Origin of the sequence: Photobacterium kishitanii, assembly GCF_003026355.1 — a bacterium.
Taxonomy (GTDB): Bacteria; Pseudomonadota; Gammaproteobacteria; order Enterobacterales; family Vibrionaceae; genus Photobacterium; species Photobacterium kishitanii.
Map to the genome: position 1 here is coordinate 173,014 of NZ_PYON01000005.1, position 57,671 is coordinate 230,684.

The window sequence follows — 57,671 nt, forward strand, 5'->3', positions numbered from 1 at the left end:
CTAATTGATGCAATAAAAGTTGGAAAATTATCACCGTAATCAGGACTACGATATACAGAGTATAGGTTATCGTGATCATCGATATGTGTTACTGCAATACCAATAATTTCAGGATAAATTTTTTGTGCGGAAGACACAAAGAGAGCTAACCGCTCTTGGAGAGAGCGTTTAGTATTTAAAAATGAATACATCAATAAGTCCTTTTTATGATCATATGCATATTGATTTATATTTGATCAAAGGTATCGACTTGTATAGTTATTTATTCATTAATAATATGAATGTTAGGTATTTATCATAACTGAGACAGAAAAAGGGATATTAGCGCTGTCTTCTGCCTTATCCCATTGATTAAAATTAACTATTGCAATATTACTTTCCCTGCGGAGTTGGTCGACCAACTGTATGTTTGTTCATCTTTACCTGTAAGTTTTGCTTGGCCATCATACAGTGAAATGTATTGATTATTGTTATCTTCGTTGTATTTTAGAGGATGAGCTTCTAAAGTTTCGGCCGTCCAATAACTTGCATTATTATCTCTTTCATCAATGTAGAAACCACGGAAAGTGACGGTAGGCGCTAGTGGGTCATTGTCCACGAAGTTGATTTCATTATTATCACGTAAGCTATAAGCAATGATATCTGTGCTGATAATTGGTGCTCGAAATTTAACTGCGTTGTCGGTTTCGATTTTAAAGGTATTGGTCGATTTTTTACTCACATCAAGTGTGCCTTCAATAAGCGTTATTGTTGAATACTCAGTTTTATTTGCTGTGGCAATATACTCAGCGATATTACAGCTAAAGTTTGAAACGTTAGGATTAGTAGCTACTGCTGCATCAAAACATTTACCTGCAATATTAATTATTAGCGTATTAATATCAGTAGAAATTTGTGCATAATTTTGCTTTTGTTCATTTGTTAATGCGGAAATATCTAATCCGACTTTATCAACAATAATATCTTCACCATCATTTGAGTTACATCCTAATAGTGTTGTTGTTATGAGTGCGGTTAAAGCAAGTTTATTCATGATATCTCCTTAGGTATATTTGTACTATCACTGTGATTTAATATTAACTATTTTCCTATCTTAAATAACGATATTTACAGGGTGGGTTATTGCTATTAAATATATTTTTATTTTTAATATTAGAAGTTTATAGTATGAGTATTATGTTGTTGTGATAAATTGTATTTGTTTTAATTAGAAGGTTAATGATAGTCACTTGTTGTTATTATGTAAATATTTCATGGTGACGCTTTTGTTATTAATTATAATAAAGATGTCTTGAAAATATTATAAAGCTAATTTTTTGATTTATTATTTAAAATTCATAAAACGAAAGTATCTTGAATACAAGCCTCGAAAGATGAACTGAGTGACGAATTTATTCCAATTGGGGTGTTTTAAACGTGCTCAAATACCTACCAGTGTTAATGCAAGTCCTAAAACCCATAATCTGTGTGAAAACTTAGTCGAGCGTTACACACTTACAGCCTCGGAAAAGCATGAAGTAAAAAAAGTTAACATTGGTGCAATGAACGTCGAGATTCGTTTAGATCAAGGGCATGACTAACCGACTTGTTGGTGTCAGACTGGTTACGGTTTCAGGAACTGTTCAGATAGTAAGGACATAATGTTAGTCCTGTTTGGTAGGGGCTTGTACCTTATCCTTATATTATATTTATACGTATTAAGTAAAAATTAACACTAATTTAATACATTAGTATTTACCCTTATTTATACATATTTGATGAGATATAGCTTAATGAATCCAGACAATAAGTCATATAACACTTATATATTATTATTGGTACTAGGCATTAAGGTAAATATATAACGATCACACCAGCTAAGAAGCTGGCCGTAACTTAAGGTTAATTAAATGAAAATACTGGACGGTAATGGCGCAGCAGCGGCAATTGCTTATAAAACCAATGAAGTCATTGGCATTTATCCAATCACCCCAAGTTCTTCTATGGCAGAGGCTTGTGATCAATGGGCGAGTCAAGACATGCCAAATGCGTGGGGTGATGTACCGCGTATTATGGAAATGCAGTCTGAGGGCGGTGCTATTGCAACGGTACACGGTGCCTTAATGGCAGGCAGCCTAGCAACCAGTTTTACCTCATCTCAAGGTTTATTGCTGATGATCCCGTCGTTGTACAAACTTGCTGGCGAATTAACGCCGTTTGTATTGCACGTGGCAGCTCGAACTATCGCAACCCATTCCTTATCAATTTTTGGTGATCACTCTGATGTGATGTCCATTCGTCAAACAGGTTGTGCATTATTTTGTGCCTCTTCTGTCCAACAAGCACATGACTTTGCATTAATCTCACAAGCAGCGACATTAAAAAGTCGTTTGCCATTCGTGCATTTTTTTGACGGTTTCCGTACTTCGCATGAGCTGAACAAAATTACCGAAATTTCAGACGATGTGATCCGTGAGATGATTCCAATAGATTTGATGGAAGCGCACCGTGATCGCGCGCTAACGCCAGATCGCCCTATGCTTCGCGGTACAACCTCCAATCCAGATACTTTCTTCCAAGCGCGTGAAGCGAGCAATCCATGGTATGACCAAGCGGCAGATCATGTGGTTGATACCATGGCGCAATTTGCAGAGCTAACGGGGCGTCAATACAAGCCATTTGAGTATCACGGTCATCCTGACGCTGAGCGTGTGATCATCGCGATGGGTTCATCGATTGGTACTATTAAAGAAGTGGTTGATCGTGAGTGCTCTTTAGGTCAAAAAGTGGGTGTGTTAGCGGTTCACTTGTACCGTCCATTCTCAGCTAAGCATTTCTTAGAGGTATTACCTGTAACGGCAGAGCGTATTGCAGTACTGGATCGCACCAAGGAGCCGGGTGCATTGGGTGAGCCTTTATTCTTAGACATAATGGCGACCCTGACCGAAGCTTTCCAGCTTGGACAACGTGCTACTTTGCCACGTGTGATTGGTGGACGTTATGGTTTATCCTCTAAAGAATTTGCGCCAAACTCAGTCGCTGCTGTCTTTGAAGAGTTGACTCAACCGTTATTGGCGATGCGTTCTCGGTTTACGGTCGGCATTAATGATGATGTAACTCACCTTAGTTTACCGTTGTTAAGTAACTATCCGTTGCTTCACACTCTCGGTTATAACAGCATTATGTATGGTTTGGGTAGTGATGGTAGTGTTAGTGCTGCAAAGAGTACCTTGAAGTTGTTAGGTGACCATACTGACGAATACGTGCAAGGGTATTTTGTTTACGATTCGAAAAAAGCGGGCAGCATGACGGTGTCACATTTGCGTAGTCGTCCATACCCCATCGATTCAACCTATTTAATTGCTTATGCAGATTTTGTATCGTGCAGCCAATGGAGCTTCTTAACCAAGCAAAACATGTTGGATAAATTGAAGCATGATGGCATTTTCTTATTGAATAGCCCGTACGATGCTGATCACGTGTGGGATCATTTGCCGTTTGAAGTGCAAACTGAAATTCTCGCTCGTAACGCACGCCTTTACGTTATTAATGCAACCGACATTGCGCACAGCACTGGCATGGGTCAACGCATTAATACCGTAATGCAAATGGCAATGTTGTGGTTAACAGAGCAGTTACCACAGTCTGGTTTATTGGCGTTATTGTCAGACACCATTGCGAAGACCTATTGCAGTAAAGGCGAGAATATTATTCAAGCCAACATTCGTGCGTTAGAGCAAACCTTAGAGCGTTTACAAAAAGTGGAGACGACTCAAGCCGTGGCTAACGGTGAAATGTCACCACCACCAGTGTCTATGGAAGCGCCTGATTTTGTGAAAGCCGTAACGGGCGTGATGTTAGCAGGTAAAGGCGATGAATTGCCTGTGTCTGCTTTCCCACCGGATGGTACTTGGCCTACGGGAACCAGTCAGTGGGAAAAACGCAACATTGCCAATGAATTGCCTGAGTGGAAAGCCGATTTATGTACTCAATGTAATTACTGTGTGGCCGCGTGTCCGCACTCTGCGATTCGTGTGAAAGTGGTTGATCCTGTTGTATTGGAAGGTTCTGAGTTGGAATCGATCCTATTCAAAGGCCGTGAGCGCAAAGGACAATCTTACGTGCTGCAAGTCTCACCAGACGATTGTACAGGTTGTAACCTTTGTGCGGTGGTTTGTCCTGCGAAGAGCCGTACCGAAGAAGGCGTTAAGTCATTAAACATGGTGCCAAAAGTGGATCCAGTCGATGACAAACGTTCTTTGTTTGAAGAGTTCTTAGGCTTACCAGAAGTCCAACGTAAAGAAATGGAACGCATTGATATTCGCAATATTCAATACGTTCAGCCACTGTTTGAATACTCTGGTGCGTGTTCGGGGTGTGGTGAAACGCCATACATTAAGTTGTTGAGCCAGTTATTTGGTGATCGCTTGCTGATTGCTAACGCAACGGGTTGTTCTTCTATTTATGGTGGTAACTTACCAACCACGCCATACACCAAGGATGCAAATGGACGTGGACCAGCGTGGGCGAACTCATTATTTGAAGACAATGCCGAATTTGGTTTGGGTTACCGTTTATCGGTGAATCATCACCGTGAGCGTGCGAAGCGTTTGTTAAGTGAGCAAGGCGAAGCCATTCTCGGTGCCGAGGCGCGCGATGCCTTGTTAGCAACCCCAGAGAAAAGCTACCCAGAGTTCTACCATCATATTGATCAACAGCGTCAAACCATTGAGCAATTGAAAACGCAATTAGCCGGTCAAGCAACCGCAGAATCTTTCTTAAATTCCGTCGATTACTTGGTTGATAAGTCTGTGTGGATCATTGGTGGCGATGGTTGGGCGTATGACATTGGTTTTGGTGGTTTGGATCAAGCTTTGAGTACGGGGGAAAACATCAATATTTTGGTGTTGGATACTCAGTGTTACTCAAATACAGGTGGTCAACACTCCAAAGCCTCACCAACAGGCAGTACCACTAAATTTGCCGTTAATGGTAAATCGCATAAACGTAAGAACTTAGCTGCACAAATGATGATGTACGATCACGTGTATGTGGCACAAGTGTCGATGGGCGCTCAGATGAATCAGACAGTGAAAGCATTCCAAGAAGCTGAAGCATGGAATGGTCCATCTTTGATTATCGCTTACAGCCCTTGTGAAGAGCATGGTTATGACTTAGCTAACGCCTTTGATCATCAGAAATTGACAACGGAAGGGGGCTTATGGCCACTTTATCGTCATCAACCGTCTGAAAACGGCAAAGGCAAGTTCAACTTAGACTCAAAAGCACCCAAGGCCGATGCCTTGAAGCAGATTTTGAGCTCCGAGCGCCGCTATAAGAAAGTCATGAAAAATGATGGGGCGGATTTCTTAGCCGATATTGAACAAGCTGTCGATGCTGAGTTTGGTTACTGGACGGCGGTCAGTGAACACAATAAACAAAAATAAAGTATCGGTGTAGATGATTATTTTTATAGATGTTCGTAAGAGCATCTATTTTTTTATCTGCGCACTGTTTAACGTTTTTCTACTAAGCTGCATTGTTGTTTATATAATCACATTAATGATAAGAGTAATAGAGATAAAAAATTCAACATTAATTATCGACTTTAATATGATTATGTTTTAGTCGTATTTTTGAAATGAAATTATCAACAATAATATTGAGTACCTATTGTGTTTGTTTTTATTGAAATTACAACGTAATAATTAATATAGTCCACATTCAATGTGATCTAACTATTTAGATCTTCTCTATTTACGTTTTAAAATGAGAAAGTTTTACTGGGAATTCCAAACGTAATTAAATAGTTAAAAATGGTGGGTGTAATATAACCTGCTGTAATTATATTGGTGAAAATAAAAACAGTATTTTCATATTCATTGCGGTATGTGAAATGGTATTGAGCGAATATTGTTGCTGGAGAGAAGAGTTTCATCCTTCATTATTATGAATAGGATAAAAATTATTGGAGGATTGTTAAATTTTTTAGAATAACTTCTCGAAGTATTTCTCTTTGTGTTTTTCCTATATAACAAATAAAAATAGAGAACATTCTCTACTCCTGTGATTTACATTTGTTAATGTAAAAATACACAAGATTTATACGGTGAATGTCTGTTTTTATACAACAATAACATATGTGATTGGATATTATTCTTATCCAGAGTGGGGTGTGTTGTTAATTTAATAAAATATAAAGGAAAGGTTTATTGTGTCTATATTCAGCATCTTTGGATTAATAGTTACTGCTGTAACTTTTGGTTATTTATTTTATGTGTTAATGAATCCAGAGGAGTTTTAGTTATGAATGGTTATTTATTATTAGCTACCTATTTAACAGTATTATTTCCTTTAGGATGGCTGCTTGCAAAGCCGATTGCTTATTTAATCGACACTAAAAAAACAACGCCAACAGAATGTTTTATTTTAAAATGGCTTCGTATATCTGACGAAGGAATGAATTGGAAGCAATACGCTCTAGCTATATTTACCTTCAATATATTAGGTTTTATTGTATTATTTGCAATTTTATCAACACAAGGTTATTTACCTTTAAATCCTCAACATTTATCAGGGCTATCATGGGATCTAGCTTTTAATACGGCAATTAGTTTTGTGACTAATACGAACTGGCAAGCTTATGGTGGTGGAACAACCATGAGTTACTTTAGTCAAATGGCTGGCTTAACAGTACAAAATTTCTTATCAGCTTCAACAGGTATTGCTGTAGCTTTTGCTTTTATTCGAGGGTTAACTCGAAGTCATGGTAAAGATTTGGGTAATGCCTGGATGGATTTATTACGTATTACTATTTACATATTAGTACCGATTTCATTTGTACTTGCTATTTTAATGGTTGGTCAAGGTGTTCCCGATAATTTTATGTCTTATGTAGGTTATACCAGTCTGCAAGGGCATAGTGGAATTATTCCTATGGGCCCGATTGCTTCTCAAGAGGCAATTAAAATGCTAGGTACTAATGGGGGTGGTTTTTTTAATGCAAACTCAGCACATCCATTTGAAAACCCAACTTACCTTAGTAATTTCATGCAAATGCTGGCTATCTTCATTATTCCAACGGCACTTTGTTTTGCATTTGGTCGAGTAGCAAAAGATAAACGACAAGGAACTGTCTTAATCGCAGCAATGACAGTTATTTTTATTGCCGCAGTAGTTTGGGTAATGAAAGCGGAAAGCCAAACATTATTAATTAATGGCCATGCCATGGTCGGTAATATGGAAGGAAAAGAAACTCGTTTTGGCATTGATGTCTCATCTCTTTTTTCTGTTATTACTACCGCGGCTTCTTGCGGTGCAGTGAGTTCGATGCTTGATTCATTCACAGCACTAGGTGGTTTAATACCAATGTGGCTTATTCAATTAGGTGAAGTTATTTTTGGTGGTGTTGGTGCTGGTTTCTACGGCATCATGATGTTTGTATTCTTAACTGTTTTTATTGCAGGTTTAATGATTGGTCGTACACCTGAATATCTAGGTAAGAAGGTTGAAAGTTTTGAAATGAAAATGACTGCGCTAGCTATTTTATGCGCACCATTATTAGTTCTAATTGGTACTGCGATTACCGTTACTTATGGAACTGGAAGCATTCAAGAGTCGGGCCCTCATGGTTTTTCTGAGGCGCTTTATGCTTTGTCTTCTGCTGCTAATAATAACGGTAGTGCATTCGCTGGATTTTCTGCAAATACAGTATTAATGAATTTATTAACAGGTTTTTCCATGTTTGTCGGACGCTTTGGGGTTATTTTTCCCGTATTAGCAATAGCTGGCAGTTTAATAGTTAAGCCATGCCAAGCTGAAACTTCCGGAACTTTATCAACCAATGGTATTCAATTTATTGGTTTATTAGTTGGCACAGTCTTACTTATAGGTGCATTAACGTTTATTCCAGCCTTAGCTCTGGGACCTGTCGCTGAGCATTTAATAATGGCAAAATTTTAGGAAATAAAAATGAGTGATAATTTAATTCAGAATGAATCCAATCATTCAAAAAAAATAAACTTTGAATCGAGTCAACCGAGGTTTCAAATTAACTCAAAGACACTAAAGTTTGCAATGATTGAGTCTTTTAAAAAGCTTGATCCACGAGTTCAATGGCGAAATCCGGTTATGTTTATTGTATACATAGGAAGCTGGATATTAACGTTTGCAATGATTGCAATGATGACAGGTTTAATTAAAGGAAATATTTATTTTACAGTATCCGTTGATATGTGGTTATGGTTTACAGTTCTGTTTGCTAACTTTGCTGAAGCTTTAGCTGAGGGAAGAAGTAAGGCTCAATCAGATTCGTTAAAACAGCTACGTAAATCGGTTACAGCTAAGAAATTAGCAACCTCAGACAGTAAGAACATAACTGAAGTTTCAGCGGATGATCTTCGAATGGGGGATATTGTTCTTGTTAAAAGTGGAGATACTATCCCCTGTGATGGAGAGATCATAGAAGGAGGGGCTTCGGTTGATGAAAGTGCAATTACAGGGGAGTCAGCACCTGTCATTCGCGAATCAGGAGGTGATTTCTCTTCAGTAACGGGTGGTACTCAGGTCTTATCTGATTGGTTAATTGTGCGTTGCACTCAAGAAAAAGGGAATAGCTTTTTTGATAGAATGATTGCAATGGTTGAAGGTGCTCAGCGTCGAAAGACGCCAAATGAGATTGCATTAACTATCTTATTGGTTGCCTTAACTTTAATCTTTTTGTTAGCAACAGTGACTTTAGTTCCATTCTCTAACTATGCAGTTTCGGTTAGTGGTCAAGGTGAGCCTGTAAGTTTAACCATTTTAATCGCTCTTTTAGTTTGTTTAATTCCAACAACCATTGGCGCCTTATTATCAACGATTGGTATCGCTGGCATGGGGAGAATGGTTGGTGTTAATGTTATTGCAACATCAGGGCGAGCTGTTGAAGCTGCTGGTGATGTAAGTGTTTTACTTCTTGATAAAACAGGAACTATTACCCTAGGTAATCGTCGAGCAACGTGTTTTTACCCTGTCTCTGGTGTATCAATAGAAGTACTCTCTAAAATAGCACAATTATCATCCTTGGCAGATGAAACGCCAGAAGGTCGTAGTATCGTTACTTTAGCAGAGAAAAAATATGGCCAAGCTGCTTGTGAGTATAGCGATATAGAAGCCACATTTATTCCATTTACAGCTCAAACAAGAATGAGCGGTATTAATATTGGAAATCGTCATATACGAAAAGGGTCATCAATCGCAATTGAACAATATGTTCAAGCTAATGGTGGATTATACCCACCACACACAAATGAGCTAGTAGAACGCATTGCTAAATCGGGCTGTACGCCATTAGTTGTTGCTGAAAAAGGTAAGGTGATTGGTGTTATAGAGCTAAAGGATATTGTTAAACCTGGTATGAAAGAAAGGTTTACCCAGTTACGGAAAATGGGTATTAAAACTATAATGATTACTGGTGATAACAAGCTAACTGCTTCTGCAATTGCAGCAGAAGCAGGTGTTGATGACTTTTTAGCAGAAGCAACTCCTGAAAACAAATTAGCATTAATTCGTGAATATCAAGAACTAGGGCATTTGGTTGCTATGACAGGCGATGGCACTAATGATGCACCCGCCTTAGCTCAAGCAGATGTAGCAATGGCGATGAATTCAGGAACTCAGGCAGCCAAAGAAGCTGCGAATATGGTAGATCTTGATTCAGATCCAACAAAATTAATAGAAGTTGTTCATATCGGTAAACAAATGTTAATGACAAGAGGATCTTTAACAACGTTTAGTATTGCTAATGATGTGGCTAAATATTTCGCGATTATTCCTGCTGCTTTTGTAGCGACATACCCAGCTTTAGATGCATTAAATGTGATGCATCTTGGATCTCCTCAATCTGCGATTTTATCAGCAGTTATCTTTAATGCGTTAATTATTATCGCTTTAATTCCATTAGCTTTAAAAGGTGTAACTTATAAAGCTATGTCTGCGGCATTACTATTGCGACGAAATCTATGGTTATTTGGATTAGGTGGTCTACTTGTTCCATTTATTGGTATTAAGATTATTGACTTACTTCTTAATTTCTTTCACTTAATGTAAGGGGAATAAAATGAATCAATTACGAGCAGCTTTATCAAGTTTTATTTTGTTGTTTTTACTGGTTGGTGTAGTTTATCCGGTTTTAGTTTATGGGGCATCTCAGTTAGTTTTTCCAGAGAAAGCGAATGGTAGTTTGATATATATAAACAATAAAGTAAAAGGGTCTCAATTACTTGGTCAACAGTTTACTGAGCCTAAATACTTTCAAGGTCGCCCTTCTGCAAATCAGTATGATGCAGAGCAATCAGGTGGTAGTAATTTATCTCCATTAAGCGTTAAGTTTGCAGAAGAGGTCGCTAATCGTCGTAAAATATTAAAATCAGAAAACACCATGCAGAGAAAACCTGTCCCTCAATTATTGTTGACTGAATCAGGAAGTGGATTAGATCCAGATATCTCACCCGCAGCCGCTTATTGGCAAGTTCTGAGAATTGCTAAATCACGTCATATTAGTGAGCAATATGTACATGAATTAATTAAAACGATGACTAAAGTACCTAATCTGTCTTTTTTGGGGCAACCAACCGTTAATGTATTGGATCTAAATTTAGCTTTGGATAAAGGAGAGTAATTGTGCTTCAAATGGATGATGAACGTCCAGACCCACAACAGTTTCTCGCTGAGGTTAAGCCTCGGCGAGGAAATTTAAAGATTTTTTTCGGAGCTTTTGCGGGCGTAGGTAAAACTTATGCAATGTTAATGGAAGCTCAGCAACTTAGAAAACAAGGTGTGGATGTTATTGCTGGTGTTATTGAGACCCATGGTAGAAAAGAGACTTCCGCTTTATTGTATGGGCTTGAAGTAATTCCCTTAAAAAAGATGAAATATCAAAAATATAAACTTTTTGAATTAGATATTGATAGAGTTTTGGCTCGTAGTCCCTCAGTCGTTTTAATTGATGAGTTAGCTCATAATAACGTATCAGGATCGCGTCATGAAAAACGCTGGCAAGATGTTGATGAGCTATTAGAAGCGGGCATTACCGTATATACCACACTTAATGTTCAACATTTAGAAAGCCTTAATGATGTCGTTGGAGGTATTACTAAAATTCGAGTTCAGGAAACAATTCCGGATAGAATTTTTAATTCTGCTTATGAGGTCATATTAGTTGATTTGCCTCCAAACGATTTACGTCAAAGAATGACTGAAGGGAAAATATATTTACCTTCTCGAGTTGGAACGGCAATAGATAATTTTTTCAATAAAGGGAATTTAACAGCATTGCGTGAGTTGGCATTACGCTGTACTGCTGATTGTATTGATGAACAACGAAGGTTAATCCTAGGAAAAAGTTATCAACCAGATTTTCATGATTCAATATTAGTGTGCCTAAATACTTTTGGTAATAATGAAAAATTAATACGTGTTGGCGTACGATTAGCGCGACAATTAAAGTCTCAATGGCATGTGGTTTATGTAGAAACACCTAAATTACACAATTTACCTAACAGTAATCGATATGCAATTTTAGATGAGTTAAAATTAGCAGAGAAACTGGGGGCAGAAACCGCAATATTAGGGGATCCAAACCCTGAGCAAGCTTTAGTACGCTATGCTCAGAGACATAATCTAGGAAAGATCGTACTTGCGAGAACCACTAAATTCCGTTGGTGGAAAATTTTCTCCCAGACATTGGTTTCAAAAATGTCAAAGTTAGCACCAGATCTCGATTTTATTACAATTGCTTTAACATCAATCGAGAAGGTTGAAAAAGTATCTCTTATTTCTATAGATAAGCATCAAAGACAATTACCAGCAATTTTAGTTGCATGTGGGTTATGTATTTTAACTACTACAATTAGTCTGATTTTATTTCATCGAATTGATCACGCTAATATAATCATGCTTTATATGTTGGCTACCGTTGGGGTAGCTTGGCGATTTTCACAACGAATCGCTATGTTAGCCGCTTTTATTAATGTTTTTTGTTTTAATTGGTTTTTCGTTGAACCTTATCATTCATTTACAGTGAATAACTTACAGTATTTATTAACTTTTATAGTGATGTTAATTGTTGGGACGTCGATTACTCGATTAACACATAGTTCTCGACATCAAGCTAAAATATCTCGCCATAGAGAAGAGAGAACAAGGCAGTTATTTGAATTAACTAAAATATTAAGTAAAGCTGAAGATCATCAAGAAATTATAAAATTAGCAGCGGTGAAACTTAATTATATTTTTCAAGCTAACGTGAAATTTATTTTGATAGATGAGAATAACAATCTAAAACCAGATAATAATCCAGATTACGACATGGCGATTGTTTCTTGGTGTTTTAATAATCAAAAACCAGCAGGTATTGGAACTGATACTTTACCTAGTTCAGACCTTTTTTATCAGCCATTGTTTAATGGAACTGATATGATGGGAGTTGCTGTTATTAAAGTAAATAATCCTCGCTTGCTGATGATTCCTGAGCAAATTAGACTTCTTCATACTTGCGCATTATTAATCGCTCAATCATTGGAGCGAGTGCGTTCTATTAAGTTAGCGGAGCTAGCTAAAATTTCAGTTGAAACTGAAAAAATGCGAAGTACTATGCTGTCATCATTATCTCATGATTTGCGGACACCATTAACTGTATTGCTCAATCAAATTGAATCATTACATCAAAAATTACATGATCAACCGGAGTTAGCAACTCAAAGTAAAGAGATCGTAAATCAAGTAAATACAACGATAGCTTTATCAAATAATGTAATGGATATGATTCGATTGGAAGCTACTGGCTTTACTTTACAAAAAGATTGGCAAGACTGGGGTGAGTTAATTTCAGCATCATTAAGTCAATTTCCACAATATGATAATCAAATAAGCGTGGCATTGGATAACGAAATACCATTAGTCAGTTGTGATGCGTTACTTATTCGGCGTGTATTAGTTAATTTATTAGAAAATGCATTTAAGTATGCAGGCAGCAATGCTCAAGTTGAACTTCAAGTTTACCTAGATGGAGGTTGGTTTAAAATTAATGTAATTGATAATGGACCAGGAATAGAATTAGGAAAAGAAAAAGAAATATTTCAAAAGTTTTATAGAGGAGGAAAAGAGTCCAAGATTACTGGTTTAGGGCTAGGTTTGGCTATTTCTGAAGCAATTATTATAGAACATGAAGGGTACATTATTTCTTATAATTCTAATAAAGGTGGAGCCGTATTTAGCATACGATTACCGTATTATGAAGTACCTACCATTCCAGACGACATCTGAAAGGAAAAATTGTGGAAAATAGAGTGTTAATTATTGAAGATGCAGAGGAAATTTGCCGCTTTGTCAGTATGGCGTTAACAGACAAAAAATGGCTTGTGTCTGTTGCTACTTCATTAAATGAAGGGTTAAGGGAAGCAAGTACACGACAACCTGATATTGTTATTTTGGATTTGGGGTTACCTGATGGTGATGGTCAGCAATTTATTGTTGATTTTCGTTCTTGGAGTCAAGTTCCAATAATAGTTTTATCAGCTCGCACCGAAGAAACTGAGAAAGTTAAAGCATTAAATAATGGAGCAGATGATTATTTAGCTAAGCCATTCGGAATGGCTGAGCTTATCGCAAGAGTAGAGGCTTCACTTCGTCGTAGTTGTCAAATACCGATGACCTCTAGTGAAATAATTCGACTATCGGATGTTGTAATTAATAAGAGATTAAAAACGGTAATAAAAGATGAGCATTTAATCCATCTTACGAAAACTGAGCTTAAATTATTATTAGTATTATTGGAAGAGCCTGGGAAAGTTCTTACTCAATCTTATTTGCTAAAGAAAGTATGGGGACCATCTTTTATTGAGCATGGGCACTATGTGCGTACCTACATGCGCCGATTACGTAATAAACTTGAATTAGATCCTACTCGTCCAAAACATTTTTTAACTGAGGTTGGAATTGGTTATAGAATATGGCTCAATGATTAAATTATCCAAAGTAGAAAAGTTATTATTAATGGTGAAAAAGGGTCTAATTTGATTAGATCCTCAATAAGTTGTTATTTGATTCATATGGGAGGATTTTATTGGTATTTTTATTAAAATCTAACCAAAATTGGAATTAATATAACAGCGTGTACGATTATCTTTTATCCTTGAAAAAGTTGAGATGTTTCGTCATGATCAATTAGTTTCTATATCTGGTTTCTCTGCTGTTCTCACTATTACATTAAATTCATTACTTTTAGATCGAACAATTATTGGATGATGGACATCCAATTGTTGAACTATTTTTACCGATAAGTCTAATGGTAATAAGGGAAATTGTTCTCAGATATCGATTAAAGAGTCGCAATACTCAGCAAGATAGAAGAAAGAGAATCCGTGTTCAGATAGGGTATGATGAATGCGATTAATTTTAATCCCATCGATCATACCACTATTCCCATGAGAACTTACGTCTTGAACACGAATCCAAGGCTTGTAGGACTCCTTCCCAACAAGCTCTATTTTTGTCTTAATACTCGCTGAAAATAAGATAAAGATTCTAATCTTCTACGTTTAGCCACAATTAGCTTCATCTATTCTGATGTATAATTAACTGTAGATTAGTGTACGATTAGTTATTATTCCAATAGTCTATTTATGTAAAAACTTTATTGTTCCAACAAAATTTTTTATTCATCGATATAAGTTTCAATGCTAGGGCAAGAACATATTAAATTGCGATCACCAAATACGTTATCAACCCGATTAACACTTGGCCAATATTTGTTATTTTGGGTGTGTATTGATGGAAAACAAGCAATATCCCGACTATAGCAATGCATCCATTCTGTAGTTCGTAGATCAACTTGAGTGTGGGGGGCATTTACCAATGGATTATCATCTAAAGGCCACTCACCAGTTTGTATTTGATTAATTTCTTCACGAATAGCAATCATTGCCTCACAGAAACGATCTAATTCGGTTAAATCTTCTGACTCTGTAGGCTCAATCATTAAGGTACCAGCGACTGGAAATGACATGGTCGGCGCATGGAAACCATAGTCCATTAATCGTTTCGCGATATCTTCTTCTGATATACCAGATGCTGCTTTAATTGGGCGAATATCGATAATGCATTCGTGTGCCACTCGGCCTTGTTTACCACGATATAAAATAGGGTAATGAGGTCGTAAGCGTTCCATCACATAGTTAGCATTTAAAATCGCTAGCTCAGTGGCTTGTTTAAGCCCAGCTTCACCCATCATAGCAATATAGCCATATGAGATTGGCAAGATGGAGGCTGATCCTAAGGCCGCTGCTGATACAGCGTATTGGTTAGTTTGAGGCTGTTGTGAATCAACATGACCGGGTAAGAAAGGGCTCAAATGTGATTTTACACCAATAGGTCCGACACCGGGGCCACCGCCACCATGTGGAATACAGAACGTTTTATGGAGGTTTAGATGTGAAACATCAGAGCCAATAAAACCAGGGCTAGTTAACCCAACTTGCGCATTCATGTTAGCGCCATCAAGGTAAACTTGGCCGCCAGCGGCATGTACTCGCTCGCAAACTTGCTGAATACCTTCTTCATAAACACCATGCGTCGAAGGATAAGTGATCATGATGCAGGATAAATTGTCACGATGTTGATCAATTTTTACTTGTAAATCATTGAGATCAATATTGCCTTGCTCATCACATGCCACCACAACTACTTGCATTGAAACCATTGCCGCAGAAGCGGGATTAGTACCATGAGCAGAGCTTGGTATTAAGCAGACATTACGGTGACTATTGCCATTGGCTTGATGGTAACGTTGAATGGCAATAAGTCCTGCATATTCACCTTGTGCTCCAGAGTTAGGTTGTAGTGAGACAGCATCATAACCTGTAATCGTGCATAACATTGCTGACAGTTTTTGGGCTAATTCTTGATAACCCAGTGTTTGTGCCGAGGGTGCAAATGGATGTAACTGGCCAAATTCTGGCCAAGTAACCGGAATCATTTCAGTGGCTGCGTTGAGTTTCATGGTGCAACTGCCAAGAGGGATCATGCCATGAGTAAGTGAATAGTCTTTGTTTTCGAGTTGCTTCATATAACGCATCATTTTGGTTTCGCTATGGTAGCGGTTAAATACGGGATGCGTGAGGAAATCACTCTGGCGACGGCAATGCTCAGGAATAGCGGCAAATTCATCATTGGCAATAGTGTCGGTGTAATAGCTAAGGTCGAGCGCTTGATTGGTGAGTAAATGAAACAGAGTACGAATATCATCAATTGAGGTCGTTTCATCTAAGCTAATACCGAGCTTATTGGGGTATTTGCGGAAGTTGATACCAGCGTCTAATGCTTGTTGATAAAGTGGTTCTGTTTGCTCTGCCGTGACTAAGGTTAAAGTGTCAAAGAAGTGACTATTTTCAATAATAAAGCCGTTATCTTGCAAACTTGCAGCCAATATGGCGGTAAAATGATGAACGCGGCGAGCTATTTTTTTTAGTCCCTCAGCGCCATGATATAACGCATAAAAAGCGGCCATATTGGCAAGTAATGCTTGGGCGGTACAGATGTTCGAGGTCGCTTTTTCTCGGCGAATATGCTGCTCACGGGTTTGCATTGCCATTCGTAGGGCGCTATTGCCTTTGGCATCTTTTGATACCCCGATTACTCTTCCTGGCATGGTGCGTTTGTATTGATCTTTAGTTGCCATGAACCCAGCATGAGGACCACCAAAGCCCATCGGTACGCCAAAACGTTGAGCGCTGCCAATCACGACATCCGCGCCCATTTCACCCGGTGGAGTTAATAGGGTTAATGCTAATAGATCGCTGGCAACCGTGACTAAGGTTTTTTTATTGTGTGCAGAGGCAATAATATTGGTTAAATCTTCAACATGGCCGTTAGTTGCAGGGTATTGCAATAAGGCGCCAAATACATCGTATTGCTCGAGCTTATCAGGATCATCGATGATGATATCCACCTCGATAAATTGAGCTCGAGTTTTAATTACATCAATGGTTTGCGGGTGAACATTTGCTGCAATAAAGAACTGCATGCTTTTATTTTTACCTGCACGTAGACATAATGTCATCGCTTCTGCCGCAGCTGTCGCTTCATCTAATAAAGAGGCATTAGCGAGATCCATGCCCGTCATATCCATGATCAACTGCTGAAAATTAAGCAATGACTCTAAACGCCCTTGTGATATTTCAGGTTGATAAGGAGTATAGGCGGTATACCAACCCGGATTTTCTAAAATATTACGTAAAATTACACTCGGGGTATAAGTATTATAATATCCCTGACCAATATAGCTTTTATTGATAATGTTCTTCGATGCAATTTGCTTCAGTGATGCGAGCATGTTCGCTTCACTTTGTGACACAGGCAATGCCATTGGCTCAGGCAATGCTATCGCCGCTGGTAGAGTTTGTTGGATAAGTTGCTCAATGCTTGATACACCAATTGTCGCTAACATCTGTTGTTGCTGCGATAGGCTTGGACCATTATGGCGTTGAGCAAAACAAGTATCATCACTAAGAATGCTGAGTAATGTAGTCGATGTCATTTTTCTTTCCTTGGCGTGGCATTATTCTTCAGCGATAGAAGCAAGGTAAGTGTCACTATCTATTAGTTCTGAAAGCTGTGATATATCGTCTAATTTTATTTTAGCGATCCAACCGCCGTTATAAGGGTCTTCATTAATAAGTTCAGGGCTATCATCTAATGAACTATTGGTTTCAAGAATTTGTCCACTCACTGGCGCGTAAATATCAGAGGCTGCTTTAACTGATTCCACCAATGAAAACGTTTTTCCCGCATCGGCTGCATCACCAATATCAGGCAGATCAACAAAAACGACATCACCTAACAATTTTTGTGCATGATCTGAAATGCCCATGGTGATAGTGCCATCACCGTTATCACGTACCCATTCATGGCTAGCTGTAAATTTTAGTGTCGTTTCCATGGCTGTACTCCTAGGGGTAGATTATGTAGGTAATCATGTTGATTAATATTGTTATTATTTATTTTTTAAGTAGGGATGTTAATTTGTTGATTTAAATTCTACGTAATCGTTTGCTTGTTGTCATAGCTATTTAACAATATTGCGGATCTGATCAAGATATCAACGATTGGCTTTTCCGTTCATGTTGTGCTTTTGGTAGGGTGAAACAATCGCTGGAGAATATCTGCTGTTATTGGAGTAAATCATCATGTCTCAACATTTATTACATACCCCGCTCTATGCTCTACATGTCAAGATGGGTGCTAAAATGGTTCCCTTTGCTGGTTATGAAATGCCTGTACAGTATGCTTTGGGGGTTAAAAAAGAGCATCTTCATTGCCGTAATGCTGCGGGGTTATTTGATGTTTCTCATATGGGACAGTTGCGTCTAAGCGGCGAAAATGCGGCGAAAATGCTCGAAATGTTAGTTCCTGTTGATATTATAGATTTGCCACAAGGTAAGCAGCGTTATGCTTTTTTCACTAATAAAGATGGTGGAATTGAAGACGATTTAATGGTGACGAATTTTGGTGATCATCTGTTCGTTGTGGTAAATGCAGCGTGTAAAAAGCAAGATATTGATCATTTACAGTCACATTTGCAAGCAGGTGTTGAATTGACTGTGATAGAGGATAGGGCACTATTAGCACTGCAAGGCCCTAAAGCGGTTGAGGTGTTAGCGCAATTAAATCCTCAAGTGCGCGATATGGTATTTATGGATGCCGTTCGTATCGAATTGTTAGGTCAAGAATGCTATGTCAGTCGTTCAGGTTATACCGGTGAAGATGGATTTGAGATTTCAGTGCCAAATTCACACGCAGAAGCACTAGCAACAGCTTTACTTGCAGATGAAAATGTTGAATGGATAGGATTAGGTGCACGTGATTCACTGCGTTTAGAGTGCGGGTTATGTTTATATGGTCATGATCTCGATCAGACCACGACACCGATTGAAGCAAGTTTGTTATGGGGAATCAGTAAAGTGCGTCGTAGTGGCGGTGAGCGTGCTGGTGGCTTTATCGGGGCTGATGTAATTTTAACGCAGATGGTGACTAAAGCGGTAACTCGTAAGCGAGTCGGATTGATTGGTCAAACGAAAGCGCCAGTTCGTGAAGGGAGCCTGTTATTTGATGCTGATGATAATCAAGTTGGGGTGGTAACCAGTGGTAGTTTTGGTCCCTCAATTGGTATCCCTGTAGCAATGGCATATGTTACGTTAACTAGCAGTAATGTGGATACAGTACTATTTGCAGAAGTACGTGGAAAGCGATTACCAATGACAGTAACGCAAATGCCGTTTGTTGCTCAACATTATTATCGCGGTAAATAGGGTATCACGGTAAATAAGGTATCGCGGTAAATAAGGGACAGTAATGAGTTGTTACTGTAGTGAATAAGATTCTTTATTGAGGCGTATAATGGCACGCCTCAGTGCTTAAGTATGAATAATTTATAAAACTTAAGTTATATTATTAAAATCTTTATAGACAGAACGAAACATTAACTGGAACCCTTCTTTTGTGAGTTCTTTTGCTTCGATTTTTGCGGTAGTTAAGCGTCGATAACACTCTGCAAGTGTTTCTATAAATAGATCTTTTTCTCTTGGTGTAAGATGTTGAATATCCATCGTAAAATCTTCTTTTTTGAGCATTGCGCTCTATATCTGAGATAGTATTATTATAATTAGATACAGATGTTAGTCGTAGTATCTTGCGTTCAATAATGGTCGTTATGATATGAACAGCTAGATTATATTCTATTTAGTTATGTTCTGGTAGAGGCTTGCTTCTATAATATAGTTAAATTAATTGTTAATAATATTAACTAGTTATTTAGTTTGATAGGTATATTTTTCAATGTAACGTCTTACTTATTTTTATAATAGATAATAACAAGTAAGACATTGTGATTGTTTTGTTGAATCGTGTTATTTTTGCTGTTTTTTTAGTTACTATTGCATAAGAATGTATACAGAAACTCAGTTATTTTAGTCATATCATCAACGGTAATAAATTCTTCAGTTGTATGAACTTTACTCATACCAGTCGATAGGTTGACAGTTTTCAAACCGTTACCATTAAATACATTCGCATCACTGCCACCACCGGTCGATTTGGTGAATGGTGTTAAGCCATTTGCGGTAAACGCAGCCATAATACTTTGTACGTGCGGATCATTATCATCAATGTGATAAGCATTATAAGAGCGAGTGGATTCAATATTGACGCTAGCACCGTGTTTAGCCGCGGCTTGTTCAAAGACCTCAATCATATGAGCTGCTTGTTGCTCAAGTTTAGTATTATTTAAAGAGCGAGCTTCCGCTGCAAGATAAAGCGAAGGCATGACGATGTTGGTTACTTGACCACCTTGAACAACCCCAATATTAGCTGTGGTTTCTTCGTCAATACGTGATAAACGCATGTTACTAATGGCATCAGCAGCAACCGTCAGCGCATTAATACCTTCTTCTGGCGCTAAGCCTGCGTGGGCTGGTTTACCTGTGATAGTCACTTTTAAACTCTGTTGTCCAGGCGCAGTTGTTATAATCGCTCCAATTGCGCCACCTGAATCTAATACAATTGCCTTATTAGCGGTGATGTAGCTCATATCAAACACTTTAGAGCCTTGTAAACCACCTTCTTCGTGAACAGTGAAAGCTAATTCGATGGTCTTATGTTCTCGATTTTCAGCTTGAATACAGCGTACTGCCTCCATAATGGCAGCAATGCCAGATTTATCATCGCCTCCCAGAATGGTATTACCTTTAGAACGAATAATCCCATCTTCAATAATCGGCTCAATATCATTACCTGGATTCACTGTATCCATGTGGCAACTAATCGCAATTGTGTCATTGATATTGCCATCTAAGCGAGCGTAGATATTAAAGCCGTTAGAAATAGCTTCTGGTACGGGTAGGCGATGGACACTGAAGCCTAACTCACATAATTGCTCAGCAAGCGTTTCGGCAATGGCTTTTTCATTACGCGATTCGCTATTGATTTTGATCAGTTCAATGAAATGGTTAATAAGGCGTTGCTGATTAATTGTCGACATAATTTAGCTTCAAGTTGTCATTGGGGATCATGACTGTAAACGTAAACTGCTGAATGCGACTTGGGGCTAAATCAAATTAATTGATGATTTATTAATAAAAATGTCAAATTATGATGTGTGAGTCTTATTTTATTGCGGCAATGATTGAGTGGTATAGCGACTCATTGAGTATGCGTGGAATTATTCGAGCCGTGGTTTAGATAATAAAAAACCACCGTTATTATAGTAACGGTGGTTTTTGTTGTTACCTATAAGCTAGATAGCAGTTATCCGTTAAGGATTAACCCCAAACGATAAGGCTGTAGTTTTTCTTACCGCGACGGATAAGAGTGTAACGACCAAACAGTTTATCAGCATCTTGGAACTTGTAGTAAGCGTCACTTACTTTCTCGCCATTAACCATGATAGCGTTTGACTCGATATGAGTTTTCGCTTGGCTACGAGATGTTGCAAGTTCAGCATTAACAAGCACTTGTTGAAGATCGTCTTCACTAGATGCTTGCGCCGTTGGCATACCATCTTGTGCTAGTTGAGCAAAATCAGACTCTGATAAGTGTTCAAGATCATTTTCAAATAGGCAGCGAGTAATGTTCTGTGCTGCTTCTAATTGTGCTTGACCGTGTACTAATGCTGTCGCTTTTTCTGCAAGAATACGCTGTGCTTGAGGTGCTTTACCACTGTTACGATCATCTTCTTCGATCTGTTGAATTTCTTCTTCAGAAAGGAAAGTAAAGAAACGTAAGAAACGGTATACGTCAGCATCAGCTGTGTTCATCCAGAATTGGTAGAACTTGTATGGGCTAGTTTTGCTTGGATCTAACCAAACTGCACCGCCTTCAGTTTTACCAAACTTAGTACCATCAGACTTAGTAATTAGCGGTACAGTCATACCGAATACTTGCTGTTGGTTCATACGACGAGTTAGGTCGATACCTGCTGTGATGTTACCCCATTGGTCAGAACCACCAATTTGTAGTTCCATCCCCATGTCTTTGTTCATGCTTGCAAAGTCATAAGACTGTAGCAAGCTGTAAGCGAACTCAGTAAAAGAGATACCTACTTCGTCACGGTTAATACGTTGCTTAACAGATTCTTTGCTGATCATTTGGTTAACAGAGAAGTGTTTACCAATATCACGTAAGAATGTTAGTACATCCATATTACCGAACCAGTCATGGTTGTTTACCATGCGAGCAGGGTTAGTTGCATTGTCAAAATCAAGGAAAGGAGAAACTTGACGTTGGATTTTAGTAACCCAGTCTGCAACAATATCTAAAGTGTTAAGTGAACGCTCAGTCGCTTTGAAGCTTGGATCTCCAATCATACCGGTAGCGCCGCCAACCAAGGCTACTGGATTATGACCCGCTTCTTGGAAGCGCTTAAGGCAAAGTAGAGGTACCAGATGACCTAGGTGCAAACTATCTGCCGTTGGATCAAAGCCGCAATATAATGTAATCGGACCTTTTGCTAAACGTTCGCTTAAAGCTTCTTCATCCGTAATTTGAGCGATCAGACCGCGATCTTTAAGCTCCTGAATTAAATTCAAATGATTCATGTGTTCTCCAATAATCATTTTATTTACGTTTAATTAAAAATAGGTACGGCATTATTCAATGTCAGTATCTGGTTTATTATGACTTGTAGACCAATAAATCCTACAACAAATAACGCTATATTATTTGTCGCTACATTATATTCAATTTGATGTTGTTTACCACGAAGTTTTCTAAGGGCAAGCACAGGAAATAGAATTGCTAGGATTGTTAAGAAAATTGCTGCTGCACCTAAAGCAGGAACAAAGCCATTAGGATACACTAGAGTGAAAACCAAAGGTGGCAAGTAGCATAGTACAGCAGTCATTAATCTATCTGTTGTATTATTACCACGTTTGAAGGTACTTGCCAATGAATCAAATAACCCTAATGAAACACATAGATAGGAAGTGAACATGGCGATGGACGAGAAAGCACCAATTAGGTAAATAATGTTGTTATTTTGAATAAATATCTGCATTTGTTGAAGCATAACGCCAACACTTGAGCCGTGTTGTGCAACATATTGAAAACTATGGTTACCAAATCGAGGTAACGAGCCCAACATGCTAATCTCCCAAATAATATAAACAATGAGAGGAATTAAACCACCAGCAACAAAAATATTGCGCAATGTTTTCGGTTTATCACGGCCAATATATTTCACCATACTTGGTACACTGCCATGAAATCCAAACGCAGTAATAAACACTGGGATCGCTGCAAAAGCATATTTGGCTGAGTCGTGGTTGTTGACTAAAAAATGACCATGAAGATAAGGGATTATCGTAATAACAAGGATAAAGAAAATAACAATGTTACTAGTAAATAATACGCGGTTAGCAATATCAACTGCTTTGGTGCTAATAAATACAATGGTTGCAATAATTACAGTGAATAGAATTGCAATGGTATGAGATGATAACGATATATGAAAATAATCAGTAAAATCACTTTTATATATAGAAGAAGCACCTGCTATATAAGCACATGATAATGCATAGAGTAATAATAAGAGCGATATATTAATAACCCATTTACCGGGTTTACCAAATAAATCATAGGCAATAGCTTCAAGACCAGTACCTTCAGGATAATTAAGACAAACTTCTAATAACATTAATCCGGTATAGGTCATTACTCCCCATAAAACGGTCAATAGAAGAATGGTGTTATAAATGCCTAACCCCGCAGAAATTAAGGGTAAAGCAAGCATTCCAGCACCTAGCATAGTGCCTGAAATAAGTAGTGTCGCGCCAATAGACTTTACATTCATGACGATTGTCCTGCAGATAGTACCTAATAGTTACCAAGGTATTAGGTAATAAGAACTTAACTGTCGATAATAAATAATCGACGATAATTAATAAATATATAAATTGGTTTCATTATTATAAAAAAACGCCAGTCATAAAGACTGGCGCTGTATTCCTTATTAAGCAGCTGTATGTGCTAATTTTTGTTTATTTTCTTCATCAATAATTTCACTTAGAAGGCTTGTGAATACATCACGAAGGTTATTCCAGTAATTATTAAAACGAATTTCATCACGTAGGAAGTGAGTCATAACCGCTGAACGAAGAATATAAACAGAACCAACTGTATTCCATTCGTTATCGCTGAAACCGCGGCTTTCTGCGTAAAGACGTGGTGTTTGACCATATTCTTCTTCTGATAGAGAAGTAGAAGAGGTTAGGAAGTCTTTAGTATAAGTACGGCCAGTAGCGTAAGAACATAGTTCGTAAATGCGTTGGTTTAGTTTGTTGTGCGCTTCTAAGCTATCGTTACCGATTTCTTTGAAGGTAAAATCAACCATATGGAAGTCTGGGTGCATAAGAGGACGAACCTCAAAACGACGCCCATCGACAACAAATGGTTCTGCTGTTGCTAGTTTCTTAGCGAACCAATCGGCAGTTACAATACCACGGCCGATAACATGACCATAGCCACTTACATTTAACGGAACAAGACGGTGTGCAGCCCAAACAGCTGCAGCTGTAGCACCTGCTTTTGAGCCTTCCATGATAGAAGAGCCTAGTACTACTTGCTTATCTTCATCGTTATCATCGTCAGCTTCTTCAAATACATAAGCTGCGTGGTAAGAGATTAAGTCAACAATACGCTTATCTTTCATTGCAACAGCACCAGCAGCGTACTGAATGAAACCCACTTTATGTGGATCGACAGTAATAGAATCTGCTTCAGACATAGCAGCAAATGCATCGTAAACGTCACGTTTTGGCCATACCACACCTTCTGGAATGATCTCATCGTTACGATAACGTTCAATTAATGCATCATATTCCATGAATTGGTTGTCATCATCAAGGAACATAGAACGAACGTAACCACCGTAAGCAGCATCAACATGTACGTAGAAAGATGAGCCGTATTTCTCTTCACATTCTTGGCGAAGTTTCATTACTTCATGAACAGGGTCAATAGAGCCTTCTTCTGTTGTACCTACTACTGATACCATTCCTAGGATCGGAGTACCTTCTTCCATTAGTTTGAAGGTTACTTCACGCATTTTTTCAACGTCAGTACGGTAGTTACCATCAACTTCTAGTGGAATAATGTGTTCTTGACCTAAGCCAAGTACGTCCATTGCTTTCATCCATGAGTAGTGCTTAGAACGAGGAACAAGGAATTTACCTAATTTACCCGCATCAACCCCGACGCCACGTGCTGTTAATGCACGAACTTCTTCAAAAATACCGCGTTTTTTCAATTCATCAGTTAAATCAAGAATATCTTTAGATTTCATATTCAGTAACTGGTGCTCAGTCATACCTTCAACAAGATCTTTTGACTTATCACAAGCTGCAATCGCGAGTGGCATTGTTTTAAGGTTACGTGCAACCCAAACACCTTCATAGTTAGCAACTGTACCGCCTGAAGTGATATGTGCCCATGATTTGTTTACATCGTAGCCAAACATGCGGCATAGGTCATGACCTGCAGCCAACTCAAGTTCTGTAGTCACAGGAGAAGCCTCATGTGCACAGTTATTTGGGTTGTAAAGCATGGTCATCACGTATGCAAGGTTTGATACCATTAATGTATCGGCATTCATATGGCCAAGGTAACGAGGTGAGAACCAAGGCACTGACTTTGTTTTAAGACGTGCAGATAGATCTTGTAGAATGCCTTCAGTACGGTAAAGCGTATCGCGGAAATCAGGCTGATGTTGTGTAACAGGCGTCATTAATGGCGCATCTTCAGGGTGGAAATCAGAACGCCAGTGCATATGTTCACTGATTGCGTAATCCATCATTTCTTTAAAGAATACTTGGTTTTCTGATTTTGGACCTAAGAATAGGGCATCTACGTTCATTTTGTCGCTCATAATAAAACCTATTTACTTATCAATAAACGCAATTCAAAAGACGGTTTGTGAGTCGTAATGAATATATTGTTTTAGTAGTTAATTTAATAATTTTTGGTCTGAGACCGCTAAATCGATTGTTATAAAGAGAGGAAAGCCATTACCAATAGCTCATTAATTGTATTAACGGCTTTCTCTCTATTACCTGCGATAGCGTTGATAACGTTAAGGAGGTTTTGCTATTTATTAATGTGCTTTAGCCGCGGCTTTTGCTAGTTCAGCTTTATTTGAACGCTTACCCCATGCGTATACGATAATTGGGATAATCACCATGACAAGTAAGCCGAAGAACTGGAAGTTGAAGTAACTGCTTGCAGTACCAACGTAGCTTGATGGAGCTTGGAAGCCAAAGTAACCCGCTAGTAGACATGTTGCGATACCTAAGCCTGAGCAGATCCACATACCGATGTTGCCACCAGGAACTGTAAAGCTACGTTTCATATCAGGACGCTTGTAACGTAGGTAGATTGCAGCAGAGAACATTAGTAAGTAAGCAACGATGTAAACAAGAGACGTTAGACCTAGTAGCATAAAGTAGAATGAATCTACGTTAGGCATTACACAGATAAGCACACCAACAATTGAGATTAGGATAGCTTGTAGGTAAATAAGGTTAACAGGCACGCCTTCTTTGTTGGTTTTTTGTAGAACTTTAGGTAGTGCACCTGCGTTAGCTGTTGCTTGTAGACCACGAACTGGACCAAGAACCCATGAGTTCACCTGACCTGCAAGACCGATCGCCATACAAATAGCCATGATAGGTGTTAACCAACCTAGACCCCACATATTGAAGTAAGTCTGGAATGCTTGGATAAGACCTGCGGTCATTGAAATGTGTTTAGTTGGAATACCGATGAAGATTGCGAATGAACCAACAACAGAAACAATAACCACAAATAGTGCAACTAGGAACACAGCAATAGGGTAGTTACGCTCAGCATTTTTAACGTGGGATACGTTTGACGCTGATACTTCCATACCCATAACTACGAATACGAAACCAATGAATAGTGCCCAAGTCCCTTTATCTGAAAAATCAGGAATAAGGTTTGCTGTACTAAATGAAAGATCCGTAACAATAGGGTGACCACCTGCAAGGTAAGCGATCGCACATGCTACAAGAACGAAGAAAGGTAAGAACACACCCAAGATTACACAAAGAGTGGATACCCAACCTAGTGTTTTAACACCACGCATATTACCTAGCGTACATGCCCAATAAACCACTAAGATTACGGCAAGAATGTACATCTTGTTTTGTGCTAATGCAGGATCAAAAGCATAAGCAAAAATTGCGCCGACAATCATCAGAATTGATGTCATGCCGAAAACCATTTGAATCCATTGCATCCATACGGCAACGAAACCCATGCGCTCGCCAAATGCCTCACGAACCCAGATAAAGATACCACCATCTTCAGGCCAAGCTGTTGCTAGCTCTGCCGAAACAAGTGCCGTTGGAATCATAAAACAAATTGCTGCAGCTAACGTTAGGAATATCGTCATCATTCCTGGCTGCGCTGTCATTGGGAGTGTACGTACACTCATAACAACCGCAGCGGTAATCATGACGAAACTAAATACGCCAATTTTAGCGGGTGAAGCATTAGAGCTTGCCATTGTAGACCTCAAAATCTATCAGTTAAGCAGTAAAGACTTAAAAAACGATACTCTATAACTCATCTTAAAATATCGATATTTAAACTGTCTGTCCGTAAAAATCGATTTTATAGTAATGATCGATTTTACTTTTGTGAAGCGAATTTAGCTGTCAAATTCCGATAGTTTAATTTGCATTTTTAAGCAATTGTCGTTTTGGTGATAGTTGTATATTACGAGGAATTGGTACTAACCAGTTTGCATATGGATTAAAAGTGGATGATTAGCGTAATAAGCGGGTGATCATTACGATGACTAAACTTGTAGCAAATGCGCTAATGGTCGTGATGAATAAGGTGACGGCAGGAGATAAAATATACAGGGAAATATAATGACCATTAGTTTTGCTAATGATGCTTATGATGTAAGGCATTGTAATAGAAAGAAATACACAAGAAACCCAAGCGAAAAACAATACCCATGCTGAATAGGATTGGATGACAATGAGTACTTTGTTATGGAAATATTCATATTGTTTAATAATATAATGTAAGCTAAATAGAGGCACTAATGACCACAGAATGATAGCGAGACTAAATATACTGTGTTGGTGGTGCCAATTGAACATAATTATATTAATGAGAAATATGCTAATAATAGAATAAAGACGGTAAGTCATAGTAGTAAAAGGTAAGTTAGGCATTAATGTCTATGATTGTATTTTTTATTAGGCATAAATATCGCTATATCGCTCATAAAAAAGCACAAGAACGACTATTTCTAAATATTATGGTTATAAAAATAACATTTGGTGAGTTTATATGTGTTTATGGTATCTTTGGGTGGCATAATAGGATTGAATTTTGTTAGTGTTGGTCGTTTAAGGTATTAATTTAAAAGGTTTATATTTTGGTCTTCGCTATAAATTATCATTGTTAGTATAAAAAGCTGATTATTGTAGATAATGCGTTATCTTATTTAATGTTAAATTAATGTATTATTATATTAGCGATTTAATATTACATGAATAGTTATTTGCTTTATTAGCATTAAATTAATAATAAAGTTACTGGTAAGTAGTAAGATTTTTGTAATATGTATGCGTGAAAATATTCGGTAATGATAAGTGATTGGGTCTTAGATAACGCCGAGTTCTATATTGTGTGTAACAAAACTAGATGGTTGATATGAATAAAGACAACTTTGCAACCATAAGCGATAGAGTAATGTGCCAAATTAGGCATGATATCTTATGTGGTGAATTTGAAGCTGGGCAGAAGCTTATTCTGAGTGAGTTAAAAGAACGCTACCAAGTGGGCGGAACACCATTGCGGGAGGCGATGGTGCAATTATCATGGCAAAAATATGTCACAATGAAACCACAGAAAGGATTTTGGGTTGCTGATGTATCGTTGGATGAGCTACGGGGTATTTTAAAAACTCGGTTAGCATTGGGGCATGTGGCATTACAAGATGCGATTAAAAAGGGTGATGAGGCTTGGGAGTTACAAATTTTAACCGCTTTCCATAAACTGAATCGTTTAGACCCAGAATCGATATTGTTTGATTACGATGAATGGGAATTACGCCATAAAGAGTTTCATTTATCGTTGGTAGCCTGTGATGGATCTGAATTTATTCGAGAAATGATCTCTCATATCTATGATCAACAAGAACGCTATCGTCATTTTCTACTGAATGCGCGTTTGTCACCAGAAAAACAGTATCATGATAACGGTGAACATGAAGCGTTGATGAAAGCAGTATTAGCACGCAATGCTGATTTAGCGTGCCAATTGTTAGAAGAACATAGCGAGCGTTTATACCGCTTACTTGAAGAAGCGCCATCGTTAAAAGCATTGCTTAATTTACCCGGTGATGAAACGATTTGGTAATAGTCATCAATAATTGATTAAGTTATGAAGCTTAGCTTAATCAATTCCTTATCGTAATTTAAATGTGTGATGTGATTATTTCTAATGACGGCATGAAATTGAAATGCTAATTTGAATTCATGCTTGTTAAATGGAATTTAATCAATGTTCACACAACTTTCTCCCGCACAACCCGATCCAATATTGTCATTATCATTAATTTATAATTCTGATCAGCGTGATAATAAGATGGATCTCGGGATTGGTGTTTATCGTAATAATCATGGTCAGACTCCGATCATGACGGCTATCTCACAGGCTGAGCAACGATTACTGCAAACTCAGACAACTAAATCTTATGTAGGTTTAGCTGGTAGCGAGGTATTTAATCAATGCATGATTGATTTACTACTTGCTGGTACTTCTGCACATTGTCGTACTGTCGGCGTTCAAACCCCTGGCGCGAGTGGTGCATTGCGAATGCTCGCTGATCTTATTCATGTAGCTAATGCGAATACCACGGTGTGGTTAACTGATCCAAGTTATGTTAACCATAAACCTGTAATGGAAGCCGCTGGACTTAAAGTTAAATTTTATCCTTACTTTGACAGTGTTACTAAGCGAGTAAATACTGATGCAATGTTATCGACATTAGCGCAAGCCGGTAGTAATGATGTGGTATTACTGCATGGTTGCTGTCATAACCCAACGGGTGCTGATATTGGTATTGAAGATTGGCAAGCGATTACGGCATTAGCGAATAAAAATGGTTTTATGCCGTTTGTTGATATGGCATATCTTGGTTTCGGAGATAGCCTTGAGCAAGATGGTGCCGGCTTGAAGTTTATGGCTGACAATATTGAAGAAATGGTGATTGCAACCTCATGTTCAAAGAACTTTGGTTTATACCGCGAACGTACCGGGGCAGCGTTGCTAGTGGGTAATACGATTAACAATGCTCAAAACGCAAAAGGTCGCATTCTAACTTTAGCGCGTGCAAGTTATACCATGCCACCGGATCATGGCGCTGCACTTGTCGCTGATATTTTGACTGATACTGCGCTAACTGCCGTATGGAAACAAGAATTGACTATGATGCAACAGCGTATTATTGGGTTACGTCAGCGGTTAGTGAAAACATTAGCTGCTAAAGGGTGTGATCAATTTTCGTTTATTGCGGATCATAAAGGTATGTTCTCAATGACAGGGTTGTCGCCAGAACAAATTATGCGTTTGCGTGATGAATTTGCAATTTATGCGGTAGGCGATGGCCGAGTTAATATCGCCGGTTTGCAAGAACAACAGATAGATTACCTTGCTGATGCATTGATTGCTGTCACGCAGTAATCACTGATTTTTTGAAGCTGTAAATAAGAAAAGGTTCGCTATATGGCGAACCTTTTACATTGATGTCTGAATATTGTTTAGTGGGGTTGTTGTTATTTGCCTGCAATCTTTGCAGCGAGTAAGCCTTGTAAAGCGTAGACATTGGTTGAACCATTAAATTCAAGTGCAATTGGGTCGTGTTGACCTGAGATCCACAGCTTTAATTCCGCATCTAGATCAAAGTGGCCCGTTGTTTCCACGGTATACATCGTAATTGATTTATAAGGTATAGAGCGATATTCCACTTTGCGGCCCGTTAATCCTTGCTTATCAATTAAAATTAAGCGGCGATCCGTTAAAATGATCATATCGCGAATTAATTTATAGGCTAATTCGATTTGTTCTCCCTGGCCTAAAATTGTTGCTAACTCTTCGGTAGCATCGTCAATACTCATTTCACCGGCATTGCCCAAGATAGCGTTAAATAGCCCCATGATTTATATCCTATAAAATAATTTACGAGTGGGTATTGAACGCAGTCTAATCGAATTGTGTTTTTTATGCTAGTGTCGGTGAGTTTGAACACGTAACGTACAATCTAAAGAAATGATAAGGTTGGAAATATAAAAAGCGGCAAGCTATTACAGAAGAAAATATGTATAAGTTTACACCCAAACCACAATGAAAGTGCTTTGGGTGTCGGTTCATTCAATTATAGCCGAAAGGAAGGGGGTGGGTCCTTATCTGGCTAACTCATTTAGGACATTGAGATGTAGCCTTTGTCTTTAATTATTTTTTGCCCTGCTGGCGACATAATCCAGGCCAAGAAAGCTTTGGCTGCTGGTTTAAGTTTTCCTGGTTGATTAAGTACTAAGAATGGACGAGATAGTGGGTAAGTGTTGTTTATTACATCAGCAACTGATGCTTTATGGCCATTGATCGCCACAGCTTTAAGGGTTTTATCTATTGAGCCGAGGGAAACAAAACCAATGGCGTCTTTGTTATTGGCGACGATAGTTTTTTCAATACCATTACCGCTGGCTACTTGTGCGTGTTGGCTAATTGTTGAGACTTTCATACCATTGATTGTCGTTGTTAGTCCTATTAATTCTTCAAATGCTCCTCGTGTACCAGATCCGTTTTCACGGGTTGTGACTACAACGGGATCACTATTTCCACCCACGCCTGACCACTGAGGAATATCGCCTTCAAATATTTGCTTAATCTGCTGTTTCGTTAAATTGTTGACTGGGTTTGTTGGGTTAACAACCACAGCAATACCATCACGTGCGATTTCAGTTTCAACCAGGCCTGATTTTTTTTCTTTTGCAGACAGGTTGCGTGAAGCCATACCGAGATCATTAACACCTTCAATTGAAGATTTAATGCCTGCACTTGATCCTGTACCGTTAATATCAATAAACACATCAGGGTGATTTTGGTGGTAAGTTTCACCTAAGACTTCCATTACTTCTGTGACTGAGGTTGAACCTGAAACGGCAATGTGCTCGCTTGCCATTGCCGTCGCTGACATTGTGATGCTGGCTGTGATTAATGAAAGCGCGAGTAAAGACTTAGTCATGTGGCGTCCTTTAAAGTGATTAAATTGTTTAGGGACTAAATTAAAGGGCTAATGTGACAGCTTTGTTTCAAACTATAACGCCAGATTGTAAGGTAAGATCTCAAAAATAAGCGCAGATGTTAAAAACAGCTTAGTTAACAACCGCGACGTTTCCAGAATTGGTTTTCATCATGGCTGTAAACGTTAAAGGTTTTCTCCGCGATAATTGTATTGTTTATTTCTAGGGTCATTCTCCAATCACCAATTTTGTTGTCAATCGGTGCCCAGATAGTATCGCCGAGGTAGAAATCCCAATCGTTGTTGCGGATATACAATTCACCATCAAAAGGTGCCATGATTTCGCCATCAGCGTCAGTGATATTAGGGTGATAAATACAGTAGCGGATTTTTTCGCCTCGTGCTTTTTTGATATTAACCGTAAAGCCAAACTCAATATCGATTTCTGCAGGTACATCTAAAGTGAATTGTTGGATTTTGGGTAATTTTTTTGCTTTAGAGTCCCACGTTGAATAAATCCCGTATGAGTCGATACGAATAATTGCTTTTGATTTTGCCATTATAGAGCCGTTATTGCTGGTGGATGAGCCACTATTATAGCGACAAATACAAACTGACTACATATCATTAAGTATGTTACTTGCTTGAAATTATGATTATAAGGTTATGTTTTATTTGATGTTGTAGTTTGCTTTAAGCGTCAAAGTTTTTATTAACAATAGTGTTTATGATGGAACACCGTTATTAATATGTATACTAGTGCTTATGAAATTGTCGTATCTAAATGCTTTTCGTGCTGTTGTTGAATGCCAAACCGTAACCGCTGCTGCAGAATTATTGAATATCAGTCAACCTGCGGTTAGTCGTTTATTATCAAGTTTAGAAGATCAATTAAAATTTAAATTGTTTATTCGTCAGCGTAACCGGTTAGTGTTAAGTGATGAGGGCCAAGCATTTTATTTAGAAGTGGCAAAAGTGTTTGATGCCGTTAATGGTTTAGACAGCGCTGCTGAAGCGATTAGAACTCATCATGTAGGATCATTAACGATTGCTGCAATGCCTGTACTTTCGCATGCATTTTTACCGCGAATATTAGCTAATTTCTTACAGCATAACTGCCAAACTAAAATTGGCTTAAAAACCTATCGTTCTGAAGATGTTGTACGCCAAATTCAAACGCAAACTACTGATATTGGTTTTGCGTTTACTACTAATGATATCGCTGGTGTAACCAGCCAAACAGTATCATGTCAATGTGTTGTATTAATTCCAGCATCATCGCCATTAGCACTTAAACGACAACTATCAGTGACTGATTTGGGAAGTGAGTGTGTGATTCGGCATGAAAAAGACATGATTCAGCGCTGTCTTGATAATTTATTACGCCGGCATGAAGTTAAAATTAATAAACAAATTGAGGTATCACTGGCAAGTACTGCCGCAGCTTTAGTTGCTGAGGGGGTCGGCATTGCGATTACTGATCCTTTTACAGCGTATTTAGCCAATGAAACACGAGATGTTGTTATACGACCATTAGCGTTTAATTTACCGTTTGAATTTACGATTTTATATCCAGGATTAAGACCAATTCATCGACATGCTGAACGTTTTATTGAGCAGTTTATGTTAACTGCAGATAGGATGGATATTTACTTAAAAGTCGGTCCGATGCATAGCCTATCATGACCCTAAATAGCAATAGGTCACATTATGCATATGATGGCGTGAATGATGTATTTTTCACTATCTAACTGTATTTAAAGACTTTAATTTTAATTTACGGAGAAGCTATAACCTAAAGACATAGTATATTGAGGTTATAGTATTATTTCTTATACCTGATTTTTCTTAATGTGATTTTTATCTTATGTCATTACATTAAGGAATAACCATGACAACGCGTGTTTCTATTATTGGTTCAGGTAACGCAGGGCTGACAGCAGCATATCATCTGACATTGCACGGTGCTGATGTATGTTTATATGGCGCGACAGGATTTGATCAACCGTTAGCAGATATAGAAAACAAGGGAGGGATCACAGCCTTAGCTACCTGTAACGATGTTGAGTTATCTTTTGCTGGTTTTCAAGCCATTGAGACTATCACTCGCGACCTGAAACAAGCGGTCGATTACGCCGATATATTGATTTTACCGGTTCCATCTTTTGCTCAAGAGCCGTTATTTCGTTCAATGTTGCCGCATTTAAAAAATGGGCAATTGATTATGTTGATGCCTGGTAATTATGGTTCATTAGTATTAAATAAAATTAAGCATGATGAGGGCTATCACGATTTAGATCTGACTTTTGTCGATGCGATCTCAATTCCATGGGCGACACGCATTGTGGGCCCAGCGGAATTAGCCATTTTGGGTATGAAAAATTATCTTCCTGTTGCAGCCTTGCCTGCTCATCGAACGGAAGTTGCTATTACACGTCTACAACCTTTGATGCCATTACCTTTAACGGCATTAGATAATGTTATTGCTGCTGGATTAGAAAATATTAATTTTGGTGGTCATCCATTACTTACCACATTGAATATGGGCTTGTTAGAGAATTTTGACGGCCAATTTAATTATTATAAAGATTGTTGTTCCGTATCAACTGCACGTGCTGCTGCAGTCATGGAAAATGAACGATTGGCGATTGGGCAAGCGCTTGGTCTGCATTTAATAACAGAACTTGATGCAATGAATGCCTTGTATGACATGGAGTGTAAAACCGTTTATGACGTTAATCGTACCTCAGAAACCCACGGCAAACTAAACAGTGCTCCTAATTCTGCAAGCAACCGTTATATCACCGAAGATGCTGCTTATTTATTGGTACCATGCTACGAGTTTGCGCAATTAACAGGGGTTGATACGCCAATCATTACTGCATGCCTACATATTGATAATGCCTATAACGATACTGACTACTTTAAGTGTGGTCGAACATTGAAGCAAATGGGACTCGAAGGAATGGCTGTTACCGACATCATGGCATATGTCGCGTAATACAAAAAAAGCATAAGTCTCTAAAGGGGCAGATAGATGGAGCCCCTATTTTCAAGGATCTCTTTATGAAAACGCTTAAATTTCCTTCAGCTTATACGATATTAATGTTGCTTACTGTTTTAATGGCAGCCTTAACATGGTTGATCCCTGCGGGTCAGTATCAAATGGTCAATAATGAGACCTTAGGAAAAATGGTACCGTTAGTGGGGTCTTATCAGACAGTTGCCGCTAATCCTCAAGGATTCCTCGATGTATTAATGGCGCCAATTCAAGGCTTTTATGATCCAGCTAATTATATGGCACGCGCCGTTGATGTTGCTTTATTTGTACTTGTTATTGGCGGCTATTTGGCTGTAGTTACTCGCACAGGTGCTATCGATGCTGGTATTGCTAAAACAATGGTACGTCTAAAAGGTAAAGAGCGGTGGATGATCCCTATTTTAATGGGCTTATTTGCTTTGGGAGGTACAGTATATGGTATGGCTGAAGAGACTATCCCATTTTATGCATTACTTATTCCGGTGATGATTGCTGCTGGTTATGATTCAGTTGTTGGTGTCGCCATTATTATGGTTGGTGCTGGAATTGGTTGTTTAGGTTCGACGATTAATCCTTTTGCGACCGTTATTGCATCTAATGCTGCGGAAATAAACTTTGTCGATGGTATTGGGTTACGATTAGCTATCCTAATTATTGGTTGGTTGGCGTGTGTTATTTATGTCATGCGTTATGCTGATAAAGTTAAACGTGATCCATCATTGTCTTTAGTCGCCGAACAGCGAGAAGCAAATAAAGCATACTTCTTACATGGTAGTGATGAAACTGCACCTGAATTAACGCTTACTCGTAAAATTGTGTTAGCTATTTTTGGTTTTACGTTTGCAATTATGATGTGGGGAGTTGCAGCTGAAGGTTGGTGGATGGCTGAGCTTTCTGCATTATTTATTGGCTCTAGTATTGTTGCGGGACTCGTTGGTAAATTATCTGAAGTTGAAATTACTGACAGTTTTATTAATGGTGCGCGTGATTTACTTGGGGTTGCGTTAATTATTGCGATTGCACGTGGACTGGTGGTGGTGATGGATGATGGCAATATTACCCATACCATTTTAAATTTCGCTGAAGGCTTATTAGTGGGTTTGCCGCAAGTGTTATTTATTAACGCCATTTATTGGATAGAAGCGGTATTGTGTTTAGTTGTACCATCATCTTCGGGGTTAGCAGTGTTATCAATGCCTATTCTTGCGCCATTAGCTGATTTTGCTGGCGTGAGTCGTGAGTTGGTTGTTACTGCGTTTCAATCGGCATCAGGGCTACCTAACTTAGTGACGCCAACATCGGGAGTGGTAATGGGAGGCTTGGCAATTGGTAGGATTGGTTATTCGACATGGCTACGCTTTATTGGTCCATTACTAGGTTTTTTAACCGCGATGGTAATGGTATTACTTAGTCTAGGGGTAATGTTGGGTTAATTTTATTTCTGAAAATCAGATAACAAGGGCGCTGATATCGCCCTTGTTATTTTGTCAGTATTAGTTACGTATCATGATGAGTTTTTTGGTGTAATCAAGTACAAACTGCTGACAGTCAACCGCAGTTTGTGGATCAAAATCTTGTAGGTGCAGATCGGTATTAGACAAAATACGGATGCCAATAAAAGGTACTTTATAAGCTTGAGCAACTAATGCTGCTGATGAGGTTTCCATTTCTTCTACTGCCGTATTAAAGTTGGTATGCAACCAATTAATACGATCAACTTCGCGGTTCCATTCATCAGCAGTGCCAATAATACCGGTTACTACCTTGCCTTTTTTATAACTACTCGCTATTGATTGCGCGATATCAACTAAACCTTGGTCAGCATAGAAAGCATTATGATCAACTAATTTACCTTGATCACGTAAGCGCATGGTGACGCTAAAATTCTGCCATTGAGTGGGATCGATGCCTTTTCCTTTTGGGGTAAATTCTGATTTATATGCCCCCATATTAAAACTGGTTTTACCAATAACGATATCACCACGTTGTAACTGCGGATCATGCCCACCAGATGTACCCTGATTAATAATTAAGGTTGGCTTAAAACGTTCTATTGCTAGCGTTGTTGCTGCTGCAGCATTAGCAATACCTACTTCTGTACGAGAGACCACCACCGGATAATTATTAATTGTTCCTTGCCAAAATGTCCATGCACCGACTGTTGTTTGTGATTTATTTTCAAGTGCATTTATTAGGGTCGTAGTTTCTATATCCATTGCGCCTTGAATCAAGATTGGAGCTGAAGGTGGCGTGGCTGCAACAGTTATTGGTGACAAAATAAGGCAGCAAAGTATGATACCGCGTTTTAGTAATGACATTGATTTTCCTAATAGGTTAAAGCTAAAAACAGCGTGCAATGTAGTGAAAGCAAACGATTGCGTCAACTGTTTTTTTGACCTCCTTATCAATAGTTATTCTTATACATACCATAAATATAACTTGTTAACTTGGAGGGGGTAATATATTTTATTGAGAGCGAAAAAACGCTTCTTTTGGGTGGTAGGAGTCATACAATGAAAGTTAAATTATTATCTGTACTTATCGGTGGAAGCTTGTTCAGTTCTGGCGTTTTTGCAACTGAAAGCTCATTGACAGAAATTGCGACAAAGACATTTGAAACGCTCAACAATATGCAATCACTTGCTGCTCAGCCAAGTAATGTTATTGAACGTGATGGTAAAAGATATCTACAATATCAAGGTAAAGAATATTGGTTGAATCATGAAAATTCGCCAAAATTCCCATTAAATGATGCAAATGGTGTTTATAGTGCGGCATTTCCATTTGTTGGTCCTGAATGGGAGTATGTTGCTTATAATGGTGGTTTTTACTTACTTCATCGTCAATTTGGGGTCATGAACTCTGATGACAGTGGTTGCTTTGTTGAATATTTACCAGCAGCGCGAGGTTCTCAACATGATGATGGTAGTTATATTTGGGAAAGCGAGTTAGTACAACGAACGGTTACCTCTGATTGTGGTGATTTGGCGATGCCTATCATTTCTGGATTTAAGGCTGCCTCTATTTCTGATACCGGTGTTGAATTGGTGTGGGATGATATTGTACAAGGTAATAATTACAAGATTGAATTAACTGCACATACACCTGGTGAGTCTTCTATTACTTATAACTATACAGCCGATAGTTCAGGTTTTTATATTGCAGCTCTTGAGCCAAGTACCCAATATGAAGTGAAGTTAGTTGAATGTAATCAACTTGGATGTGATGAGAAAACTTTTTCTTTCAATACCCTATCATCACGTTTAAGTTACAACGATAGTCGTAAAGCAGTTAACCATTTAGTGGGTAACCTGAGCGCGAATATTGCACTAGCACAGACACATACTAGCGTTGCACCTTATGGTAATGATGAGCTTAAACATCCTAATTTGGTGATGAACCGAGAAAGTTTATTACTTGTTACGCCTAAAACTAGAAATGTTAATCAGCTATGGGTTGATGTTGAAGTTGATGGTGTGAGTATGGGGCGTTTTTTAATGCATCCACCAAGTGCATTACCTGATACTGATCAGCGCGATAATGGCAAAAGTAAAGTAATGTTCTCTCATTACGCATGGAGTTTACCGTTAAGCTGGGAATGGATGAAGCCAGGGTTGACGCTACGATTTAGTGACAACCGTGGTCGTGAAGGTGAATTAACTCAAGACTTATTGGTCTTTGGTGGTGCGCCTGAGTTGGTTATTCAAAATATTGATATTGGTATGTTAGTTGAGCCTCGTAATCAATATGACATGATCAATAATATGGAACAGCTAGCCACTGATTATTTTCAGAAAATTCCAGTATCTAAAATGGTAGTAGCTGACTATACCCCGTTACACCTTCGCAAAGTAACGCTGCCTAATGGTAAGGTTTACACCAAAGCCAGTGAATACGAAACACCGGGAGTTTATGCGGGTGATATGCGTGAATTTATTGGTAAGCGATTAATTTCTCTTGGTATTAATAATGCCAACTTTGGTGTAGTTGATACTGCGGGTGGTGATGCTAGTTGGCCTCGTCCATTTAGCCATATTACCGCCCATAATAATCGTGGTCGTTATTTAGCTAAAGATAAAGAGACTGGTGTTATTACGTCTACTGTTGTTAACCATGGTTTAAGCGGTGGTGGCGGTATTGTTACGTTAAGTTCAACCCGTGGTAATGAATGGTCGCATGAACTTGGACATAACTTTGGCCGAGGGCATCATCCTAAAAATGCATCTATTCATGATATGGAGTCAGGTTGGGGTTGGGATGCTCGCTACCAACGCTTTATTGGTAATATCCATTGGTCTGATACTGCAATTACCATGACCAACGATAACAGTGGTGAAAGTGTGCCACCATTTGCGAATGAATTCCGTTTTATGCGTGAAGCCATGGGCGGCGGTGAAAATGCGTTAACAGGTTTAATCAGTCATTATACCTTAGAGCATCCAATGGCAACGCGAGTGACTCAAGATTGGTTTAATCGTTCCAATAATCTTGATGCAAATAGCTCAACAGGTTTTGTTCAATGGGATCAAGCAAGCCAACGTTATATTGAATCAGAAACGGGTTTTGCTGCACCAACACAGCAAGGTGTTCCGGTGATCACTGTACTTGGAATTTATGATCCAGCAGAAGCAAATCCTAGCCAGATTTATCCATTAACGTATTCAAATTACGGTAACTTATTTGATCTACCTGCTCCAAGTACGGTTGCTCCTCAACGTGAAGGCTGGGTATCAGTGGCAGACATGAGTGATACCGAGCGTAATGATACTGAATGGCAAACCATTAAAATAGATAATCAGTGGTTGCCTTTATGTCAGTTTAATTACACTAATACCGATGGTGTGACGGCAAACTTTGTTGGTTTCGAGAACACTGAAACGGCTACATGTCAGGTATCATCTGATATGTACTGGTCGGTTAATAATCAACGTGAAGTCCCTGTTTCTAGCGTTAATGGTTATCAACTGCTGGCCTCTAAAGGTGAGAAAGTAGGTAATGTTACCTATACCCCAACGATTGAGTTGGGTGAAAAAACATTATGTACCTTAGATAAAGCTGGTACATCACATGATGGTGCCGGATTTATTGAGAATAATCGCTGTATGCAAATAGCTGATGTTAAGCATACCAATGGTGCAAATTGGGCTTACGCAAGTCATCAAGGTGGAATTAAGCAATATAGTTTCGCTTCACAAAAGCAGTGTAAATTAGTTGTTGAAGCTGAAAATGGTGAGATCAGTAATATTGCATTAAGTGGTTCTCGCCATAATAGTAATGAAAGTAATAAGTTACATGTAAACTTACCGGCGGATAACCATCCAGCTCGTATCACTATTGAATGTGCATCCACCACTGGTAGTGAATCGGTATTAGATACAGTAATGACGCCACGTAACCCAGCGGTTGCTGATCTAAAGGGGCCAGTGATCATTGGTCAAGAGTATGGTTATAAAGTGCTTGAATCAGCAATACCTGCGGGTTGGTTTGCACATACGGACGGTTTTGATCCAGCGACATTATCGACGCGCGATCGTAGCTCATTAGCAACGTTAAGTGTCGGTAGTGAAAGACCAAATGTTTGTCGTTTCCAATTAGTGATTAATGGTGTTGAGCAAACTGTACATGGATACGTTGAGGATTTTGGTAACGGAGATTTTCAATGTACAGGCGGTTCGGAAATAACAGTGACAGATAGTCAAGGTGAACAACCATTGTTATCGGCTGTTAACCAATTTGAATGGATGTCTCTTAATAATCCTCAACAAGTGGGCCAACGAGTTAAAGCGGTTGCAGATAGTGATGCCAACTTATGTAGCGTAACACGTGGTGGCTTTTACGGTGCAGGGTTTATTAATGCTGGCGGTCAATGTACTCAAGTTGCTGGTATAAAATGGTCTAATGGTAATCATTGGACATTCTCTAGTGGTCACGGGCAATACAGTTACCGTTAATTAAAGGTAAGAATAAATTAAGTAAATCCCTCAGCTAATAAGGTGAGGGATTTTTTATATTTTAATCGTCTTTTTAAAACAGTAATTGATACAGAAAACCAGCACTGATAGCCATACCAATAATAACCACTAAAAATGCGATAATCATTTGATTTTTGAAGATAGATTTTAACAATATCACTTCAGTTAAACTTGCACCCGCACTACCAATGATCAATGTCATCACCGCACCTAGGCTCATTCCTTTGGCTGCTAATGCGGCACTTAATGGAATAACGGCTTCAGCACGAATATAAAGTGGAATACCAATAATCGCAGCAACAGGGATTGCAAATGGGTTATTTTCGCTGGCGATTTTAGCCACAAATTCAGTCGGCATAAAACCGTAAATCATCGATCCTAAAGCGATTCCGCCGATTAAATATGGTAATACTTTTTTAAAATCTGTCCATGTGGTTTGCCAAATTTGAAGCCATTTATTGGTTGGTTTTGGGGTTGAGTTACAGCTAGAACCACAGCACGATGGTTTAGGCTCACTATAAGCTTCAGCTTTAATATATTTTTCAAAGCCTAATTTCTCTAATAGGTAACCCGCAATAATTGAAACCCCCATCGCGATCACAAAATAAAACACCGTCACTTTGATGCCAAAGGTAACTGCAAATAAACCAATAATAATGGGGTTAAGCAGTGGGCTCGCAAACAAAAATACCATCATGGTGCCAAATCCCGCTTTAGCACGTAACAACCCTTTTAAAAATGGAATGGTTGAACATGAACAAAAAGGGGTTATTGCACCGAGTAACCCTGCAATAAAGTAGCCTTTACCGTTTTTGCCACTAAGAATTGCCTGAATTTTTTCGGGTGGAATATAAACCTGTAGTACACCGACTAAATAACTAATCGCAAGAAAAAGTAAGGTAAGTTCTAGCGCAAGAAAACCAAACATATGAAGGGTATTCATTATCATTTCTGAAGTAATAGTGATCATGATATTTATCTCTGTATTTCTAGTATTATCGAAATATAAAGGGTTAGAAATTGTTTGTCAAAATATTTCGATAAATATGGAAATAAAGCAGATGGATTACAGATAAATGGCCATTATAAATTAACCAATTCTCGTTAAAAATAATGAATATCCATTATTTTGAGTAATTTTAATTAGTGGTGATTTTTTGATGGTTTTTGTTTAAGTTGTTTTAAAACAGTTGGTTATCTTTAATTTAAAAGTTGGCACACTCAATGCAGTAAGTGAATCGAACATAAGGTTTTTATTTAGAAGGTATAAGAAATGTTTGACACTGAAATGAGCAACTTTAATCAACAACGTGAGCAAGTAATCAATGGTGATCGTCGATTCTCAACTGTAGATGGCAAGCTAAGATTTGAAAATGTTGAGTTAGACACATTGGCCAAGAAGTATGGTACGCCATTATACGTATATTCCGAGCAAGAAATTGAACGAAATATTCGTGAGATTGAAACTGCATTCTCTGCACATAAAAATACCAAAATATTCTTTGCTTCAAAAGCGTGTTCTGTGATGTCGGTTCTTAAGACGATTAAAAATGCAGGCATTTATGCAGAAGCAAACTCAATGTATGAAGTACGTAAGTGCTTAGAAGTGGGTTTTCTTGGTTCTCAAATTGTATTTAATGGCGTAGTAAAAAAACCAGCAGATCTCGAGTACGCTATTGCGAATGATTTATACATTATTAACGTTGATAGCACGTTTGAACTTGACCATATCGATGCAATTTCTCGTCGTTTAGGTAAAGTTGCGAACGTCTGTGTTCGAGTTGAGCCTAATGTACCATCAGCAACACATGATGAGCTTGTTACGTCGTATCATGCGAAGTCAGGTTTAGATTTAGAGCAGGCAGAACCGACATGTCGCCGAATTTTAGACATGCCTTTTGTTAAATTAAAAGGCCTGCATATGCATGTTGGTGATCAGGTGCCAGAAGCTGAACCGTTTGCTAAAGCGACACGAGTTATGGTTGATGAGTGTCGTAATCTAGAAAGATCATTGGGAATTAAATTTGAGTTAATCAATGTCGGTGGTGGTATTCCAACGCCTTATAAATACGATGAAGAAAACGGTAACCCGCTAGAAGATAATATGTATGCAGGTATTACATCACAAGACTTTGCTGATGCAATTATTTCCGAAGTACATAAATGGCGTGAAGATATTGAAATTGTTATCGAACCAGGCCGTAAGGTTGTGGGATCTGCAGCCGTGCTTCTTACCGAAGTGTCTTGTGAAAAGGTGAAAACATTTTACGATCTTGATGGTAATGTTGAGCAACTTGTTGACTGGACTTTTGTTGATGCTGGTTATAGCCAACTTGCAGATAGTCAGCATTTTGATTGGTTCTTCTATGTATATAATGCCTCAAAAATTAATGAAGCTCACGATAAGTATGTAAAGCTAGCGGGCCCTTTATGTGATGGTGGTGATTACTATCATGTTGGTATTAAAGGTGACTTCTTTGCTGTGCCTAAAAATACCGAAATTAATGATGTGATGGTTTTCTTAGATGCTGGTGCATATACCATCGAAAGCCAAACTGTTTATAACAACCGACCTCGTACTGCTGTTGTCATGATTGATGACAAAGGAGATGACCGTTTAATTCGTCGTGAAGATACGTACGAAGATATTACAGGTCAAGATATCTACTAAGTATTTGAATAGCCTCACATGAAAGTGTGGGGCTCTTTTGTTTAAAGGCGTTGTTATGTCAGATAATAAAAATTTAATGGGGACTAAAGACGCAGTCTTCATGGCTGTTGCTGCAGTACTTGCATTACGTTCTGTACCTATGGTTGCTGGATATGGGCCGTCCGCGATTGCAATTTGGATTATTGCAGCGCTGTTCATGATCCTACCATTATCAATGGTCTGTGGTGAGTTAGCTACAGGTTGGCCACATGATGGTGGTATTTTTGTTTGGGTAAAAGAGGCGTTTGGCGCCCGTGTTGGTTGGGTCTCAACTGTCTGTTTTCTTTTCTCATGTGTAGTGTTTTTTCCATTGATGCTGCAATTTGGTTTTGCCGCCGTGAGTGGCAATATCATGTCAGCAAAAATCGCAGATAATAAAGTTTTTGTTGGTGTTGGATCTGCAGTGATATTTTGGATATTAACGCTTATTAATATGCGAGGGCTTAAATTTACAAATATTGTAAATAGCTTATCAGTATATTTAGGTATTTTTATTCCATCAGCTGTAATAGCGGTTATTGCTATTTATTGGGTTATTTCTGGACACCCAATGCAAACCGATTATGTTTCACAATCAGCAAGTTTTATTCCCGACTTCTCAAAACTATCAAATATAGTTTTAGCATCATCTGCAATGTTTGCATTTGCTGGTTTAGAAGTAACGGGTATGGTTGCTGGACGCATGAAAAATCCGCAACGTGATTTTCCACGCTCAATGATTATTGCTTCAATATTAATTGTAGGTATTTATATTCTAGCCACGATTGCTATTAATACTATATATCCTGCTAGTAAACTAAATGTTGTTTCGGGTATTAGTCAATCAATTGAATTCGCAAGTAATACTTTAGGCATGCCATGGCTTTCTGATGTTATTGGAGGCTGTCTATTCTTTGGTGCAGTTGGACAGATTAACTCTTGGTTAGTGGGTCCTATTTATATGTTTCAAGAAGCAGCTACTGAAGCGAAGATCCTGAAGCCAAATAGTATGGTTGTAAAAATGCATCCTGTGCATGATACACCACATATCGCAATGATTGTACAAGCTATTCTTGTTACTGTAATGTGCTTTTCATCATTCTTGAGTGATTCATTAGAAGGGGCTTATTGGATTCTTTCTGCCATGACTACTGTCTGTTATTTCATTCCTTATTTGCTCTTGTTTAGTGCATATATTGTATTACGTAAAACACGAATGGATGTGCATCGCGCATTTAAGATCCCTGGTAATATTACTCCTTACGTTATTGCAATGATGGGGCTTGTTTCTATTCTGTTTGCTATTGCCATTTTATTTATTCCACCTGATGGTATCGCGCCTGGTAATTTCTGGCTTGATAAAGCTCAGATATTTGGTGGTGCTATTGTCGCAATTATTTTCGCACTGGTTTTATATAGCCGTGGTCAAAAGCGTAATCACGCTGAAGTATAAAAATAATCTGAAGTGTAATTAATAAAAGGAGGGGCGATATTATCGTCCCTGATTTAGGAGTTGTTATGTATAAACCTACGTTAAAAATTAATACTCGAAAATTAAAAGAAAATACTCAAGCTGCTATTAAAGATCTTAATAAGTTTGGTGTATCAATGATGGCTGTAAATAAAGTATTTAATGGCGCCCCTGAAACAGCTCAGGCTGTTGTTGATGCCGGTATTAATGTCATTGCCGAATCAAGAGTTTATAATCTTGCTAAAATGCAACATATTGATTGCTTAAAATGCTTACTACGTAGTCCAGTATTAAGTGAAATTGAAGATGTTATTCGTTACTCAGATCTGAGCTTAAATAGTGAGGAAACGGTTATTCGTGCCCTGGCTGCTGAAGCACAAAAGCAGGGATGTCAGCATGGTGTATTGCTTATGATTGATCTTGGCGATTTGCGCGAAGGTGTATGGTTCGAGAACTACGATGATATCTTACAGCTTATTAAGCTCATTCAAGCATTAGACAATATTTACTTGTATGGTATTGGATCGAATTTCAATTGTTATGGCACGGTACTGCCAACTGTCACCAATGGCGATACATTAGTATCAATAAAGGAAAGACTTGAAGTAGATCTTGGTCAGCCTATTCCATTAACTTCAGCAGGTAACTGTACTAGTTATCATTTAATGGATAAAGGGACATGGCCTGCAGGATTGGATCACTTGCGAATGGGAGGCTTACAAGAGTTTGGTATTGAATATGTTGATATGAAGTACTTGGATGATTACCACCATTCGCACAAAGATGTTGGTTTAGCTTGTTCTGATATGTATATCTTATCTGCTGAAATTATCGAGGTGAATGCAAAACCAACGGTACCTGTTGGTGAATTAGGCGTTGATGCCTTTTTAAATCCCAAAGAGTTTGAGGATAAGGGGATCCGTAAACGTGCATTGCTAGCTTTTGGATTACAAGACGTACCATTTGATGGTTGTCATCCTGTCGATGATAAAATTTCGTTATTAGGTCAAACAAGCGATCATACTTTGATTGATATCGAAGACAGTGAACAGCAACTTCAGGTCGGTGATTGTGTTGAATTTGAATTAGATTACACCGCATTATTGATGGCATGCCAAACCACTGGTATTAAATATCAATTTACTCAAGAGTAACAATTGAGAAGGGGGCATATGGCCCCCTTATGTTTTATTCAGTAGGTGTCATTAGCGTATTTTAGAGAATGAACACTTCACCGTTATTACAGGTTATACAATGGATAATGGGCTAAAGAAAAAACTGAATCTTCGTCATTTAATGATGATATCAATTGGCGGAACAATTGGTACGGGTTTATTTATTGGTATTTCATCACCACTAGAGGTTGCAGGCAGCTTAGGCATGACAATTGCTTATGCCATTGCTGGTATTATCATGTTGTTAACGATGTTGAGTCTGGGAGAATTAAGTAGTGCTATTCCTCACTCAGGTTCATTTCAACACTATATGCGGCTTTTCCTAAAAAATCCCTATTGGTCATTTATTATTGGTTGGTTATATTGGCTGAGTTGGGTGCTAACAATTTCAGCTGATCTCACCGCGACCTCAATGACACTTCATCATCTCTTTCATCAAATTCCTATCGCTGTTTTTATCGGTTGTATTTTATTGTTTATTTGTGGTGTTCATCTTTATACCGTTACTGCTTATGGAGAAAGTGAAACCATCTTTGCATCGCTGAAGATTGTGACGATTATTGCATTTATTATGACTTGTATCGGACTGATCGTGTTTGAACCTACAGTGGTGACTCATAGTGGGATGTTAACTGAAAATAGCCGCTTGCCGCACGGGATCCTTGGAATTATTGCGAGTATGACGACGGTAACATACGCTTTTCAGGGAGTAGAAATCATCGGAACCTTGGCAGGAGAAACTGATGATAAGGGCGGTACGATGAAGAAAGTCATTAAGATGTTGGTTATTCGAGTATTTTTATTTTATATATTAACTACATTGTTGCTATCGTTTGTTTATCCAGCGGGGCTGCATGCTGCAATAAGTCCTTTTGTATGGATTTTTGTTCAAGTAGGAATACCTCATGCTGATGTGTTGATGGAAGTGATTATTGTCTTGTGTGGTTTTTCAGCGTGTAGTTCAGCACTCTATGCCAGTTCAAGATTATTGTGGTCAATGTCTAAAGATAATGTTGCACCATCGTTTTTTGGTCGTATAAATCGTCGAGGTAGCCCATTAGTCGCAGTTATCTTTACCGCGTTTATTGCATCGGTATCATTGGTGAGTGCTTATGTTACGCCTCAACATCTGTATATTATTTTGATTGCGACAACAGGCCAAGTCGGTTGTGCTGCATGGTTTTGTATTGCGTTATGCCATTATAGATTTAGAAAAGAGAAACAATGTGGAAATTTCCCTGAATATCCGATTAAATATCGCGCGCCGTTTTTTCCATGGTTACCGATTATAGCAATGACCTTAAATGGGATTAGTATTATGGGATTGTGGTTTACAACAAATGGTATCGATATATTATTAGCCGAGTTAGCGTTAATTATTTTATTAAGCGGTTGCTATTTATTGCGTAAAAATAAAATATTAGAACAAAATGTAGTACTAATAGAATAAATGAGATAACAACCGTATATTTTAAATTAGAAATTTGTTGATTGGATATTATGTCGCTCTACTTTGTACTGCAAGGTTGAGCGATGAATACCAAGTTCTCTTGCCGCTTTAGATAAGCATCCCTGATGATTATTTAGAGAGTTTATAATTAATTTTCTTTCATAGTCCTTTACGTTTTTATCTAGACTTCCTGATATTTTTTTTTCAACATATGGTACTTGATTATTTGGGGAGTTAATCTGTTCAGATGTCGTTGTAATATCTTTTTTTGGTAATGCTAAATCGATCATATTAATACTTGCTGGTTGTAATTTACCTGGCATATCTTGAAAAATTAAACTGCGAATAATTGTATTTTCTAGCATGCGAACATTACCATCCCAATGAAAGGTTTCAAGCAAGCTTTTAGTACTTTCGGCAAGGCCTGTGATGTTATGATTAAGAGTAGTTTGGTATTTTTCGATGAAATAATTAGCAAGTAATGCGATATCTTCTTTTCTATCTTTAAGTTTTGGAATTGTGATAAAACCCACACAGAGACGATAAAAAAGATCTTCTCGAAGTCGCTCTTCTTTGATTAATAGAGCAGGGGATTCGTTAACAGCGGCAACAACACGCACGTTTGAGTGATGTTCACGATCGCCACCCAAACGCCAATAACTTTTATCTTGAAGGTAACGTAATAACTTAGGTTGCATATCAATACTTAGAGAGTTGAGTTCATCAAGAAATAAAGTGCCACCTTCAGCCATTTCAATGTAACCTTTTTTCTTCTCAGAGCCAGTATATGCCCCTTTTTCAGTGCCAAACATCATGCTTTCAATGAGATTTTCTGGAATTGCGGCACAGTTAACCGCAATAAATGGTTTTTGACTGCGGTTGCTATTGTCATGAATTAATCGAGCAAAGAGTTCTTTACCTGTACCTGTAGCACCGTAGATCATTACCGGTACATCTTGCTGTGCAATTTTTGCTGCTTGTTCTACGGTGTGTTCCATTTCTTTTGAGCGGTAAATAATCGTTGGACTTTTACCTTTTTGAGTGTGCTGAGATAGTGTTTTTATGAGTGAAGACACTTCTTTCGTCATGCGTTGAGAAATGTTTTTACTTAATCCTATTTCAATTGCTCCAATAATATGTCCGCAATCATCATACAGTGGTGAAGTTGAATGAACATATTCAACTTTATTACCGTATTTATTGTAATAAATTTGAGTGCTTGATTTATATTCAGAACCATAAATTGCAGCTTGCAGCATAGTGCTAGATTCTGTATCCATATCTTTATATAGCGAGAGGATATTTGCCCCTAAAGCTTCTTTTTTTGGTATTTGATCTATTTGCGCACTCGCATCATTATAATAAAGATAAACACCTTGAGTATTTATTATAGCAATTGGAACATCTAACAACTCAAAAAATGGACCAAATGAATTGATTAAGTTTGAAAGTTTAATCATTACATCTCCAGTTGATAAATAAACAATATTGTTTATTACAAAGGGATCTACAATATATTAAGCTATTTTTTCTATCAATATGCCGATATAGAATGAGTTATTTATTTTATCAATCTAATTATTCATCATAGCGCCATAAAATAATATTATCGGTACAGTTTACATCTATAAAAAGACATTATTAATTATAATGTGCAATAAGTTGATAGTGACCGTTAGTTTTCATCAATACAACATTCATCTTGGAGAAAGTTGATCACATTGGTTAAAGCATCATATTGAGCAACGCAAAAAAGAGTTCGTCCTTCACGGCGTTGAATCAGTAATCCCGCAGAAGCAAGACTAGAGATATGGTGCGACAGGGTAGAGCCAGGGATAGCAAGTTGTTGCTGAATATCGCCAACAGCAATACCTTGATAACCAGCTTTAATAACACGTTTAAAAATGGCTAAACGGGTTGGATGGCCTAGCTCTTTGAGTGATTTAGCGATCTCGTTAATGTCGATCTGTTGATTTGTCATAATTAAAGGTGGCCTTTTATTTCTGGTATTGTCGAAATATAACTAACTGGAGCCTAAAAAGAAAGCTTACTGAAGTCGTTATTTATCTACAACTATCACAGAAACGGTGCTAGTAGTCATTTATTCTCTTTCAAATAACGTTCCTAAACTTGTGGGCGGTCGATACGTGCTATCAACGATAGAGTTTATAAAATAAATTATGACAAAAAAAATTATATTAGATACTGATCCTGGTATTGATGATGCGATGGCGATTTTATTTGCAGAAGCCCATCCTGAAATTGAATTAGTTGCCCTTACTACGGTATTTGGTAACGCAACTATTGATAATGGCACTCGTAACGCTTTGTATCTTAAAGAGCGTTTTAATATGCAAGCGACTATTGCCAAAGGAGCTAGTCAGCCATTGGTCCGTGCACCTGTAGGTCCTACTGAAATCGTGCATGGGGTAACAGGTTTAGGTGATTTTCAGATCCCAGAGTCATTTATAGGGCGTTATGATTCACGTCCAGCATATCAATATATTATCGATACTGTAAAAGCACATCCTAAAGAAATCACTTTGGTGGCTGTCGGGCCATTAACCAACCTTGCTTTAGCATTACAAGCGGCACCTGAAATAGCAGAATTAGTGGCAGAGGTTGTGGTGATGGGCGGTGCATTTGGGGTTAACGATCATCATGGCAATGTTACTCCTTATGCTGAAGCTAATATTCATGATGATCCCCATGCCGCGGATATTGTTTTTTGTGCTCCTTGGCCGGTGACGATCATTGGATTAGATGTAACAGAAGAAAGTTTCTTTAGTGCTGGTTATTTGGATAAATTGCGCCATGATGCAGGCGATGTTGGTGAGTTTATCTTTGATATTAGTCGTTATTACTTACGTTTTTATTCTCAGAAAGTGGGTCTTGATGGCTGTCATGTACATGATCCTTCAGCGATTGCTTATGTAATTAATCCGGCATTATTTACCACTCGAAAAGGATCTGTGCGGGTTGTTTGTGAGGGGCCAGCAAGTGGAATGACGCTGCAGAAGCTGGATAAAAGACAGTATCAAACTGATGAGTGGTCATCGATGCCAACTCAACGCGTTGGGGTTACGGTTAATTCAGAGCAGTTATTAGCATTATACCATCAGACTATTATTGAATACGCCCACGTATAACCATATAACAAACGGCTACTTTATAAGTAGCCGTTTGAGTATTAGGCTCGGTATAAATATTCGTTTAGAACCAACAGCCAAAGCGACGAATATAGAAGCGTTTCATACCTTGTGCAACCAAGCAGTAACTAAATAAAATTGCAACTAACCAAGGGAAGTAATGCCAAGGTAGTGCTTGTAAACCAACTAATGGACCCAATGGCGAGAAGGGTAATGTAATACCTAAAACCACCACGAGTACTGTAGCAACAATCACCGGTAATGCCGCTGTACTTTGAATAAATGGAATTTTCTGGGTCCGTAGCATATGTACAACTAATGTTTGTGATAATAACCCTTCAATAAACCAACCTGAATGGAATAAAGCTTGATGAGCTGGCGTATTGGCACCAAACACAAACCACATTAATGCAAAGGTTGTTACGTCGAAAATAGATGACGTTGGGCCGAGCCAAACCATAAAACGGCCAATGTTCTGTGCATCCCATTTACGAGGCTTACGTAAGAACTCTTTGTCCATTCGATCCCAAGGCAATGCTAATTGAGAAATATCGTATAATAAGTTTTGGATCAACAACTGAATTGCTAGCATTGGTAAGAACGGTAAGAAGGCACTGGCTATTAATACTGAAAAGACATTACCGAAGTTTGAACTCGCAGTCATATTTAAGTATTTAATAATATTGCCAAAGGTTTCACGACCTTTAATCACACCTTCTTCTAACACCATCAAGTTCTTTTCAAGCAAAATAATATCAGCAGATTCTTTCGCTATATCGGTACCAGTATCGACGGAAATACCCACATCAGCATCTCGTAGCGCTGGCGCATCGTTAATACCATCCCCTAAAAAGCCAACAGTGTGACCATTCTTTTGTAATGTTTTAAGTACTCGTGACTTTTGTAATGGGGTGAGTTTTGCAAAAATAGTTCGTTGCTCGACTAATTGCGCTAACGCAGTATCATCTAAACGTTCGATTTCGGTGCCTAATAATGGTTCGCCAGGCTCTAAACCCACATCGCGACAAACTTTGCTGGTAACGACTGGATTATCACCCGTTAATACTTTCACCATCACGCCATTTTCGCGTAACGCCGCAATTGCAGTAATGGCACTTTCTTTAGGTGGATCTAAGAAGGTCAGCAAGCCGTGGACAACTAAATCACGTTCATCATCTTTTTGGAGCGGTAGTTCGCAACCTTTAATTCCTAAATCACGGGTACCGACCAATAAGACTCGAAAGCCTTGTTTATTATATTGTTCAGCTAACGCCATTAACTTTTCACGACGAGTTGTATCAAGCGCGATCACATGGCCGCTATCATTAATATGGGTGGCTATAGCAAGCATTTCTTCTACCGCACCTTTACAAATCAAGGTGTGGTTATCGTGTTCATCACCGACAACAATTGATAACCGCCGACGAACAAAATCAAATGGCAATTCATCCACTTTGTAAAAGCAACTTAAATGACTTAGAGTCTGGTTTTCTTTTGCAAAGTGTAAAATAGCCTGATCCATCAAGTTTTTTAATCCACTTTGATGGTGACTATTAAGCCAAGCAAGGGCTAAAACATGTTCGTCATTGCTACCTTGAACGTTAATGTGATGTTCTAGAATGATCCTATCTTGCGTTAATGTACCGGTCTTATCGGTACACAAGACATCCATCGCACCAAAATTTTGGATCGCATTAAGGTGTTTTACCACCACTTTACGACGCGCCATCATCATCGCGCCCTTGGCAAGGTTAGAACTGACAATCATTGGTAACATTTCAGGGGTTAAACCTACCGCGACGGCTAATGCAAACAGTGCTGCGTCAATCCAGTTACCTTTAGTAAAACCATTAATTAACAGTACAATAGGCACCATCACTAGCATAAAACGAATTAATAACCAGCTAACGCTATTTACACCGCGATCAAATGCTGTTTGCGAACGAGTACCGATAATTGACTTAGCTAATGAGCCAAAATAAGTCTCTGAGCCAGTAGCCACAACAACCGCCATGGCTGTTCCACTTGAGACATTGGTGCCCATTAAACATATGTTCGGCATTTCAATTAGTTCAGCTTCATGGTTACTGTCAGCATTAGCGGTTTCTGAGGCTTGATTATTTATATTGATTGGTGATTGATAAGGAGTATCTGTTTTTTCAACAGGAATAGATTCGCCAGTTAATGCCGCTTGGCTAATAAATAAATCACGTGCCTCCAATAATTTAATATCAGCAGGAATCATGTCGCCAGCCATTAAGTGAATAATATCGCCTGGCACTAATTGCTGGAGTGCAATTTCAGTTACTTCTTCTGGTGCATTTGTATGGGCACGACGACGTACAGTTGCAGTGGTGCGTACCATTGATTTGAGTGCTTCAGCTGCTTTGTTAGTACGGAACTCTTGAATAAAACGTAAAGCAGCACTCAATGTCACCATCGTACCAATGATTACTACACTTGAAATACTTGTTGGTTGGCCATGTTCTTTAGGTAACCAGTAATTAGTAATATCACTAATGATTGCTAATATAATTAGTACATAAATAAATGGATTATTAAAGGCAGCTAAAAGTTGAAAAAAAACATTAGGTGCTTTTTCATGAGAGACTTGGTTTAAACCGTGTGTTTGTAAACGGTCTTCAACGTCATCCTGAGTTAAGCCTTGTTTGCTGGTGGATAAATTGGATAAAGTAGCATCAACGCTATTACGACCTTCTTGTGCAATTAAAAAAGGTGTATTAGTGTCTGCTTTTCGGCGTGAGTTTACCGTTGCATTTGATTTAATTTGAGTCATGAGCTTTGCTCTAAATAAAAATTTCACTCGATAGCGCGAGTGTTTATATAACAATTTATTGCATGCGAAATAAAAAATAATCGACAATCATGCTCAGAAAATAAGCATAAAAAGTAAATTAATATCGAAAGGGATTATCGACTAGGAGGAAAAAGAGAGTGGGTGTCTAGAATAAATAATATCATCAGTAGCTACCAAGAATAAATCACATCACATATAAAAACAGTAAGTGAATGCGATATCACTTACCTAGCAAGAAAACCAATAACTCTGCGTGTCCATGTTTGGCTCCAATAAAAGAATAAGCAATTTTAGTCATATATTCTGAATAAGTAAAAATACAAATTAGCAATCTAACATCAAATAAGTGAGTGTTGATCCAGCAAGTTGATGTATTAGGTTGCGTGATTATATAGACGATAAAAAGGCTACCATTTGGCAGCCTTCAGTATTATCGTGATGATATATTATAAATTATCATTTTTTTCGTAGACAAAAACAGTTGCAGGAGGAATGTTAAGCCATACCTTTTTTACTTTGGTAAGAATGAGTTTATTTTGCTCTAAATTCTCTGCTCCAAATGGGCAACGATTTAAATAAGTATATTGGATCAACTTACCGCCATGATCTAATACTGTGCTCATATCACTTAAAGCTTTTGCTTTAGTCGTAGTAGAAAAATTCACAAAAGGAATGCTTGAAATAATGGTTTTGACTTTTTGATGTTGGTGCCTTTCTTTCATAGTAAAAAGGTCAGACACGCAAATAGTCTTATCTATTTTCAATAGCGATTTATGAAAAATTGGATTGTTTTCATAAGTATAAATAGTATCTACTGATTGAATTGTTGCAAGTTTACGAGTGATCACACCTGAGCCAGCACCCAACTCAATGATAGTGCCTTCTGGTGATATGTGTGAAATCATTTCTTGAACTAAAAATTGGCTGCTTGATATAACAGACCCAGTATTTTTAGGGTTTCTTAAAAATTCAATTATCACTATAGATAGATACCATAAAAAAAAGATAGTGCATAATTACACTATAAACGTGAAAAATCCGTCAAGAAATGTGATGTTTTGTGAAATGGACAATGAAATATTCTTGTTTATTACAGAAAATGAGTGAAGTAAGTATAACTTCATCAGTTATCGAGTATGTTTATCATCAGTACAAGCTTGACCGTAAGAACTTCAACTGTCGCCATAGACTCTAACCGTAGGGGAAAGGGTTTATAATGCGAATAAAAATGGCTATCTTAGAAAAGAGAGCCATTTGGATAATTATAGAAAATCATGGTCTATTTTTGATTTATTCACGGTGACTAAAAACACTATAATCAGTATAACCACGCTCATTGCCACCAAATAATGTTGCACCATCAATATCATCGAGTGCTTGATTATATTTAAGACGAGACACTAAATCAGGATTAGAAATAAATGGTCGCCCAAAAGCCACTAGATCAGCATAACCGTGTTGCAATATATCATCAGCACGTGCTTGTGTATAACTGCCTGCGACAATGATTGGGTTCGTGAATACAGATCGTAACGCAACTCGAAAACTCTCTGGGATCACTGGGGCATCGTCCCAATCAGCTTCTGATAAATGTAGGTAAGCAATGTCTCGTGTCTGTAGTTGTTCTGATACAGCTAAAATAGTTGGTACGATATCTGGGCAATCCATATCTTTAAAGGTGATAAATGGTGCTAAGCGTACACCTACTCTGTCACTGCCAATAGTATCACTCACGGCATCAACGACTTCCAGTAAAAAACGAGTACGGTTTTCTCTGTTACCGCCGTAATTATCCGTACGATGATTAGAGTTAGTACGTAAAAACTGGTCGATAAGGTAGCCATTACCGCCATGAATTTCAATGCCATCAAAACCAGCTTCAATAGCGCGTTTTGCAGCATAGGCAAAGTCATTAACGACCCGTTTAATATCGGTTAATGTCATTTCACGTGGTTGAACACAATCAACCATATTACCGTTACCTTGTTCATCAGCAATCCACACTTTTGTTTCTACGGGCGATAAAGCCGAGGGAGCTATTGGCAATTGACCTTGTTGAAATACAGGATGAGAAACACGGCCAACATGCCATAATTGGCAAAATATTGCCGCGCCGGCTTGCTTGGCCGCTTGAGTAACTAATTTCCAGCCTTCAACCTGTTCATCGGTATAAACGCCTGGAGTAAAAGAATAGCCTTGTGAGTCATCAGAGATCTGTGTTGCCTCTGAAATAATCAGGCCAGCACTCGCTCGTTGTTGATAGTAGGTTGCCATCATAGGATTCGGGATGTTTCCCGGTTGGCTGGTTCGTGCTCGTGTCATAGGAGCCATTACAACACGGTTTTGTAATGTTAGCTGGTTTAGTTTAACTGTCTCAAATAATGTACTCACGATAACCTCTTCTGTTCTTTATGTTTATTACTACAACGTATAACCAGCGAGTTGAGACTGATTTTTGCAGTAATATTTAATAATGTCAGTATATTGATTTAAAAGTATTTGATAATTGAGGGGGATTTAAATTCATTGTTTAGAATAACTAAACAATGAGCGGTGATAGTGGATAAATTTATTCATTGTAACGCTATTTCATAAATAATTAACAAGCATGATATTTGTAATTATAAAGGTTTATAGTCATCTTAACTTATATGTTTGGTGTCATAATTTTCTACAAACATATAAATAGTGTATTTGTTTTTTATTTTTTCAATTGAGATAATGAATAATATAATGTTATTATTTTTTAAAGGATTAATATGAAAAAAATATTGTTAGTAACGAGTGTAGCGGCTGGAATTTTATTAGAGTTAGCTAGTTTTGATGTTTTTGCAGTTTCAACTACACCTCAAAGTATAGGTTATTGGCAAGATTTAAATAACAATTTAATAGGTTATAAAATTGATATTCCAAATGGTCATCGCGATGAAAGATGGTCAAGAGAGGGTAAGTTTTATAAAAATGGTTGGATGAGTTATTATTCTATCGTTGATGGTAATATTTTTAAGTTGGATCCAAATAATAGGGAGACTAATGAACTTTCTGTAGATGATGAGTTTTTTTATTATAAGAAACTTGATTGTCAAGGGGATAAATATTTAAGAGGATCATCGGGCGGGGAGTACTATCCAGGGGACCAAAACCCAATATTGATGTCAAATAGTAATATTATTAAAACAAAAGTATTGTTAGTAAAATCTGGTCGGGGTGAATATTATCCAGGGCATAGTATGCCAACACCTATATCTGATTTTGATTTTCGTTCAATAAGCCATTTAGATGTTAAGGGAGAATTGATTTGTGAAGCATTAAATCACCCTAAATATGAAGAAGGCTATATGTCAAAAGTTAAAAATATTGAGAATCTGATTGAAAATCCTCATTATAGATGGCTAACTTTTCATATAGATTCTCAAGACCATGTTTACGCTACAGTTAAAGGCATTCAGCCTCCTTTTGAATATATTGATACCGGCCCTATACCTGTTCCAGATTTAATACCTTATCCTTCGTCAGATAAAGATATAAAAATAACAGTTACATCTGAAGGTAATTTA

General features: G+C 38.1%; 41 protein-coding genes (2 of these 41 only partly in view). 21 read left to right on the plus strand and 20 right to left on the minus strand.

Annotated features, from left to right (window positions below; genetic code table 11):
- Both C0W29_RS08010 and C0W29_RS08015 read right to left on the minus strand, forming a co-directional pair.
- On the minus strand, nt 1–191 hold the beginning of the coding sequence (locus C0W29_RS08010) for an HD domain-containing phosphohydrolase (RefSeq protein WP_052957637.1). The gene continues 925 nt to the left of window position 1, outside the view; 191 of the gene's 1,116 nt are visible here — the first part of the coding sequence; it begins with the start codon at nt 189–191; its stop codon lies off the left edge, out of view.
- 170 nt (nt 192–361) lie between these two features.
- Entirely contained in the window at nt 362–1,033 is a 672-nt protein-coding gene (locus C0W29_RS08015) for a hypothetical protein (RefSeq protein ID WP_045043058.1), read from the minus strand.
- A gap of 349 nt (nt 1,034–1,382) precedes the next feature.
- Here C0W29_RS08015 and C0W29_RS08020 point away from each other — a divergent pair, with 349 nt between their 5' ends.
- The 8 genes from C0W29_RS08020 to C0W29_RS08055 all read left to right on the plus strand — a co-directional run bounded on the left by C0W29_RS08020 (nt 1,383) and on the right by C0W29_RS08055 (nt 13,985).
- A complete protein-coding gene (locus tag C0W29_RS08020; RefSeq protein WP_045043057.1) occupies nt 1,383–1,580 on the plus strand; it encodes a hypothetical protein in 198 nt (65 codons plus the stop codon).
- A gap of 309 nt (nt 1,581–1,889) precedes the next feature.
- Nucleotides 1,890–5,426: a pyruvate:ferredoxin (flavodoxin) oxidoreductase gene (nifJ, locus tag C0W29_RS08025; RefSeq protein ID WP_045045231.1), complete on the plus strand. Its 3,537-nt coding sequence runs from the start codon at nt 1,890–1,892 to the stop codon at nt 5,424–5,426.
- A 767-nt stretch (nt 5,427–6,193) separates the two neighbouring features.
- On the plus strand, nt 6,194–6,283 hold the full coding sequence (kdpF, locus tag C0W29_RS21985) for a K(+)-transporting ATPase subunit F (protein WP_158260016.1): 90 nt from the start codon (nt 6,194–6,196) through the stop codon (nt 6,281–6,283).
- 2 nt (nt 6,284–6,285) lie between these two features.
- Complete coding sequence (gene kdpA / locus C0W29_RS08035) at nt 6,286–7,941, plus strand: potassium-transporting ATPase subunit KdpA (RefSeq protein ID WP_045045232.1); 1,656 nt, start codon at nt 6,286–6,288, stop codon at nt 7,939–7,941.
- A gap of 9 nt (nt 7,942–7,950) precedes the next feature.
- On the plus strand, nt 7,951–10,068 hold the full coding sequence (gene kdpB / locus C0W29_RS08040; protein WP_080895410.1) for a potassium-transporting ATPase subunit KdpB: 2,118 nt from the start codon (nt 7,951–7,953) through the stop codon (nt 10,066–10,068).
- 10 nt (nt 10,069–10,078) lie between these two features.
- Entirely contained in the window at nt 10,079–10,639 is a 561-nt protein-coding gene (gene kdpC / locus C0W29_RS08045; protein ID WP_045045233.1) for a potassium-transporting ATPase subunit KdpC, read from the plus strand.
- A gap of 11 nt (nt 10,640–10,650) precedes the next feature.
- Nucleotides 10,651–13,284 carry a DUF4118 domain-containing protein gene (locus C0W29_RS08050; protein ID WP_080895420.1) on the plus strand — a complete coding sequence of 878 codons (2,634 nt, stop codon included), beginning with the start codon at nt 10,651–10,653 and terminating at the stop codon, nt 13,282–13,284.
- Nucleotides 13,285–13,295: 11 nt separating this feature from the next.
- On the plus strand, nt 13,296–13,985 hold the full coding sequence (locus C0W29_RS08055; RefSeq protein ID WP_107174042.1) for a response regulator: 690 nt from the start codon (nt 13,296–13,298) through the stop codon (nt 13,983–13,985).
- Between the two features lie 689 nt (nt 13,986–14,674).
- Here C0W29_RS08055 and gcvP read toward each other — a convergent pair.
- Both gcvP and gcvH read right to left on the minus strand, forming a co-directional pair.
- On the minus strand, nt 14,675–17,554 hold the full coding sequence (gene gcvP, locus C0W29_RS08060) for an aminomethyl-transferring glycine dehydrogenase (protein WP_045045235.1): 2,880 nt from the start codon (nt 17,552–17,554) through the stop codon (nt 14,675–14,677).
- A 21-nt stretch (nt 17,555–17,575) separates the two neighbouring features.
- On the minus strand, nt 17,576–17,956 hold the full coding sequence (gene gcvH, locus C0W29_RS08065) for a glycine cleavage system protein GcvH (RefSeq protein WP_045045236.1): 381 nt from the start codon (nt 17,954–17,956) through the stop codon (nt 17,576–17,578).
- A 247-nt stretch (nt 17,957–18,203) separates the two neighbouring features.
- Between gcvH and gcvT the strand changes: the two genes are divergently transcribed.
- Complete coding sequence (gcvT, locus tag C0W29_RS08070; RefSeq protein WP_045045237.1) at nt 18,204–19,325, plus strand: glycine cleavage system aminomethyltransferase GcvT; 1,122 nt, start codon at nt 18,204–18,206, stop codon at nt 19,323–19,325.
- A gap of 129 nt (nt 19,326–19,454) precedes the next feature.
- Here gcvT and C0W29_RS08075 read toward each other — a convergent pair whose 3' ends face one another.
- From C0W29_RS08075 to C0W29_RS08100, 6 genes are all read right to left on the minus strand, one after another.
- Nucleotides 19,455–19,646 carry a hypothetical protein gene (locus tag C0W29_RS08075; RefSeq protein WP_045043049.1) on the minus strand — a complete coding sequence of 64 codons (192 nt, stop codon included), beginning with the start codon at nt 19,644–19,646 and terminating at the stop codon, nt 19,455–19,457.
- Between the two features lie 293 nt (nt 19,647–19,939).
- Nucleotides 19,940–21,052 carry a M20/M25/M40 family metallo-hydrolase gene (locus C0W29_RS08080; RefSeq protein WP_045045238.1) on the minus strand — a complete coding sequence of 371 codons (1,113 nt, stop codon included), beginning with the start codon at nt 21,050–21,052 and terminating at the stop codon, nt 19,940–19,942.
- Nucleotides 21,053–21,332: 280 nt separating this feature from the next.
- On the minus strand, nt 21,333–22,607 hold the full coding sequence (gene tyrS / locus C0W29_RS08085; protein WP_036792553.1) for a tyrosine--tRNA ligase: 1,275 nt from the start codon (nt 22,605–22,607) through the stop codon (nt 21,333–21,335).
- 29 nt (nt 22,608–22,636) lie between these two features.
- The gene (locus C0W29_RS08090; RefSeq protein ID WP_045043047.1) at nt 22,637–23,860 is read right to left on the minus strand and encodes an amino acid permease; all 1,224 of its coding nucleotides are present in this window, start codon (nt 23,858–23,860) and stop codon (nt 22,637–22,639) included.
- 159 nt (nt 23,861–24,019) lie between these two features.
- A complete protein-coding gene (locus C0W29_RS08095; protein WP_045043046.1) occupies nt 24,020–25,933 on the minus strand; it encodes a pyridoxal phosphate-dependent decarboxylase family protein in 1,914 nt (637 codons plus the stop codon).
- A 225-nt stretch (nt 25,934–26,158) separates the two neighbouring features.
- Entirely contained in the window at nt 26,159–27,592 is a 1,434-nt protein-coding gene (locus C0W29_RS08100; RefSeq protein ID WP_045043045.1) for an APC family permease, read from the minus strand.
- Nucleotides 27,593–28,797: 1,205 nt separating this feature from the next.
- On the opposite strand from C0W29_RS08100, the gene C0W29_RS08105 reads away from it, so the two are divergent.
- The gene (locus C0W29_RS08105) at nt 28,798–29,466 is read left to right on the plus strand and encodes an FCD domain-containing protein (protein ID WP_045043044.1); all 669 of its coding nucleotides are present in this window, start codon (nt 28,798–28,800) and stop codon (nt 29,464–29,466) included.
- A 144-nt stretch (nt 29,467–29,610) separates the two neighbouring features.
- Nucleotides 29,611–30,792, plus strand: a complete 1,182-nt coding sequence (locus C0W29_RS08110; protein ID WP_045043043.1) for an amino acid aminotransferase — start codon at nt 29,611–29,613, stop codon at nt 30,790–30,792.
- Nucleotides 30,793–30,884: 92 nt separating this feature from the next.
- Here C0W29_RS08110 and C0W29_RS08115 read toward each other — a convergent pair whose 3' ends face one another.
- The 3 genes from C0W29_RS08115 to C0W29_RS08125 all read right to left on the minus strand — a co-directional run bounded on the left by C0W29_RS08115 (nt 30,885) and on the right by C0W29_RS08125 (nt 32,910).
- Entirely contained in the window at nt 30,885–31,265 is a 381-nt protein-coding gene (locus C0W29_RS08115) for a PH domain-containing protein (protein ID WP_036792538.1), read from the minus strand.
- A gap of 263 nt (nt 31,266–31,528) precedes the next feature.
- Complete coding sequence (locus tag C0W29_RS08120) at nt 31,529–32,353, minus strand: phosphate ABC transporter substrate-binding protein (protein WP_045045239.1); 825 nt, start codon at nt 32,351–32,353, stop codon at nt 31,529–31,531.
- Nucleotides 32,354–32,487: 134 nt separating this feature from the next.
- The gene (locus C0W29_RS08125) at nt 32,488–32,910 is read right to left on the minus strand and encodes a DUF3859 domain-containing protein (RefSeq protein WP_036792533.1); all 423 of its coding nucleotides are present in this window, start codon (nt 32,908–32,910) and stop codon (nt 32,488–32,490) included.
- Nucleotides 32,911–33,115: 205 nt separating this feature from the next.
- On the opposite strand from C0W29_RS08125, the gene C0W29_RS08130 reads away from it, so the two are divergent.
- From C0W29_RS08130 to C0W29_RS08140, 3 genes are all read left to right on the plus strand, one after another.
- Nucleotides 33,116–34,036 carry a LysR family transcriptional regulator gene (locus tag C0W29_RS08130; RefSeq protein WP_036792531.1) on the plus strand — a complete coding sequence of 307 codons (921 nt, stop codon included), beginning with the start codon at nt 33,116–33,118 and terminating at the stop codon, nt 34,034–34,036.
- 205 nt (nt 34,037–34,241) lie between these two features.
- Entirely contained in the window at nt 34,242–35,351 is a 1,110-nt protein-coding gene (locus C0W29_RS08135) for an NAD/NADP-dependent octopine/nopaline dehydrogenase family protein (protein WP_045043041.1), read from the plus strand.
- A gap of 65 nt (nt 35,352–35,416) precedes the next feature.
- On the plus strand, nt 35,417–36,823 hold the full coding sequence (locus tag C0W29_RS08140) for a YfcC family protein (RefSeq protein ID WP_045043040.1): 1,407 nt from the start codon (nt 35,417–35,419) through the stop codon (nt 36,821–36,823).
- A gap of 60 nt (nt 36,824–36,883) precedes the next feature.
- Here the strand turns inward: C0W29_RS08140 and C0W29_RS08145 are convergent, their stop codons facing one another.
- Nucleotides 36,884–37,708, minus strand: a complete 825-nt coding sequence (locus C0W29_RS08145) for a 5'-methylthioadenosine/S-adenosylhomocysteine nucleosidase (RefSeq protein WP_045043039.1) — start codon at nt 37,706–37,708, stop codon at nt 36,884–36,886.
- A gap of 195 nt (nt 37,709–37,903) precedes the next feature.
- On the opposite strand from C0W29_RS08145, the gene C0W29_RS08150 reads away from it, so the two are divergent.
- A complete protein-coding gene (locus C0W29_RS08150; RefSeq protein ID WP_045043038.1) occupies nt 37,904–41,341 on the plus strand; it encodes a M66 family metalloprotease in 3,438 nt (1,145 codons plus the stop codon).
- A gap of 73 nt (nt 41,342–41,414) precedes the next feature.
- Here the strand turns inward: C0W29_RS08150 and C0W29_RS08155 are convergent, their stop codons facing one another.
- Nucleotides 41,415–42,332: a permease gene (locus C0W29_RS08155; protein WP_045045240.1), complete on the minus strand. Its 918-nt coding sequence runs from the start codon at nt 42,330–42,332 to the stop codon at nt 41,415–41,417.
- A 303-nt stretch (nt 42,333–42,635) separates the two neighbouring features.
- Between C0W29_RS08155 and dokD the strand changes: the two genes are divergently transcribed.
- From dokD to C0W29_RS08175, 4 genes are all read left to right on the plus strand, one after another.
- Nucleotides 42,636–44,033: an ornithine/lysine decarboxylase DokD gene (gene dokD / locus C0W29_RS08160; RefSeq protein WP_045043036.1), complete on the plus strand. Its 1,398-nt coding sequence runs from the start codon at nt 42,636–42,638 to the stop codon at nt 44,031–44,033.
- A gap of 55 nt (nt 44,034–44,088) precedes the next feature.
- The gene (locus C0W29_RS08165; protein ID WP_045045241.1) at nt 44,089–45,504 is read left to right on the plus strand and encodes an APC family permease; all 1,416 of its coding nucleotides are present in this window, start codon (nt 44,089–44,091) and stop codon (nt 45,502–45,504) included.
- A gap of 65 nt (nt 45,505–45,569) precedes the next feature.
- The gene (locus tag C0W29_RS08170) at nt 45,570–46,676 is read left to right on the plus strand and encodes an alanine/ornithine racemase family PLP-dependent enzyme (protein WP_045045242.1); all 1,107 of its coding nucleotides are present in this window, start codon (nt 45,570–45,572) and stop codon (nt 46,674–46,676) included.
- 100 nt (nt 46,677–46,776) lie between these two features.
- The gene (locus tag C0W29_RS08175) at nt 46,777–48,147 is read left to right on the plus strand and encodes an amino acid permease (RefSeq protein WP_045045243.1); all 1,371 of its coding nucleotides are present in this window, start codon (nt 46,777–46,779) and stop codon (nt 48,145–48,147) included.
- 26 nt (nt 48,148–48,173) lie between these two features.
- Here the strand turns inward: C0W29_RS08175 and C0W29_RS08180 are convergent, their stop codons facing one another.
- Entirely contained in the window at nt 48,174–49,607 is a 1,434-nt protein-coding gene (locus C0W29_RS08180; protein WP_107174043.1) for a sigma-54 interaction domain-containing protein, read from the minus strand.
- A 215-nt stretch (nt 49,608–49,822) separates the two neighbouring features.
- A complete protein-coding gene (locus C0W29_RS08185; RefSeq protein WP_373455551.1) occupies nt 49,823–50,128 on the minus strand; it encodes an ArsR/SmtB family transcription factor in 306 nt (101 codons plus the stop codon).
- Nucleotides 50,129–50,327: 199 nt separating this feature from the next.
- Between C0W29_RS08185 and C0W29_RS08190 the strand changes: the two genes are divergently transcribed.
- Nucleotides 50,328–51,296, plus strand: coding sequence for a nucleoside hydrolase (locus C0W29_RS08190; RefSeq protein ID WP_045045244.1), 969 nt, complete (start codon nt 50,328–50,330; stop codon nt 51,294–51,296).
- 64 nt (nt 51,297–51,360) lie between these two features.
- Here the strand turns inward: C0W29_RS08190 and mgtA are convergent, their stop codons facing one another.
- The 3 genes from mgtA to C0W29_RS08205 all read right to left on the minus strand — a co-directional run bounded on the left by mgtA (nt 51,361) and on the right by C0W29_RS08205 (nt 56,505).
- The gene (mgtA, locus tag C0W29_RS08195) at nt 51,361–54,093 is read right to left on the minus strand and encodes a magnesium-translocating P-type ATPase (protein WP_045045245.1); all 2,733 of its coding nucleotides are present in this window, start codon (nt 54,091–54,093) and stop codon (nt 51,361–51,363) included.
- A 467-nt stretch (nt 54,094–54,560) separates the two neighbouring features.
- A complete protein-coding gene (locus C0W29_RS08200) occupies nt 54,561–55,094 on the minus strand; it encodes a class I SAM-dependent methyltransferase (RefSeq protein ID WP_045043030.1) in 534 nt (177 codons plus the stop codon).
- A gap of 310 nt (nt 55,095–55,404) precedes the next feature.
- Nucleotides 55,405–56,505, minus strand: coding sequence for an alkene reductase (locus tag C0W29_RS08205; protein ID WP_107174044.1), 1,101 nt, complete (start codon nt 56,503–56,505; stop codon nt 55,405–55,407).
- 368 nt (nt 56,506–56,873) lie between these two features.
- Between C0W29_RS08205 and C0W29_RS08210 the strand changes: the two genes are divergently transcribed.
- Nucleotides 56,874–57,671 carry the 5' portion of a hypothetical protein gene (locus C0W29_RS08210; protein WP_045045246.1) on the plus strand. It continues 288 nt past the right edge of the window, so only the first 798 of its 1,086 coding nucleotides appear in the window; its start codon is at nt 56,874–56,876; its stop codon lies off the right edge, out of view.

What these genes read in the sequence shown, in the direction of transcription:
- C0W29_RS08015 (WP_045043058.1), bottom strand. Translation starts at nt 1,033, where the DNA reads ATGAATAAACTTGCTTTAACCGCACTCATAACAACAACACTATTAGGA.
- gcvP (WP_045045235.1), bottom strand. Translation starts at nt 17,554, where the DNA reads ATGACATCGACTACATTACTCAGCATTCTTAGTGATGATACTTGTTTT.
- C0W29_RS08185 (WP_373455551.1), bottom strand. Translation starts at nt 50,128, where the DNA reads ATGACAAATCAACAGATCGACATTAACGAGATCGCTAAATCACTCAAA.
- kdpA (WP_045045232.1), top strand. Translation starts at nt 6,286, where the DNA reads ATGAATGGTTATTTATTATTAGCTACCTATTTAACAGTATTATTTCCT.
- C0W29_RS08150 (WP_045043038.1), top strand. Translation starts at nt 37,904, where the DNA reads ATGAAAGTTAAATTATTATCTGTACTTATCGGTGGAAGCTTGTTCAGT.
- C0W29_RS08105 (WP_045043044.1), top strand. Translation starts at nt 28,798, where the DNA reads ATGTGCCAAATTAGGCATGATATCTTATGTGGTGAATTTGAAGCTGGG.
- dokD (WP_045043036.1), top strand. Translation starts at nt 42,636, where the DNA reads ATGTTTGACACTGAAATGAGCAACTTTAATCAACAACGTGAGCAAGTA.
- kdpC (WP_045045233.1), top strand. Translation starts at nt 10,079, where the DNA reads ATGAATCAATTACGAGCAGCTTTATCAAGTTTTATTTTGTTGTTTTTA.
- C0W29_RS08120 (WP_045045239.1), bottom strand. Translation starts at nt 32,353, where the DNA reads ATGACTAAGTCTTTACTCGCGCTTTCATTAATCACAGCCAGCATCACA.
- C0W29_RS08170 (WP_045045242.1), top strand. Translation starts at nt 45,570, where the DNA reads ATGTATAAACCTACGTTAAAAATTAATACTCGAAAATTAAAAGAAAAT.
- C0W29_RS08165 (WP_045045241.1), top strand. Translation starts at nt 44,089, where the DNA reads ATGTCAGATAATAAAAATTTAATGGGGACTAAAGACGCAGTCTTCATG.
- C0W29_RS08100 (WP_045043045.1), bottom strand. Translation starts at nt 27,592, where the DNA reads ATGGCAAGCTCTAATGCTTCACCCGCTAAAATTGGCGTATTTAGTTTC.
- kdpB (WP_080895410.1), top strand. Translation starts at nt 7,951, where the DNA reads ATGAGTGATAATTTAATTCAGAATGAATCCAATCATTCAAAAAAAATA.
- C0W29_RS08190 (WP_045045244.1), top strand. Translation starts at nt 50,328, where the DNA reads ATGACAAAAAAAATTATATTAGATACTGATCCTGGTATTGATGATGCG.
- C0W29_RS08175 (WP_045045243.1), top strand. Translation starts at nt 46,777, where the DNA reads ATGGATAATGGGCTAAAGAAAAAACTGAATCTTCGTCATTTAATGATG.
- C0W29_RS08145 (WP_045043039.1), bottom strand. Translation starts at nt 37,708, where the DNA reads ATGTCATTACTAAAACGCGGTATCATACTTTGCTGCCTTATTTTGTCA.
- C0W29_RS08095 (WP_045043046.1), bottom strand. Translation starts at nt 25,933, where the DNA reads ATGAGCGACAAAATGAACGTAGATGCCCTATTCTTAGGTCCAAAATCA.
- C0W29_RS08155 (WP_045045240.1), bottom strand. Translation starts at nt 42,332, where the DNA reads ATGATCACTATTACTTCAGAAATGATAATGAATACCCTTCATATGTTT.
- gcvT (WP_045045237.1), top strand. Translation starts at nt 18,204, where the DNA reads ATGTCTCAACATTTATTACATACCCCGCTCTATGCTCTACATGTCAAG.
- gcvH (WP_045045236.1), bottom strand. Translation starts at nt 17,956, where the DNA reads ATGGAAACGACACTAAAATTTACAGCTAGCCATGAATGGGTACGTGAT.
- tyrS (WP_036792553.1), bottom strand. Translation starts at nt 22,607, where the DNA reads ATGAATCATTTGAATTTAATTCAGGAGCTTAAAGATCGCGGTCTGATC.
- C0W29_RS08050 (WP_080895420.1), top strand. Translation starts at nt 10,651, where the DNA reads ATGGATGATGAACGTCCAGACCCACAACAGTTTCTCGCTGAGGTTAAG.
- C0W29_RS08110 (WP_045043043.1), top strand. Translation starts at nt 29,611, where the DNA reads ATGTTCACACAACTTTCTCCCGCACAACCCGATCCAATATTGTCATTA.
- C0W29_RS08130 (WP_036792531.1), top strand. Translation starts at nt 33,116, where the DNA reads ATGAAATTGTCGTATCTAAATGCTTTTCGTGCTGTTGTTGAATGCCAA.
- C0W29_RS08115 (WP_036792538.1), bottom strand. Translation starts at nt 31,265, where the DNA reads ATGGGGCTATTTAACGCTATCTTGGGCAATGCCGGTGAAATGAGTATT.
- C0W29_RS08140 (WP_045043040.1), top strand. Translation starts at nt 35,417, where the DNA reads ATGAAAACGCTTAAATTTCCTTCAGCTTATACGATATTAATGTTGCTT.
- C0W29_RS08135 (WP_045043041.1), top strand. Translation starts at nt 34,242, where the DNA reads ATGACAACGCGTGTTTCTATTATTGGTTCAGGTAACGCAGGGCTGACA.
- C0W29_RS08125 (WP_036792533.1), bottom strand. Translation starts at nt 32,910, where the DNA reads ATGGCAAAATCAAAAGCAATTATTCGTATCGACTCATACGGGATTTAT.
- nifJ (WP_045045231.1), top strand. Translation starts at nt 1,890, where the DNA reads ATGAAAATACTGGACGGTAATGGCGCAGCAGCGGCAATTGCTTATAAA.
- C0W29_RS08090 (WP_045043047.1), bottom strand. Translation starts at nt 23,860, where the DNA reads ATGAATGTAAAGTCTATTGGCGCGACACTACTTATTTCAGGCACTATG.
- C0W29_RS08180 (WP_107174043.1), bottom strand. Translation starts at nt 49,607, where the DNA reads ATGATTAAACTTTCAAACTTAATCAATTCATTTGGTCCATTTTTTGAG.
- mgtA (WP_045045245.1), bottom strand. Translation starts at nt 54,093, where the DNA reads ATGACTCAAATTAAATCAAATGCAACGGTAAACTCACGCCGAAAAGCA.
- C0W29_RS08075 (WP_045043049.1), bottom strand. Translation starts at nt 19,646, where the DNA reads ATGCTCAAAAAAGAAGATTTTACGATGGATATTCAACATCTTACACCA.
- C0W29_RS08080 (WP_045045238.1), bottom strand. Translation starts at nt 21,052, where the DNA reads ATGTCGACAATTAATCAGCAACGCCTTATTAACCATTTCATTGAACTG.